Below are 57,671 nucleotides of genomic sequence, written 5' to 3' on the forward strand. Positions count from 1 at the left end.
TATTCAAATCCAAAAGGGATGACAGTATTGTAAAAAGACATCGGCCTGAGCGGATATTCAAATCCCGAAGCGATGACAGTATTATAGAAAAGACATCGGCCTGAACGGATATTCAAATCCCGAAGGGGTGACAGTATTATAGAAAAGGCATCGGCCTGAGCGGATATTCAAATCCAAAAGGGATGACAGTATTGTAAAAAGACATCGGCCTGAGCGGATATTCAAATCCCGAAGCGATGACAGTATTATAGAAAAGACATCGGCCCGAGCGGATTTTCAAATCCCGATGGGATGACAGTATTATAGAAAAGACATTGGCCCGAGCGGATATTTAAATCCCGAAGGGATGACAGTATTGTAGAAAGACATCGGCCTGAGCGGATATTCAAATCCCGAAGGGATGACAGTATTGTAGAAAGACATCGGCCTGAGCGGATTTTCAAATCCCGAAGGGATGACAGTATTATAGAAAGACATCGGCCTGAGCGGATATTCAAATCCCGAAGGGATGACAGTATTATAGAAAAGACATTGCCCTGAGCGGATTTTCAAATCCCGAAGGGATGACAGTATTGTAAAAAGACATCGGCCTGAGCGGATATTCAAATCCCGAAGGGATGACAGTATTATAGAAAGACATTGCCCTGAGCGGGTTTTAACCCCAACGGGGTGACATAACCATGCTGAAAACGGATTTTGACAAATGATTTTTGATAACACATAATGTTGTAAAAAACATGGCTGAAAATAAAAGAAGACCTAAACCGACACCGGAAAAACCGCCTAAACCGCGCAGAGAATATAGTTTGTTCAACTGGTTGAACAAATTTTTTCCCCTGGATAAAGTTTTTGGAGATAAGTTGCCCGGAAAAGAAGAGCGCGTTCCGGTCAAATATTTCTATTATTTTGGATGGATTGTGATCCTTTTAGTAATTTATGAAAGAATCGGTTTTCAATCTGAGGAGTATGTCAGAAGCAGTATCAAACTAAAAAAAGAAGTTGAAGACTTACGCGCAGAATACACTTCAATCCAGGCTGAATACGAAAAAAGTGGAAAACAATCCGTAGTGATTGAAAAAGTAAAGCCGGATGGACTGGAAGAAAACCTCAATCCGCCAAAGAAAATTATTATCAGAAAAGAATAACACTTCATTCCATCATTGTAACATCCGGTATGAAAAGCGATATAGACAGCGGCCAGAATAATAAAAAAGCACTGATTTACCGGGCTCGTATAGTAGCCCTGTTTCTGATTGTTTTTGCCATCATGGTTTTCGGGAAACTGATTCAGGTTCAGTATTATGCCAAATTTAAAGGGAAAACCTGGGCGGAGTATGCAGAAAAAAATGACCTGAAACTGGATACAATTCCGGCCATGCGGGGAAGTATTTTTTCGAGTGACGGAAGTTTGCTGGCCACGTCGCTGCCTTATTATTATGTTGGATTTGACACCAAAGTGGCTGACTCAACATATTTTTATGATAACGTTGATCAGCTGGCAAGGCTGCTAGTAAAGAATTTTGGTGAAAATACTTTTGATGGCTACCGGGATAAAATTATCCGATACAGAAAAAGTAAAAACAAACGATATTTAAGATTAAAAAATAAGGAAATCGGCTATCTTGAAAGGGAAAAAGTAAAGGAATGGCCATTCTTCACCCGCGCAAAAAAGGGTGGGGGAGGAAAGTTTGAAATGATTTATAAACGCTACAAACCTTTTAGTCCAATGGCCGACCGTACCATTGGCGGAACGGATCCTAAAAGCGGCCGTGGATATATTGGAATTGAAGCAAGTTTTGACCAAAAACTGGAAGGAAAAGACGGGATAAACTGGGTGGAACTGGTGGAAGGCGGAATAAAAATTCCTGTGGGCGACAATTTGAATATTCAGCCTGAAACGGGTAAAGACGTTTATACAACGCTGGATATGACTTTTCAGGATATGGCAGAAATTGCGCTAAGACGGAAATTAACCGAAGCGCAGGCGGATTTTGGCTGCGTGATTGTGATGGAAGTGGCAACCGGCGAAATCCGTGCGATGGCTAATCTGACAAAACGCCCTGACAATAAATACGAAGAAGTTTTTAATTACGCTTTGGCCGGAAGTACAGATCCGGGTTCCACTTTCAAGCTGCCCACCATGATGGCGCTTTTGGAAGAAACCAAAATGGATCCGAACAAAGTCACGGTCAATACCGGTGCGGGCTCTATTCGTTTCAGAGGACTTTCCATTAATGATTCAAAACGAGGCGGACATGGTATTTTAACAGCTGCACAGGTTTTTGAAAAATCATCCAATATTGGTGTTCATTTGCTGATGCAGCGTTATTTTTTCTCAAAACCTGATAAATATCTGGGTTACCTGAAACAATTCCACCTGACTGAACCGACGGGGATTCATATGAAAGGAGAAAATCCTCCTTACATTAAAAACCGCTCTTCAAAGCAGTGGAATAATTATTCGCTGACTTTTATGTCATACGGATATGAAATGCGGATGACACCTCTTCAAACGCTTGCCATGTACAATGCCGTTGCTAATGATGGCTATTGGGTTAGGCCGATGGTGGTAAGAGAAATCCGGAGTGCAGAAAAGGTCGAAGATAAAATTCTGCCTTACGTATCAGAAAAGCCAATTTGTTCTCCCGAAACTTTACGCAAAATAAAGATTATGCTGGAAGGGGTGGTTGAACATGGTTCTGCAAAAAACATCAAAACAGACCTTTACAGAATAGCCGGCAAAACGGGAACTGCTCAGAAATTGATCAATGGGATTCACACCGCCGGGAAATATTATACCTCTTTCGCGGGTTATTTTCCAGCTAACAAGCCAAAATATAGCTGTATTGTAATCATTGATACGCCGCGTGGTGCCAAAGAAAATTATCAGCTTTATGCGGGGAGTGTGGCTGCGCCGGTTTTCAAAGAAGTTGCCGACAGGATTTATGCCCATGATGTCAGCATCCAGAAAACCCAGAAAGACACTACAAGCGGTGAGGATAAACTCGTAAGATGGGCTGGCCGGACTTCTGATTTAAAGGTAATTGGTGAAGAATTGAAGCTTGCCGCGTTGCCGGAAGATGCTCAGGAATATACAGCAGGTTCGGTGATCGCGAGAAATAAGGCAAAATGGAAGTCCCAAAATATTGAATCAAAGGACATCCCCGATTTGCAGGGAATGGCGATGCGGGATGCGTTATATATTTTGGAAAATAAAGGGTTCCGGGTCACCTTTAAGGGCTCCGGGAAGGTAGTGGAGCAGTCACTTCCGCCTGGCAATAATAAAAGCGGACTTAAAACGATCCTGTTAACATTACAGTAAAATCCATTTATGGAAAGTATTCAAAAATCAATTCATAGTATAGTAGATGGGATTGCAGATGTAGTAATCCACGGATCTGAAAATGTTGTTGTCAATAAAATTATAATCGACTCGCGTCGCGTCCTGCCGGGGAGTTTATTTGTTGCATTAAGAGGCACGCAGGTAGATGGGCATCAGTTTATGGACACAGCGGCCGATTTAGGCGCGGTTGCAATTCTTTGTGAAGAACTACCAAAAACATTACGTAAAGGAGTTTCTTATATTCAGGTAATTGATTCGGCCGAGGCGATGGGATATGTGGCTGCTTCTTTTTACGATCAGCCTTCAAAGAAAGTAACACTTGTAGGGGTTACCGGTACGAATGGAAAGACCTCGGTCGCTACCTTTCTTTTCCAGCTTTTTCGCGCTTTGGGATACCGTTGCGGGTTATTATCGACGGTTCAAAACCAGATTGAAGACGAAGTTATCCCTTCCACGCATACCACACCAGATGCCGTTGCGCTTAATGAGCTGCTGGCATTAATGCTGGAAAAAGGCTGCTCACATGTTTTTATGGAGGTTAGTTCGCATTCCGTGGCGCAGCACAGGATTACTGGTTTGAAATTTGCCGGCGGGATATTTACCAATATAACCCACGATCACCTGGACTTTCATAAAACTTTTGATAATTACATTAAAGCCAAAAAAGGATTTTTTGATCAGTTACCGAAAAATGCTTTTGCCCTTGTAAACATTGACGACCGCCGTGGTTCTGTGATGGTTCAGAATACCAAAGCACGGATTGAAACTTATTCATTGCAAACTGTGGCAACTTATCACGGAAAAATCCTTTCCGATACGCTGACCGGGATGCATATGGAGATCAACAATCAGGAAGTATGGTTTCGGGTAATTGGCCGGTTTAATGCATACAATCTGCTTTCTGTTTATGGTGCGGCACTGGCGTTGGGCGAAATGCCGGAAGAAGTTTTAACTGCACTTTCGAATCTTAACAGTCCTCCGGGAAGATTTGAACAAATCCATTCTGCCGATAATATTGTTGGTATTGTGGATTATGCCCATACGCCGGATGCTTTGGAAAACGTACTTCAAACAATTGCACATTTACGTCATGGAAATGAGCAGGTAATTACAATTGTCGGCTGCGGCGGAAATCGTGATGCTGAGAAAAGGCCAAAAATGGCTGAAATTGCCTGCAATTTAAGCACAAGGGTAATTCTTACTTCTGACAATCCGCGTTACGAAGATCCACAGGATATTTTGGATCAGATGCTGAAAGGCGTGCCGCCTTTGAAATATAAAAATACATCTGTTATCCCCGACCGTCATGAAGCGATTTTCAAAGCCGTAGCGGAATCAAATCCGGAAGATATCATTTTGATTGCCGGAAAAGGTCATGAAACTTATCAGGATATCCGTGGTGTGAAACATGATTTTGACGACAGGCTGGTATTAAAAGAAGCATTTTTAAAGTTTCATTCCTAAAAAGAATAAAAATACAGGCCTCCATTGCGTAGTCTGCAAGAAAAAGGCAACTTTGCAAGTGCTAATCAAGATTTTACATGCTCTATTACCTATTCGACTACCTAGACAAGCAATTTAACATACCCGGAGCCGGCGTATTTCAATATATTTCTTTCCGTGCCCTTGGAGCAACGGTACTATCGCTTTTTATTGCGGCAACCTACGGAAAATGGATTATCAACTTTCTGCGCAGACAGCAGGTTGGCGAATCTATCCGAGATCTGGGTCTGGAAGGACAAATGGAAAAAACAGGAACGCCAACCATGGGTGGATTTATTATCCTCGCTTCGCTCCTGATTCCGGTATTATTGTTTGCCAAACTTTCCAATGTTTACATTGTTTTGTTGATCATAACAGCAGTATGGACTGGTATGATTGGGTTTGTTGATGATTATCTTAAAAAATTCAAAAATAATAAGGAAGGTCTCCACGGAAGATTTAAAATTGTCGGCCAGGTTGGACTTGGCCTGATTGTCGGATTGACTCTTTCTTTCAACGACCATGTTAAAATCCGTATTTACGACCAGCCATTATTGAGCTCTTCACTTGGCGAAGTGCAGCGTTACCGGGATGTTGTCCATCCGATGGTAACAACGCTTCCTTTTTCAAAAAACAATGAATTTGACTACCGGACTTTACTTTTCGGCTGGCTTCCGGAAGAATATACCTGGGTGATCTACACGATAATAGCCATTTTCATCATCACCGCCGTTTCCAACGGAGCCAATATTACAGATGGAATTGACGGTCTTGCGGCTGGTGTTTCAGGGATTATTGCACTTACATTTGGGGTTTTAGCATATCTGTCAGGAAATACACGTTTCTCTCAGTATCTGAATATCATGTATATCCCGAATTCTGGTGAGCTTGTAATTTTCTGTGCTGCTTTTGTCGGGGCTTGTGTCGGATTTCTCTGGTATAATGCCTATCCTGCGCAGGTTTTTATGGGCGATACCGGGAGTTTGATGCTTGGAGGTGTTATTGCAGTTTTGGCACTTGCCATCAGAAAAGAATTAATGATTCCGATTGCATGCGGTATATTTCTTGCCGAGAATATATCTGTAATCATGCAAGTCAGCTATTTTAAGTATACCAAAAGAAAATTTGGAGAAGGCAGGCGGATTTTACTCATGTCGCCGCTTCATCATCATTACCAGAAAAAAGGTATACATGAAGCAAAAATCGTAACACGCTTCTGGATCGTCGGTATCATTCTAGCTATTATGACACTGGCAACATTGAAATTAAGATAAAACAAATAAGCCCGTCAGAGATTCTGGTGGGCTTATTTATTTTTCGTTGCTATCAGCTATCTTCCGACAGCCTCGCTATATCTTCTAGGATCATATCCTTTTGCAAAAAGCGGATATTGATCAAAAATCCTTCTTACAACACTCCGGTAATGATTATTTGAGTTTTCAACACCTTTGAAAATACCCGACGCATAACCTCTCCAAACAACCTGATCGCTTTCCGCATCAATTAAAGAAACGATCAATGTTCCTTTGTCGAGGGCATATTTTATTGGCTCATACCGGAAACCATCATTTTCAGTATCTACCCAGTTTTTAATGACCGGCTGCATATAACCCTGATACCGAAGGTTATCATAGAAAATACCATAATTCACTAACAAAGTGGGTTTTTCGGCGGTAAGCTTGTAGCCCCTTACCTGCATCTGGCGACGAATAGCCTCGTAAATCTCTGTACAAAGATTGTTAGTATCCCGCTCACATTCCAGAAATGTATAGGAAGAGTAATCTTTAAAGTTTGTTTCATAACTGTAGTCGTGTTCAACAAATACTTTACGACCACCCGAACAACCCGCTAATATCAATATCACTAATAAAGCGGCATAAGGTTTAATAGACTTCAGCATAAGCAATTAATTTGTCAGGTTATGAATAGATATTATTTACTCTAAAATTGAAAACCCACTAATCAATAGCTTATGCCGTCCTGTCACCAGATCTACCCCATGTAATAAGCTACTGCTTTACGCATTTCTGAAACGGAAACCACGATGTCATACCCACATTTCCCTGCTCCTTCCAGAAGAGAAAAACGAATCTCGTTTCCTCTGTTCTTTTTGTCTTGTCGTGTCAATGCAATAATTGCTTCAACATCTGCCTCCTTAATCACAACTCTGCCGTAAGTAGCAAAGATAAATTCCTCAATATCAATCAAGGTTTTATGATCAATAAGACCTTTTTTATAGGAAAGGTAACTTTCCATGACCATACCAACTGCAATTGCTTCGCCGTGGTATAATCTTTCATTCTCACTTTTTCCAAGGAAATACGTTTCAACTGCGTGCCCAAGCGTATGTCCGAAATTCAAAATCTTCCTTAATCCTTTTTCCGTCGGATCCTGATTTACAATTTCCTGTTTGATCTTAACCGAATGTGCGATAAGATCGGCCCAGTTTTGTTCTTCAAAATCATTCTGACGTATTACTTTCCATTTATCTGCATCCGCAATCAGGCAATGTTTAATTATCTCTGCAAAGCCCGAACGTATTTCTCTTTCCGGTAAAGTTTTTAAAAAAAACGGATCAATCAATACACTTTTTGGAATATTAAAAACACCTAAATGATTTTTAAATCCCTGAAAATCAATTCCCAGTTTTCCACCCACACTCGCATCCACCTGTGAAAGCAAAGTCGTCGGCACCTGTATAAAATCTATTCCACGCTTGTAAACTGCCGCACAAAATCCCCCCATATCCCCTATCACACCACCACCGATATTGATCACTAACGAGTGTCTGTCAAGTTCTGAGGCTGTCATGGATTCCCAAATGGTTTCGCATGTTGCCAGCACTTTGTGTTTTTCTCCGCCGGGCACAGTTACAAGTTTGTGTTTCCCTAAAAGAGGCTTAATCAATGAATAACAGTACTTTCTGGTATTGTTATCTGCTATTACAATTACTTTTGAATACTGCCCGGAATTTATAAACTCTGGTAAACTTTCGGTAATGGGTGCTAAAACTACGGACTGAGTCATTCTAATAATTCAATAAAAATACAATGCTCATCAAATATACGATGATGGGCACTTAATGGATGCGTGAAAATTTAAAAAAATTAATATATTATTTTGAAAATCTTGCTTTAAGGTATGAAATATTGGGTTGAAAGTCAAAATATTACTGATTTGTATATTAATGACTTTTTCTAAAAGTTACTCCATATCCCTGAAAGACCTTTTTTCTCTTCCAAATTTAAGCGCCAAAGTAATAATATGTGCATTCAGGCCATTAGAACGATGGAAATATGTATATCGCAAATTTAATTCATCAAAGGAAATTCTCCTGGTTAAATATTGAGAAGGAAGAAATCTCAGATTTATGCCCGGCTTGTATGTTTGGAAAGATGACAGATCATAATCTGATGTGTAATATTTCTCTGCGATATTATGTTGTTTGTAAGGCTTGAAATAATCAGAACCAGACTGTTTGTAATATCTGAAAAACGATGCGATGGTCCATTGGTGAGAAAGTTTCACAGCCGCTTCAAGCTCAATACTATTACCGAGTATATCAAAACTATCCCAATAAAAACCATAATTTAATTTCAGAATTGTGCGGCTGCCCATGAAATAATTCAGTCGCAGGCTAACCGGAAATTTAAAACGATCACCCGGCAGGTTTTCAACTTTCAACGAATCATTGTTGAAATATACCCGGTGAAAAGAAGTTGAAAGTAATCCTTTTTGATAAGCAAATTCAGGAAAAATACCGAGTACAAGCCGAGGATTTATGCTTTGGGTAAAACCGAGTTTGACATTATAAGAATCCCGGCGGTAATTGTCAAACCACTTTTTATACCGGAGCTCAACGGGATAAATTAATTTTACCGCATGATAATAATCCGGATCAAGTCTTCCCCATCTTAGATCATCAAAATATGCCTGTAAATCAATAGAAAAAGTTCTGGTTTTTGAAGGATTAACGTAGTCCGCCGAAGCAAAAAACGGAATGGACATATAATCTGATTCGATTGAAAAACCGGAACCGATCCCCAGTCTGATATCCTTTTTTTTCAACTGCCGCTGGTAATTCAGTGTACCGTAAGACCGCGTGTCTCTTCTTGATGCGGACGACATGACAAAATCAATATTATCCACTGATGCAGAACTGATTACATCTGCACCGCCGACAAACCGGATCGTGTTAAATTCTTTGAAAGTATGAGCAATGCGCACAGACGGAGAATAAACAGTCATTTTCTCAGTACCTATTCCACCAGTAACCGCCGAGTTATGCCCATTCTGAATATAATGCGAATAAACAACTTCAATATCGGTTTTTGAGATCGTACTTTTTTGATAGGCACTATCAGCAGTCTGTGCCTTCGCCTTAAATAAAAATATACTAAGTAACCCTGCCAGTAAAAATTTTCTTTTCATAATACGCTAATTACATCCGCAGCCGCCACTCGATTTTGTACCCGCAGCCGGTGTATCGCCCTCCCGGATACTTTCCACGTATTCCTCAAATTTTTTCCCGGAATTGCCTCCCATCTGCATTTCCGGATCGTTCAGGTATACGCGCTGATAGGGTTTTACAGGTTTGCAGCTGAATCCAATAAAGATCAGCACGATACCTGAAATAAAAATATATAGTTTATTCTTCCGCATTTTTAAAGTTAAGGTTTCGTGAGGGAAACACTTCATTTTGGTCATTAATAATCAGGCAATGTGTTTGTGGAAGCTGGTTGATGAAATGCAAACCAATATCAACACCCATCACATAAACAGCAGTTGCAAGCGCATCACATAACTCAGCACCCGGACTAATCACGGTCACGCTTTTGATACCGCTCACAGGCTTTCCTGTTCTGGGATCAATATTATGCGAAAATCGTTTTCCCTTGTGCATAAAAAACTGCTCATAATCTCCGGAAGTAGCAACGGAAGCATTTTCAACCGGTAAGTAACACAAAACTTCATTGCGCGCATCCGGATTGGCAATACCAATCTGCCATAGTCTCTCTTCTGATTTCTTGCCAATCACCGTTAAATCTCCGCTTGCATTGATCACGCCATTTTGCACGCCCTTTGCGAGCCATAATTGTTTCACTTTATCGGCAGCATAACCCTTTCCGACTGCTGCAAAACCTATGTGCATTCCTTTCTTTTTTAGAAAAATAAAATTATCGCCCAAAAAAGAAATATGCTGTGAGCCTACAAAAGAAGCTGCCTTTTTTACTGCGTGTTTTTCAGGATAGACAAATTGCTCATTCTTAAAATTATACAACTTTTTTAACGGTCCGACAGTAATATCAAAAGCACGTTGCGTCAGGTTTGAAATGTTGACGCATCGTTTGATCAGTTCATAAACTTCAGTATCAACTTGCACAGGTCTAATTCCTGCATTTTTATTAAGCTGAGAAGTAAAAGATGATTCATCAAATTCGGTAAGCAACCTTTCCAAACGTTTGATTTCGTCTCTCCCTTCCTGCAAAAGTTCTTCCGCTTTTAATTTATCATCATCAACAATGATCAGTTCAAAGGCCGAACCCATCAACTTTTCGACCAGCCGGAACTCAATCATTTAAGCGTTGCAAATGATTTTTCAATTCGCTTACAAATTCCTGTGGCGTCTGGTTTGCATATTCAATAATTTCTGACTGAGATCCATCCGAAGAAATAAGTACCAGATTGGGGAAAACACCTTTGGGATTATATTTTTCTGCCAGGGCTTCGTTTTGCTCAACAACATCTTTGGGAAGTTTTGTTCTTTGAGGAAAGTCAGCAACCACAATATCCAGATTTTCTTTCGCAAATGTTTCAAATGCAGGATCACTCAGTACCTTCTTTTTAAACTGAATACAACCTTTACACCAATCAGAACCCGAAAAAACGATAAATTTTGTTTTTTCAGACGTGGTATTTTGAGTAGTTTCAATCTTCTGCTGCTTCGTAAAACCCGTAGAAACCGGATTAACAATATGTGTCAAAAAAACCAGGACCAGTGAAATCATATTTGTCAGGAGTTAAGGTCATTCTTTTCAAACAGCGAATGGGTGGGTTAGTTCCCTATTATTTGAAACGTCATTTTTTAAATTCAATGTATATCATTTGTTCTTAAAAAAGCAGGCACTCCGCATCACTCTACGGAAAAAATTCTATTCAAAGTTGCGTGCTCCAATCAATTATTTGGTTTTGCCATTTAACTTCCTGTTTATTTTGTAAAATTGCGGTTTCTTTGTCCGCACAAGAAAAAGTCTTTTGCTCATATCTATTCTACCATAACAAAAAAATATTTTCCTTTCATGAATGCTGCACTTATTTCCGGAATTCAGCAAGTTGGTCTTGGTGTTCAAAATGTACCGGAAGCCTGGCTATGGTATCGCCGTATTTTGGGTTTTGACGTGCCTGTTTTTGACGACAAAGCAGAAGCTCCATTGATGACTCCATATACAGGAGGTGCTGTGCATCAGCGACATGCAGCATTGGCATTAAATCTGGCAGGAGGTGGCGGACTTGAAATCTGGTCATTTACCAGCCGTGTTTCGCAGCCTGCCAATTTCAAACTTGAACTGGGAGATTTAGGAATTAATGCGATTCGCTTTAAAGCACCGGATGTGAAAAAAGCGCATGAATGGGTAAAATCACAATCAAAAGAAGCCGTTGGGCCACTGGTAACACTACCGGAAGGAGAAGGTTTCTGGGGAAAAGACCCTTATGGCAATATTTTTCAGATCACCAGTGATACTTCCTGGTTTCAAAATACAGGAAAACCGGTTGGTGGCGTAGCCGGGGTTGTTATGGGAGTTTCAGACATTCACAAATCGATTTTATTCTATCAGACTCTGATCCAAAACCTGGAAGTGGTTTATGACAAAACCGGCGTTTTTGATGATTTGCAGACCACTGTTTCAGGCCAACGTTTCCGCCGTGTTTTGCTTCGTAAAAACTTTACTCCCGAAGGCGCTTTCAGCCGTCTTTTAGGAAATATCCAGATTGAATTGTTACAGGCATTAGACCGTGAACCTAAAAAACTTTTTGAAAACCGTTTCTGGGGCGATTGCGGCTATATTCATTTGTGCTTCGATGCGCTGGATCTGGCCACTTTAAAAACAAAAGTTCAGGCGCAGGGATATCCTTTTACGGTAGACAGCGAGTCCTCATTTGGTATGGAATCAGCAGCAGGACGATTTGCTTATGTGGAAGATCCTGATGGCACGCTAATAGAAATGGTGGAAACGCACAAACTCCCGATACTGAAAAAAATAGGCTGGTTCCTTGATATTCAAAAAAGAAAACATCAAAAACCTTTGCCCGACTGGATGTTGAAAATGATGGGACTGAACCGGGTAAAAAACTAGCGGGTAAAATTATAATAAAATAAAAATGCTCTGATGCTTTCTTAAATTGAAAACATCAGAGCATTTCTATTTATCAGCGTTATTAAGTTTTTATCGATAACGATTTCCTAGCCAAGCTAATATAGGCAAAGCAGCAAATACCGCAAGTGCAACTTTAAATCCAGCAAATATGCCAACAATTCCGGCAATTAAAAGCACGATAACGGGATAAAGATAAAGAAGCAAACCAAACAAAGCTGAATCATAAAAAACGGATCTTGCCGTTATTTTTGATACTTTTTTATCAAAAGCACGATAAATCGGCCGATGAATAAGGCGGCCAAACCAGCCTAATCCTTGTAACAAAAAGTTGCCTTTTGAAGGAATTGAATTGGGGCCAAAAAAATGATCAAAAGCCCGTTCCCGCTCTTCTTTTGTAGCTGTTTCAGGAATCGTCAGAATTTCCTGATTCATCTTGAACTGCAAAATTTCGTTAAATTCCCGAAGCCATTTTTCATAGTCTTCCGGATCGGTTTTGATATCCGTATGATGAATTGCATCACCAAAACGGATTGCAGTTCGTTTCCCGGTACCACGATAATGTTCATAGTTCATCCCGATCGGAATCACCTGCATTTCCTTCAGATTACTTTCACCAAACCACGCCTGATGTGCCATTCTCGCCGTTCCTTTTCCCAACGGACGCAGTTTCCACTCATTCACACAAACGCCCTCAGAAAAGATAATGACGGTATTTCCGTTCTTCATCGCATCCAGACTTTCCTTCGTCGTAACATCCAGACTTAAAACAGCCTGTCGTCCTTCCGAGCCTCTGAAAACCGGAATCAGATTGATCTGTCTAAGCCAGAAAGCTACTGCGGGTTTTTTAAAAGCATCTCCACGGGCCAGGGTAAAAATGGGCTGACGCAGTGTTGCACCGATCACCAATGCATCAAAAAATGAATCCGGATGATTCGAGGCCAATAACAAAGGTCCCTTATTTGGCACTTGATCAAAATTGATAACAAACAACCGGCGAAGGAAAATTGGCAGTGCCAGACGGATCAAAAAGCGGGAAAAGTAGAAAAAATACAAAATATTAAATGGTAAGTTTCGCTGCAAAAATAATGTTAAATTCTATGTTAAAGAAGTAACACAGAATTTCAATTCTTATTTCTGCTGAATATCAATATTTTAACGATTTCCGATGTTTGCTACTCATAGTGACAAACATACATCGTATCAGTGAAGTTGTTAACTTTGTAACACTTTATCACTAAAAAGTACCCGATTCTATCAAGAATCTAACTAAAAATATTAAGTAAGTTCATGCGTATAAAAAACTATCCGGCCATTATTGAAAAAGCGTGGGCGGGATTTGATGATTCTATTTCCATTAAGTTGGTTGAAGATATAAGTGCGAAAGTTTCTACCAATCACGTTTTCCGGGTGACGCTGGACAACGATGATACCGTTATTGCCAAACTTTCCTATTTTGGAAAATATGAACATTTCAAGGAAGACCACCGGATCATTCAGGCGGCTTCCAATAATTTGCTTTATCCTTTTGAAAATGTTCTGGCAAAATCACTTCTGAAAAATAACCAGGTTTATACCTATCGTTATCAGGAAGATTTTCTGGATACCTGGGTCGTTTTTTACAATCCGATCCGCGCGATGCACCGTATGCCAAAGAGGCTGGATGAGGACCATATCCGGAAACTTGGCCGGGAGATGGCTAAATTTCACCTTGCATGCCTTCGTGTGGGGAAATCACTTCCAAAATCTTCGAAAAAATTAAGAACTGATATATATCATTTGCTGGATATCCTGGATACCGAAGCTGGCCAGTATGAACACCGGATGCATGTTGATTTTCTTAAAGATCAGTGCGAAACCTTTTTGAAAAATATCAATAAACTCGGTGTTATTAACTTTGATATGATGCCGGTTTTTGTTGACTGGAATATTGGAAATTTCTCAGTTACCGACGATCAGCATTTGTTTTCACGCTGGGATTATGACTGGTTCCGGGTATCTTCCCGGATTCTGGATTTCTACTTTTTCAGCAGGGTTGTTTCCAATGTTGGCGACCGTACTGTGTTTAGTTATCTGATCACGCCGCTGATGGAAGACCGTTTTATGATTTTCCTGGAAGAGTACCATAAAGTGTATCCGCTTTCAGAAAACGAGGTGCGGTTTATGAAGGAAGCTTACCGGTTTTTTATACTGAATTATGTAATAAAATATGGAAAATACTTTTTTCATAGAACTTACTCCACCAAATTGCAGCGAGAAGCCTACGAGCTTTATTTTCCTTCAATTGATACTTTTGATCCTGAAAAAATCCTAAATCATCTGGGTATTAAGTCAGAACCAAAATTGAGCAGGAAAAAACAGATACTAGATAAACAGTAAACCTTGACACCAAATTCATGATTTTAGACAACTTCAAATCCGTGCTTTCAAAGTACGAAGTCATATTTTTCGATGCATTTGGTGTTCTTAAAACTTACAACGGGCTGATTCCGGGAATCGAAAATACATTTGCTTACCTGAAAGAAACCGGAAAAGACTTTTACGTTGTTACAAACGACGCGTCCAGAAGTCCGGAGCAACTGGCCCAGTCGTATGTCAAACTGGGAATAGATGATGTCACGCCAGACCGTATTATTTCATCCGGCATGCTAGCCCGTGAATACCTGGACCTGAAAGTTAGAAATGGATATGTAGCTTATCTGGGAACAGAGAATTCTGCTCATTATATCGGTACCGCAGATATTAAAACGTTATCCATCAAGGAGGTAGATTTGAATGATATTTCAGATGTAAATGCCCTGGTATTTTTGGATGATGAAGGATTCGACTGGAATACTGATCTAACAAAAACGCTTAATTTATTACGCAAACGCAATATTCCTGTCATTGTAGCCAATACGGATAAAACATATCCGGCCTCTAAAACACGACTTTCAATTGCGGTTGGTGCTTTGGCAAAAATGATTGAGGATACCATTGGCAGACAATTTATCCGCTTTGGAAAACCAGATCCGCAAATGTTCATTTTCGCCTATCAGCATATCAAAAACTATCCTAATGTGAGCAAAAGAGATATTCTCATGGTAGGAGATACTTTACATACCGATATTTTGGGGGGAAATAAATTTGGACTGGATACTGCGCTGGTACTCACAGGTAATACCCAGGCGATTGATGCAGAAGTGCGCATCAGAAGCACCGGAATAATCCCGACTTATATTTGCGTATCGGCGGTGGTGGAATAAATTGATTATGAGACATTAGTGTTGAAATTAATGGATTTATATACTGATGAAAGTGGAACGAGTTTAGAGAAAAGCTTTTCCCTAAACATTTCACGTGTCAGATTTTGTATATGTCTATTGCTTTCAAAATATGACGCCAAATTTGACGTTATGCCGGAACTTGAACTTGAATTATCCGGCGGACGTGCAAAACCTGATATTTCAATTTTTCAAAATCTGGTTTTCAATTGGGAAGAGGATATAATCCGTTATACCGAATCTCCAATCACAGCCATTGAAATCCTTTCTCCAACGCAAGCTTACGATGCCTTAACGGGAAAAATCAGGAAAATATATTTCCCAAGTGGTGTGAAATCCGCCTGGATTCTGATGCCTTCTGTTAAAGCCGTTCAATTATTTCTGCCTGACAACTCCGTTCAGTATTTCACAGATACAATTTTTACAGATCCGGTTACTGACATTAAGCTTGATTTGAAGAAGGTATTTAAATAAAACTATTTCTTAACCGAGAATTTGACATAAAATTCTGTTACCCGTTTTTCCTCTTCTCCGGCTTCTTTTTCCTTACCCAACAATCTTAACAATAGCACTCTGTTTGCGTGACAATCCGCCGCTACGTAAGAATCCGGAAAAGAACGTGCCGAGCGGGTAAACAGATCATATGCCTGTCGAATGGATGTCGTGTCCGTATTTTTCATTAATGCCTGCCCATCCAAAAAATCCTGGTGCCAGCGACGGGCAATGTCATTCATACGCGCGGCTTCCTCGAAAACCAAAAAAGGCGGAACAGTAACCAATGAATTTTTGGCAATTATTTTTGGAATCGGTTTACTAAAAAAGACTTCCAACGCTTCTGTATAGGCAGCCGCTTCTTTACGGTTATACTCCTCCTGCTTCAATTTCTGCTCCTCTTCGGGATTTGAGAAAAATGCAGCTTCTGCTAAAACGCCCGGAATTCCATATGTTCCCCTTAAAACCTGGGCTCCTGCTTTTGGAAAAATACTGAAATCAGAAGCTACTGAAACCGGACTATTCCCGTTGAATAAACTTTTCGTAATGGTCGTGGCCAGTTCTTTTCCCAAAGCAACTCCGGCAAGATTTTCACTCGAATTTCCGTGAAAATAAATGATCGGGAAATCAACTTTGGAATCGGCAGTAGCATTATGATGAATGGAAACAAAAAGATCTGCCTTGTTATCAACCGCGATTCTGGCACGTCGCCATAATGCGATGGTATCGTCGGTCGTCCTTGTCATCAATACCTTTGCACCTTTCTCTTCCAGCATTTTCTGCAAAAGTTTGGCTACACGTAAGTTGATCCATTCTTCGCGTTCACCACCCGGGCCAACGCGGTAGCTGTCTGTGAGTGCCGTCCCGCCATGCCCTGCATCAACACAAATGATCTTGCCGGAAAGGGAACCGGATTTTTTTTGAGAAAAGACATTTTCTCCGGCGAAGAGAAAAAGAAACACTGCGATTAAATACTTGGTCATGGGAATAGGAGTGATTAAATAAAAAACCTGCGTAAGGATATAATTTCAATTTTTAAATTTAATGTTTATTCAGCCACAAAGACGATTTGTGTGACGTTTTTGTAGCGTTTTAATCAAATTACGAATATCAACATTTTACGTCCCGCTTATCTTGATCAGCATATACAAGGTTATCACAAATCCTGTTAATTTTGGAAAGGATTTGTCTGCTGAATTCCACACACTATCAAATCAAAACCAGTATTATGCTTGCAAAAACTTTCGGAAGTGCGGTTTATGGCGTCAATGCCAAAATGATTACCATTGAAGTGCAGGTTGGACAAGGAATGCATTTTCATATTGTCGGGCTTGCAGACAGTGCGGTCAAAGAAAGTGAGCATCGGGTTGAAGCTTCTTTAAAATACTGCAATTATAAAATGCCAAGGCAAAAAGTAATTGTCAACATGGCACCTGCCGACATTCGAAAGGAAGGCTCTGCCTACGATCTTCCCATCGCACTTTGTATTTTACAATCTTCCGAACAGATTTCTTCGGTTCACAACCTGGAAGATTATGTCATCATGGGCGAATTATCTCTTGATGGAAAGTTGCGGCCTATAAAAGGGGTATTACCGATAGCGATAGAGGTTAGAAAACAAGGTTTCAAAGGATTTGTTTTACCGGCTGAAAATGCACGGGAAGCAGCAATTGTTAATAATATTGACGTGATTCCGGTTGAAACACTAGAAGATGCGATCGCATTTTTCGAAGGCAAAAGTTCGATTGAGCCGCTTTTTGTTGATACCCGGGATCTTTTCTTCACTACACAAAATGAATATGATGCAGACTTTGAACATGTTCAGGGTCAGGAAAATATAAAACGCGCTTTGGAAATTGCAGCGGCTGGCGGGCATAATGCTATTATGATCGGGCCTCCGGGTGCAGGAAAAACCATGCTGGCCAAGCGTATTCCAAGCATACTTCCTCCGCTTAGCTTACCCGAAGCACTCGAAACAACAAAAATTCATTCCGTGGCTGGCAAGTTAGGAACGCACATGGGGCTGGTTTCCCGCCGGCCATATCGTGCACCGCATCACAGTATCAGCGATGCAGCTTTGGTAGGAGGTGGCAGTTTTCCTCAGCCGGGAGAAATTTCACTGGCGCATAATGGAATTCTTTTTTTAGATGAACTGCCTGAATTTAAAAGAACGGTACTGGAAGTAATGCGGCAGCCTTTGGAAGAAAGAAAAGTAAGCATTTCAAGGGCAAAAATGACGGTAGAATTCCCGGCAAACTTTATGCTGATCGCCAGTATGAATCCTTGTCCGTGCGGTTATTATAATCATCCTGATAAAGAATGCGTTTGTGGGCCAGGTGTAGTTCAAAAATATTTAAACAAAATCAGTGGACCACTATTAGACCGGATTGATCTGCACGTAGAAGTAACGCCTGTGACTTTCGACCAGATCGCTTCGACACGTAAATCTGAAAGCAGCGCACAAATCCGGGAGCGGGTTATCAAAGCGCGGGAAAGACAAACAGAACGCTTTAAGGATAACAAAGAGATTTATTCAAACGCGATGATGCCTCCGGAAATGGTAAAGAAAATCTGTACGATTGAAACCGCCGGAACTGCACTTTTACGCACCGCCATGGACAGGCTCGGATTGTCCGCACGGGCTTATGACAGGATCCTTAAAGTATCGCGCACAATTGCAGATTTGGCTGGAAGTGATGATATCCGGGTAGAACATCTGGCTGAGGCCATTCAGTACCGGAGTCTGGATCGGGAGAATTGGGCTGGGTGATAAGTTGTTAAATCTTCATAACAGTGGTGTTTAATAGATATCTAATTCATTATGAATAACGCCATTCTTACCAGGATAATGAATCAACCTGATGCACACCTTTTGCTTCAAAAAGTTGAGGCTATACTTCATGAAGAAGAAGAGAGACGACAATTATTTTACAAAGAAATTAAAGAAGGTGAGAAAATAGAATTCATCAATGGAGAAATTGTTGTTCATTCTCCTGTCACTAAAAGACAAAATGTAGCAAGCGGTCTTCTTTATAGACTATTAAGTATTTATTCAGGCAAGAATAATCTTGGTTTTGTCGGTATTGAAAAAATAATGATAACACTCACCAGAAATGATTACGAACCGGATATCTGTTTTTTCAAAAGAGAAAAGTCGTCAGGTTTTACCGAAAACCAAACACTTTTTCCAGCTCCTGATCTCGTTATAGAAATCCTGTCAGACTCAACGGAAGTACGAGACCGGGGTGTAAAATTTAAAGATTATCAATCCCACAAAATCGAGGAGTATTGGATTATTGACCCTGAAAATCAGACATTGGAACAATATCATCTCAAAGAAAATAGCTACGATCTTATTCTAAAATCCTCACAGGGAAATTTTGCAAGTTTTGTAATTGAAGGCTTCCAAATTCCGATTTTGTCGATTTTTGATGAGGCTGAGAATTTGAGGACGGTTCTGGGTTTTTAGCATTGCAGAATATGAGATCTATGTTCTGTTTCAAAATATTGACAAGTACGGGTATACTCACTAACCTTTTATGTCAACATATTTATGAAACATAAAGCCAAAGGATGCACTTAGTATACAATACCATATAACAACTGGAATAGATTCAGGAATAGTTAATACAACCAGAACAGGTACAAGTGCACTTACAATAATTGACCTTGTTATTGATTTTGGAAAAGTGAAGGAGATACAAATGTTAATAATTATCCAGGAGAAGTAAGCAACTATCCAGTACCAGAAAGCGAAGAATAAACGAATTTCAATCGTTTCAAAAATTGAATTTAAGGTTAAAACGACTGACCCATGATCTCTATTCAAGTATATGGGTATCCAGGATCCTGTGATATCCAGAAGAATAAAAAGTATTGATAAAAGAATAAGATTCCGCATATTATTCGATTTAAAGATAGATAGTAAGTCGTTTCTAAGCGTATTGTATCAAGTTGTCACTAATGAATGAGATAATATTTATTTCTCATAATCCTCCTTAGCGGAAAATCTGACCAATAGGCCATTCCGTTGCAAGAAATTATATCCAAGATCGACAGTTAAATACTTGCCGTCCTTCAATTTCATCTTATAATAACGACCATCTGTCGTCGTTTTAATCGATCCTTGCTCGCCAAATGCCTGCAAAGTGTATTTTTCGAAGAAAATCTTATTGACAGGAATTGCTTTTGTAACAGATCCGCCAGATAAAAACCCTCTGATTGAGCGAGTCTGATGAGCTTTTCGTCTTTTTCAAATGAAAAAATTTTTCGAATATAAAAATTGGTATTATCGGATAAACTTTTAAGTATCAGCTTTTGATCCAGAAAAATTACCGGTAAGTATGCCCAATACAATTCCGACGGGGACTGACTGCCGTAATCACTAATCGTTTTGTAGATTCTTCCATTTTGAATTAGTGAAATTGTTATTTCATTGTCATCTGTCCAACTCGCTGCATATTTATCTTTTAACTTGTTCAAATCAGTTTTTCTGAATCTTTTTTCTATCTCATCAAATTCGCTTAAAGTTATGCTGGAAGAAAAAACTCCCTCTCTTTGCCTGAATCCTTCATTGTTAAAAATAACTTTCTCATCTCTGGATATGATCACATCATTTATCGGGCAACTCCCAAGGCATCCCGAAGAAGAAACTATTATTTTATCAAACGGCACTTTGGGAGCCAATTCATAATGGCTTCTTTCATAAATTGCATTTACAGAATCGTTTAAAACAAGCTTTAAAGTCTTATCATCAAGCTTTAAAATTTGGTAAGACCTCCAAATTTTATATGCCAAATCAAAAATCTCCAGGTGGTTATTTTCAAGACGAAACTTCGTTTTAGTACCTAAAAATTGAGTATAATTTCGATTCAATCGATTGAAATAGCCCAGTTTATCTTCACAAATGCCGTCTTTACTAAATACATATCCAGATTTAAATCCGGCCTTGATGGGTGGAGCTGTTGTTGAATGGATTTTTTCATGATGTAGCAGTTCTTCACTAACAAATGTCCACTCGCCAATAATAAGTTGATTTTGTTTCTGGTTTTCTGCTGATTTACAAGGTAAAGTCACTACATAAATCGTCCATAATAAATAATTTACCAGTGCCATTGTACTCTCACATCAGTTTGTGTTTTTACTAATTTCACTTTTTCCACTTAACAAACGCAAACAAATCCCAGGCAAAATAAACAGCCAATAATCGCCCTGAATTTAAAATGCAGAGGAATTGTGTCGCTAGAAGCATTATATAAGTAGCTTAAATATACGCATTTTTAGCATAACCAAAAAAATTATTTGGTTATGCCAAAATCAAAATTCCTGAAGAATCAACAGATTAAAAATTGCTATAATTCATCCACACTAACCCCGCCCAACTCCTGGAAAAGCGTTTGCCAGTAATGCGTTACATGCGGATTATTTTCTTTGGAGGAAGCTGTGGCCTCGAAAGGAGAAACGATGGTAACCTGAGGCGAACCGATCGCATATTGTTCCAGTTTTTTTACATCTGATTTTGCCTCATCTTCGGCTTGCGCGTCAGAAACCGGGGGCTGTTTGTGGAAATCGCGGCGGTCTGCGCCTTTTACGCTTTCTATCATATCGCTGAAATAGTATACGCTTACCTGCGCGCCGCTTTCTCCCGCCTTGGCAATTACAGGTAAACTTGCCCAGATATCTGTCGACTGATTGGAAGATCCTGTGTTTTGCTGATTAAGTTTTAATAATAATTGTCTCAAATAAATACTTTTTTCCCTTTGCAGTGAAAGTTGAAAAGCTGTTTCAATCGCTTCACGATCTGTTGCGTTTGCGCTTTCATTTACCTCCTTTTCGCTACGAATTGTCAGTGATAGTGCCCGCGCTTTGGATGTATTTTCATGAATAAAGTAAACTTCAAGTTTATCGCCCTTATTTTTCATGTTATTTTCCATGATATCAGTCAGCGTCTGACGATACTTTTCATTAACATATGCTTTATTCACATTTACGCTTTGTGTTTTGTCTAAAAATACCAAAGTGTAAATTGGCGTATCCGCGGTTTTTGCTGTCGTTTTATCTTTTTCGCCTCCGCATGAAGTAAGAAAAAGCGCAATTCCTGAAAGAAGAATATATTTTATTTTAATCGAACGGTGCATAATACAGCTGATTAGTGGGGAATTCATGGCATTGGATTTACAGCACGAAACTACTCAGTTCGTCATAACCATACAACGCCAAACGGGACAGACGGTTTAATTATTTTATCAATACACAAAAATCCCTCCAGAACTGATCGTTCAGGAGGGATTTTTACATTTCCATAAAAAACAAACCTTGTCTTTTTTAAGCTTTGTTTTGATTCTGAATCATTTGAACCAGTTCTTCTGAAATTCCGGTTGATGAATATCCGCCGTCATGGAAAAGATTTTGCATCGTTACCATACGTGTAAGATCAGAGAAAAGAGAGATTGTATAGTTGGCACAATCGTCTGCCGTAGCATTTCCAAGCGGACTCATTTTTTCTGCAAATTCATAAAATGCATCAAATCCACCGATTCCTGAACCTGCTGTTGTTTTAGTAGGCGACTGAGAAATTGTATTTACACGTACATTTTTAGCTTTTCCATAACGGTATCCGAAACTGCGGGCAATACTTTCTAACATTGCTTTTGCTTCCGCCATATCGGTATAGAAAGGATAGGTACGCTGTGCAGCAATGTATGACAAAGCAACCACAGAACCCCATTCGTTAATGGCATCCAGTTTTTCGGCAACCTGTAAGAATTTGTGCAGAGAAAGTGACGATACGTCAAGACTTTTCAGGTAATAATCATAGTTAAGGTCACCATATGGTTTTCCTTTACGAATGTTTGCGCTCATGCCGATCGAGTGCAATACAAAATCAACTTTTCCGCCCAATACGTCCATCGACTGGGTATATAGCTTTTCAATATCTTCAACAGAAGTGGCATCCGCAGGAATAATTTGCGCATCACAAACTCTGGCCAATTCATTGATTGCGCCCATACGCATAGCGATCGGTGCGTTTGTCAATGTGAATATAGCTCCCTCTTCTTTTGCTTTCAGCGCAACTTTCCAGGCAATTGAATTTTCGTCCAACGCGCCGGATATTATTCCTCTTTTTCCTTTTAATAAACCGTATGCCATGATTTCCTTTATTGTTAATTACGAGTTAACGCCCTTTTTGGCCGACAAAGTAACAAAATTTTGATTGCTTAAACCACATTCTTTTATATTCGAAAATAACTGGTTATTTGATGACAAGGTTATTTCTGAGCGGTTTCTACTGGTTTTAGTCCAAGCTTTTCTTCTAAAAACTGTTCCGTGGCTTTATAAACACCTTCGACATCTTTTGAGCGGAGGTAAGATCCAATCACATGGTCGCCACTGTTGGGAAATGCTTTTTCCACTTTCAGATTAGCCGGCGTTCCCAGTTTTGAAAACATTTCCAGCATGGCTTTTACCGAAACAACTTTATCCTGCTCTTCTTCATTCTTATAATAATAAGCAAGGAAAACCGGCACCTTCACCTTTTCATAAACTTCTGGTTTAGCCACCGCATTGATGGTTTCCTGCAATGTGAGCAGGCCATTGGTATGATAACTTTGCAGCCAGAAATTGGCCCTTTCAGGAATGGTATCCGAAGATTTTCTCCTCTCGCCCATAATGCCGTGCAAAATTTGTTTTCCCCAGGGCCCGGTGATCAATTTTATAGCAGGCGAGGCAACAGCCATACACGGCGAATAAAGTACAATCCCTTTCAGATCCGGATTTGTTGAAGCCAGATAAACCGTTAACAGGCCTCCCGCGGAAGTTCCAACAACAATAACACTATCACCAATTGCTTTTCCAATAGCCAAAGCACGTTTTGCACCAGCAATAAAATTATCCGGCGTAAGGTCGTCAAAAGCATTTGAGTCGCTGATACCGGCATCATGCATCCGGGCAAGGTATAAGTTGGCACCATAACGTTTGGCCAGATCTCTGTGAATCGGCTCGCCTTCTGCCCAGCTCGCGCCAAAACCATGAATATAAACGATACTATATTTTGTCTTTTCTTTTTTCGAACTATCTGCCCAGACAATACGCGCCTGGTTGTCTCTTTTCATATCCTTCACGGCTGCCTCAGATTTGTTAATTTCCGCTTCAAGTTCCGGCAGATTTTGCGATACAATCGGAAGCTTAGGGTCTGGTATTGCAGGAGTTACTTTCGGTCCAACGAAATATACAATGGTAAGTACCGCAAACACGGCGACGATCCACACAATAATTTTTAACATATATTATGATTTTTGAAGGTTTCTTTGCTCCGAAAGTTCGTTAGTTTTATGCTGCATTCCAATTGTAACCATACTGCAACATTTCAATGTGCAAAGCAGTATTTAAGTAGCAAGTGAAAGTAGAATCATTTCTAATCATATAGCCAGGAAAAAATGCCCAACCTCTTACTCGTTGAAGACGACACCAATTTAGGAGAATTACTTCAGGAATATCTTATCGACAAAGGTTATCCGACAGATCTTGCTACGGATGGACAAAAAGGCTGGCAATGTTTTGTGGACAACCAGTATGACCTTTGCATTTTTGACGTGATGATGCCGAAAAAGGACGGGTTTTCGTTGGCAAAAGAAGTCAGGATGACAGGCCGTGATGTCCCGATTATTTTCCTGACGGCTAAATCGATGAAGGAAGACACCATGCAGGGATTTCGGTCGGGTGCGGATGATTATGTAACCAAACCTTTTGACAGAGAAGAACTTATACTCAGAATTGATGCCATTTTAAGAAGGTATAGAAAACAATCCGACTTGCCGGAAGAAGAAAAGAGTACTGTTTTTCAAATTGGGAATTACACATTTGACTACAACCACCATCAACTTATTATTGACGAAAAGGGAAGCCGGCTTACCAGCAAAGAGTCGGAGCTACTTAAACTATTTTGTGAAAATCTAAATCAACCCATCAGCCGCAGTTTTGCTTTAAAGACCATCTGGGGAGACGATTCTTATTTTAATGCCAGAAGTATGGATGTTTATATTACCAAACTTCGTAAACATTTTAAAGAGGACGCCTCTATCCAGATTATGAATTTGCATGGGGAAGGTTTTAAATTGATGGTAGGATAGAAGACATAATAATCACAAAATCTATCTCCGTGAAACTCAATTTATTTCTCTGTGGTTCTCTGTGTAACAAGTTTATTCATTCATTAAGCTGACAGCCGACAGCCGAAAGCTGATCGCCATAATAAAATGATCTATTTAAACCGTCGCCCAAGACGTAACAGAAAATCCTCGGCTATCCGGGATTTGGTACAGGAAACTACACTTTCAGTTTCGGATTTTATTTTCCCCATGTTTATTCAGGAAGGCACAAACCAGAAAGTTGAGATCAAATCAATGCCTGGAATTTACCGCTTTTCTCTGGATACGATACTTGAAGAATTGAAGGAAGTGACGGATCTTGGAATTCGCGCGATTGACCTTTTCCCGAATTATCATGAGGATAAAAAGGACAAATACGCGTCTGAAAGTTATAAAGAAGACACTTTTTATCTGAAAGCCATTACAGCCATTAAGGAAAAATTTCCTGATCTGGTGATCATGACAGACATTGCCATGGATCCATACAGTTCCGACGGGCACGACGGGCTGGTTGAAAACGGTGAAATCGTCAACGACTCGACGATTGAAATCCTGGCCAAAATGGGTATTGCACAAGCAAAAGCAGGTGCGGACATTCTGGGTCCAAGTGATATGATGGATGGCCGGATTGGATATTTACGCGATACCATCGATCGGGAAGGTTTCACGAACGTGAGCATTATGTCTTATTCGGCTAAATACGCGAGTGCATTTTATGGTCCGTTCCGCGATGCTCTCGAATCTGCGCCAAAATTTGGTGACAAAAAAACCTACCAGATGAACCCGGCCAATAGCCGTGAAGCCTTGCTTGAAGCACAGCTTGATTTTGCAGAAGGAGCGGATATGCTGATGGTTAAGCCCGCCTTATCCTATCTGGATATTATCACCAAACTGGATCAGAATTTTGATATTCCAATTGCCGCTTACAACGTATCAGGGGAATATGCCATGCTAAAAGCTGCTGCGCAAAATGGCTGGCTGGACGGTGACCGCGCAATGATGGAGGTGCTAATGAGTATCCGTCGCGCCGGTGCGAAGTGTATCCTGACTTATTTTGCGAAGGAAGCGGCGGTCATACTAGGATCTTGATTTTAGGATTTTTTGATTTTATGGATTGAAATTTCGTATTATTTGATAGTCTTTTATCTGAATTCAATTACTTGTAAATGATTGTTACGTCTTATAAATGTAGCCTTACTAATGCTTTAAGGTGTATTTATGAGATTTAATATTTGTTTAATGGATTTGGATCAAATTACTTATAAAATTATTGGTGCCTCGATGAAGGTACACAATACGTTGGGAAATGGTTTTCAAGAGGTAATTTATCAACGTTGCTTGGCTATTGAACTAGGACGTTTAGATATAGAATTCGTAAGAGAACAAGACCAGACTATATTTTACGAAGGTATTCGCGTTGGAACCCGAAGGGCCGATTTTGTGGTCGAAAATAAGGTAATTATTGAATTGAAAGCAGTGATGAACTTAGAAGATGCTCATCTCGCACAAGCCAAGAATTATCTCATTGCTTACAATTTTGATATAGGACTACTAATTAACTTTGGATCCACGAGTTTGCAGTACAAAAAAGTATTTTACTCAATTAAAAAACCTGTTAAAAGACAAAACTAATAGGATTACATCCCAAAGAGGCTTTCTTAAAAAAGTGAGCCTCTTTTTTTAATTTAAACTACTCAAAATCGTAATTATGTTATTGCTCATAACTTCGACAAAAATTACCTACTACCTTTGGTTAAAAGGTTAACAGTTAATGCCAATCAAAAAAATAAAAAGAGGAATTAACAAAATTACTTTTTTACCAATCCTCTTAATCTTAAAATCCTTAAATCAAGATCCGATGAGAAAATTACCTCTACTTCTTATTTCAACCTGCTTTTTAGTCAATTATCAGGCATTCTCTCAAAAGAAAACCGCTCTTCCCCCCGAATTCTCCATCAAAAAATCAGACACAGAAGCACATATGCGGTTTTTAGCCGCCGATGAACTTTTAGGTCGCCGGACTGGCGAACAGGGAAATCTGGTTGCTGCAAGATATATAGCAGAGCAATTCAGAAAATTGGGCCTTATTCCTGTTCCGGGAAATACGACATCCGGTACGTCAACCTATTATCAAAATGTTCCCTTTGAAAAAATGGGCGCAAATGGTGGCGGAGAAATCCTTGCCGGCGAAGAAAAGCTGAAAAATGGGGAGGACTGGATTTTAATGAACGGCGAAGCAACCGATATTACAGCTCCCTTGGTTTATGCTAGTTTCGGTTTAGAAAATGCTGCCAAAGGGTGGGATGATTATAAAGATCTGGATGTAAAAGGAAAAATAGTTTTGCTGCAAAGCGGAACGCCTGATGTACAAACGCCATCTGAAATCATCGCTTCTTCTACCGAAAAAAGAAAACTGGCGGCTGAGAAAGGAGCTGTTGCCGTTATAGAATTATTCAATGCACCGATGCCCTGGAATATGGTCAATCGCTATTTTGCAGGTGAAAGAATTGCTTTGGCTGATGCAAAAGATGGCTCTAAAAAATCAATTCCGCATGCCTGGGTGAATGGAAAAGAAGCAAAAATAACTCGTGCATTACGTGCAGTCCAGACGGTAACATTTAAAACCAGCGGCAGAAAAAGCCAATTGGTGAACAGCTATAATGTTGCAGGATATATTCAGGGAACCGACCCTGCGCTGAAAAGTGAATACATTCTTCTTTCCGCCCATTATGATCATGTGGGTGTAGGAAAACAAGGCGGACAAGCTTACACACCAGAAGATAGTATTTTCAACGGCGCACGCGACAATGCTTTCGGGACTGTGGCTTTACTTACAGCAGCAGAAGCCCTGGCAAAAAATCCGCCGAAACGTTCTGTTTTGATTGTTGCTCTGACTGCCGAAGAAGTTGGTTTGTTAGGAGGTCGATATTATGCTGCGCATCCATTATTGCCACTGAACAAGTGTATTTTTAATCTTAACTCAGACGGAGCAGGATATAATGATACGACCATCGTCTCTGTGATGGGTTTAAGCCGTACCGGTGCTAAAACCGAAATTGAAACTGCCAGTAAAGCTTTCGGATTAGGTGTGTTCGCTGATCCGTCTCCGGAACAGGGTTTATTTGACCGCTCAGATAACGTAAGTTTTGCAAAAGAAGGAATTCCTGCGCCAACATTTACACCCGGTTTCAAAGAATTTAATGGTGATATCATGAAAAATTATCACCAGGTTTCTGACAATCCTGAAACTGTTGACTTCAATTACTTATTGAAATTTTGCCAGGCTTATACCTACACTGCTCGATTAATTGCAGACCGAAAAACAGCTCCTCAATGGATTTCGGGTGACAAATATGAAGCAGCAGCAAAAAAACTTTATTCGAAGTAATAGGAAAATTACAATTTGCTCAATGTATTGAGTAAATTTACTCAATACATTGAGCAAATTGTGAAGCATGTACGAACGATCTCATTTAAAACTACTTACAGAAAGAATGAATGAACCACGAAGGTTTATTCAGGTCTTGATGGGACCACGTCAGGTTGGAAAAACTACCGTTATTTCGCAATTACTTCAACATAATGATGTTCATTCTCACTTCGTCTCAGCTGATTCTGTACTAATTTCTGATGCTTTCTGGCTTGAACAGCAGTGGGAAATTGCACGTTTAAAAATAAAACCATCTCCTAAAAAGGAATTTCTTTTGATCATTGATGAAATTCAAAAGATTGGTAACTGGAGTGAGAAAGTCAAGCTGTTATGGGACGCCGATACACGTGAACAAAGAAATATCAAAGTTATTCTTCTTGGGTCATCCCGACTTCTCTTACAACAGGGTTTAACTGAATCTCTGGCTGGCAGATTTGAAACCATCTACATGGGACATTGGTCTTATGAGGAAATGCACACGGCCTTTCATTGGTCCACAGATCAATATGCCTGGTTTGGAGGATATCCAGGTTCAGCAGAATTAATAGACGATGAAAAGCGTTGGAAGTCCTATGTTACAAATTCGCTGATTGAAACCAGTATTAACCGCGATATCCTCATGTTGTCCCGGGTTGCCAAACCGGCATTGATGAAAGTGCTGTTTGAATTGGGCTGCCATTATTCCGGTCAGATTTTGTCATTCACAAAAATCATGGGACAATTGCAGGATGCCGGAAATACAACAACCCTTTCTCATTATCTCAACCTGCTTGATACAGCCGGATTATTGGCCGGGTTTGAAAAATATGCAGCTGACATTATCAGAAAAAAATCTTCCAGCCCAAAATTTCAGGTTCATAATACTGCGTTGATCAGTGCTCAAAGAGCAGAAAACTTTTTACAGATCAAGTCTGACCCTACCGAATGGGGACGTATTGTTGAATCTGCTGTCGGCACCCATTTGTTAAACAATTCCCTTTCCGAAAATTACAAGGTATATTATTGGCGCGACAGAGATCAGGAGGTAGATTTTGTAGTTGAATATAAAAATCAGATTGTCGGTATTGAAGTTAAAAGTGGGGCAAAACAATCCTCTTCCGGAATGGCTGCTTTTCAAAAACAATTTCAACCAAAAAAGATTTATCTGATAGGAGACACCGGATTGCCCTGGCAGGAATTTCTAAGAATAAACCCTATAGAACTATTTTAATACGAAAAGCCCGACGATGGACGCCGGGCTTTTCGTATTAAATCTCATAGCATAACGTATCATCGCGCACCCGGAGGGCAATTCTTTTTCAAATAATCAGTGAACAATGTTCTTAAATGAAGCGATGTTCCTTCACCTTCAAAAATCCCGTGTGAACGGTTTGGATAAGGCATAAACTGGAACACTTTGTTGTATTTTATCAATTCATTTACCAACATTTCTGCATTTTGGTAATGCACGTTATCGTCACCTGTTCCATGAATATACAGCAGGTTTCCTTCCAGATTTTTAGCGTTTGTGATCGGTGATCCTTTTACAAAATCTTCCAGATTTTCCTGAGGAATACCCATATAGCGCTCCTGATAAATGTTATCATAAGTCAGCTGATTTCCCACTGCCGCTACCGCAATTCCGGTTTTGAAAACCTTCGGATATTTAAACAAAAGATTTAAAGTAGAAGAACCTCCACCGCTCCATCCATGTACTGCAACACGGCTTGTATCTATAAAAGCATATTGTTTGAACATGGAAATTGCTGCCCCGGCGATATCGTTGATGTTAATTGTACCAATGTTCCGGTAAATTGATTTTCTCCACGCACTTCCTTTTGGCGAAGGTGTTCCACGGTTATCCACAGAGGCATAGATATATCCATCCTTAGCCATACTTCCCGTGTAAAGACGGTTTCTGCCCGTGCCGTAGCTGTCGTGAACGGTGCTTGATGCTGGCTCGCCATAGACCATAAATACGATCGGATATTTTTTGGCAGGATCAAAATTGTCCGGTTTCACCATCCATCCGTCCACCTCAACATTTTCAGCAGTTTTGATTTTGAAGAATTCAATATTCATAGCCGCCGGGCGGATCCGCATCATTTTCTCACTGATCGAATTATTTGGATCCACTGCTTTATGATCCGGCAACGTGATCCACTCCATCATGGAAGGCAGGTGCGCGTTTGAAAAACTATGCGTCGCGTATTTTGCCAAAGGCGAAATTTCGTAACTATGCGTTCCTGCCTGATCTGTTGGCGATAAACGCTGTGGTTCACCTTTTCCATCCAGGGAAGCACGGTACAGATATTCCTGAGTCGCATTATCCGGTGATGCTGTGAAATAATAAGCGTTATTTTTTTCGTCGATCAAAACAGGCGTGATCACATCATACTTTCCGGAGGTGATCAAAGTTTCCTTTTTCCCATCACGGCTTACTCGATACGAATGTCTCCAGCCATCTTTTTCACTTACCCACACAAATTCCTTTCCGCCAGCAATCCAGTCCCAGCCTTCGTTTCCGTCTGCCCACCGACTTTTGATATCGATCCATGCTTTGTCGGTTTCTGTGAAAAATGGTTTTGAAACGCCATCTTTTGTATTGATATAAAACAAAGTGCTGACATTTTGCTTCCGGTTCAATTGCTGAATAACCAGCTCATTGGCGCTTCCAGCCCATTCCATGCGTGGCACGTAGGTATTTTGCGGGTCACCCGGAATGTTCATCCATTTTGTTTTGGCAGTAACCACATCCACCACACCGATTTTGTAAGGTGACGGCGTTTGTCCAACTTTCGGATACTCAACAGGAATGGTATAAGAATAGATTGAATCCGTTGTATTGATCATCAGGAAGTTGCGGATCTTACGTGCATCAAGCTGCCAGTATGCGATTGTCTTGCTATCCGGGCTCCATCGGAATCCGTCACGGCAATCGAATTCTTCTTCGTAAACCCAGTCAAACGTTCCGTTAATTACGCGATCCGTTCCATCCAGCGTGACTTGTTTGATGACACCAGTTGCAAGATCTTCTGAATAGATATTGTGTTTGCTGACGTAAGCCACTTTTTTTCCGTCAGGAGAAAATTTTGCAAACATCAGTGATGATTCCGGACGGCCTTTTCCCAGTTGTTTCAGGTTGTTAGTCGCCAGATCCAAAACCCAGTAGTCGCCGCGGGTATCTCTTCTCCAGACTCTTTTTGAATTGGTATAGATCAAAACTTTCGTACCGGCGTCATTGAAAGTATAACTGCGTACCGATAAGTTTTTGTCCGAGCCTTTTGGTGTCAGTTGCTGTTTTGAAACAAGCGTTCTTGGCTCGTTGCCAGGAAGTTTAATTTCAAAAATTTCACCTTCTGCCACATCTCTGTAACCGCTGCCATCGGGCAACCATTGAAAACTGGCAGGGATTTGTGCAAATAAAGGGGAGGAAATAATTACAAAGACTAGTGCTTTGATCAAATGCTTCATTTGTGAATAGATATAAATAAATATTATACGAACAATTGCTAATGCAATTTTAACACTTTGCTTTGCAATTTCCGACGCGCTGATCATAATACAATAATAATAAGCGAGTTTTGGTAAATTGTTTTGCCAAAACCCGCTTATTTCAATACTGATTACCAGTCAATTCTCCGACTCAAAATCTGATTTCGTATCTTTTCCACGTGAACGCTTTTGTTTTTTTAAAGCATCACTGAGCAGATATTCGATCTGTCCGTTCAGACTTCTAAAATCCTGCTGCGCCCACGCTTCCAGTTCTTTCAGCATTTCAGGATTAATCCGTAAAACGAACGCTTTTTTTTCTGCCATATCAAGGATACAAAGTTCCGGCGTTCAATACGGGTGTCACTGATTTTTCACCACATAAAACGACTAATAAATTACAAACCATCGCCGCTTTTCGTTCTTCATCCAGGTTTACAATTCCTTTTTCCGAAAGCATTGCCAAAGCCATATCCACCATACCAACGGCACCATTCACGATTTGACGGCGCGCAGCCACAACCGCAGACGCCTGCTGACGCTGCAACATAGCTCCGGCAATTTCCGGCGCATAAGCCAGGTGACTAATACGTGCCTCGAGAACATCCACTCCAGCCCTACTCAGCCGCTCAGTCAGCTCAGCTTCAAGCATTTCGTTGATTTTTCCACTTCCGTCCCGCAAGGTGAATTCCGGAATTTCTACTTCTTCCGCTTCCATGGTATCGTAAGCATATACGCCGGCCAAATGACGCACCGCAGCTTCGGACTGGATCTCCACATATTTGGTGTAGTCATCCACTTCAAAAGAAGCTTTGGCAGTATCACCTACGCGCCACACGACAACGGCCGCGATTTCAATCGGGTTACCAAGTTTGTCGTTGACTTTTAATTTCTGACCATTCAGGTTTCTGGCACGCAGACTGATTTTTTTTCTGCGGAACAAAGGGTTTACCCAGCGCAAACCGCTTTGTTTCATTGTTCCCATGTAATCCCCAAAAAATGTGGTTACCACAGCTTCATTCGGGTTAATGACAGTTAATCCAATCAGAATAATAAATCCAATGATCGAAACGAGAATACCAAAATTAGGACGCCCTTCAACGACCGAAAAAATGATACCTCCAAATAACATGATCAAACCAATCGCAAATAGCAAAAAGCCTGACATCGAGCGTAATTCTTTTTCATTCATAGCTTTATTGTGATATTAAAATGATATCACAATGTTATCAAATGAAAATCATATTTCAATATAAATTGTTACAAAAAAATCCCAAAGCGTTTGATTGGCTTTGGGATTGGATGAGTGGTTATTAGTATAATCCAAAAATAATAGGCAACGCATACTTGACTCTTACCTTCCTTCCGCGCTGTATACCTGGCATCCACTGACCATTCATACCTCTGATTACCCGAAGTGCTTCTTCATCCAGACTGGGATATAAGCCTTTTTCCACTTTTACATCTTCAACAGATCCATCAACACCCACAACAAATGAAGTATAAACTTTTCCCTGAACACCGAGTTTGGCAGCATCTTTGGGATATTTTGTATTCCTTCCTAAATATTTATACATCTCTGAAAATCCTCCTGAAAACTGAGGCTGAGCTTCGACTTCCGTATATTCATATTTCTTGCCATCAGCAAAAGATGTTCCTTTAATTAAGATTCCATCTTCATAATTTTCCTCAAAGTAAAGGGCTCCTTTCTTTGTGTTTTCCGTCCCTGTATCCAGGTTATTGCCGTTTTTCCATATACCTTGTTTATGACCATTTTTGACTGCTCCACAACCATCAATGCCTTGCACAGTATAAGTTTCAGAGGGAAAACACACATATCCATTTCCATTAATAACTTGTTGATCGCCATTACGCTCCCGAACATCTGTAATCACATAAATAAATGGGTTTTTGTATACCGGTGGGATAAGGACGATAGTTGCCAATTGCCCGTTATTGTGCCAACCTGTTACTTCTACCATTTCATTTTGAGAAGCCCTTAATTCTTTAAGTAATCCATTGAGATAGTAATAGTTCCTGATCGGATTTTTTTTAGAAGCAAATTGCTGAAGAGATAATAAACTACCATTCTGTTGTAACACAGCAATTTGTTTCCAGATTGTCTCTTTTTCCTGAAGGGAAATATTAATGCGAATAGCTTTTACAGAATCTACTATTCGAGATTCATAGATTTTCTCCCAAAATTCTTCTTTTTCTACCTTAACAATTGATACGTCCTTCCATTCATCGCCATTTTTCTCCTGGTATACAACATTTCCATTCACAATCCCAAATACATCAACAGGAATTCGTCTTCGATATTTAGATTTCTCAATATTATAACTCTCTGACCTGTTTTTATCGAAATAAGTTAGTAGGGCTTTTTGGTCTGGGTCATAATCCATTCTCAGCTCCGTTTTAAACCCTACCGGAATTGTAACGGCTTGACGAACCGGAACAGCTTTAAGCAAAGCAGGCTTCCAAGCTTTAAAAAGATTTATTACACGCATAGCCTCTGCATTGCATAAACTGTCAACTCCTTTTAAAATCTTCAAATCAGAAGTACTTCCGTCTACTTCAACTGTTGCAGTAATTAAAACTTCCTGATCACTGGACTTTGAAGCCAGGGTAAGAGGGACTCGAAGATTGGCAGCAATAAAAAGATCAAAAATTTCTTTTCCGCCGACTGGCTCAGCTGCTTTATCAACCTCCGTACTTTGATAAATTTGTGCAAAGGAGTTTATTGTCAAGGAAATAAATAGAAGGGGGAGAATTATTACTTTCATTTATACTTAAATTAATTTAGGATTTACAGTGAACTCAAATAGAACTTATTGCAGTGCAAAATTTACCGGCAAATTATACTTCACCCGAACTTTTTGCCCGCGTATTTCACCTGGCTTCCACCTTCCGCTCATTCTTTTGACAACCCGAAGTGCTTCATGATCAATATCATCACGAACCCCTTTTATGAGCTTGTAATCGCATAAACTTCCATCTTCACAAACCACAAAAGAAATAAAGACTTTGCCTGAAATCCCCTTTTTAGCAGCATCCGGCGGGTAATTGATATTGTTTGAAAGAAATTGGTAAAACTCTTTAATACCACCCTCAAACTGCGGCTGTACAGCACTTTCTTTGTAAACAACCTTTTCCCCGTTCACAAACGAGGCGCCTTCTTTTAACTTTCCAACATCATATATTTCATTGTAATAAAGTGTGCTGTCAGCAAGTTTACCGATCCACTTTCCATTTTTTAAACCATCAACGACTTGTCCTTCTTCGATCAATAATTTTTGGCTTCCTTCATATACAGAAGTCACATTTTTCCACCAGCCATTCCCGTTTTTGACCATTTGCCTGCCATCGTAGGTCCAGGCGCTCAGGATTTTCCCTTCCTTGTATTGCGCCACATTTGCTTTCGGATTTTCACTGATGTTTTTCAGCTGTCCATTGTTAAAATAAGCCAGGCGGATGCTGCTGCTGTCCGAAAATGTTTCCATTTCTTTAAGCATTCCGGTCAGATAGAAAGATTTTTTAAGTGCCATTTTGCCAATAGAAAAGTACTCTATATGAGACAAAAGTTTACCATTCATCTGAAATGTGAGAAAGGGTATATAACTCGTTTCGTAATTATTTTCGGCCGACAACTGGTAGGCCTTTACTGAGTCAACTCCTGCTTCTCCATTTACACGATACCAGAGCTCTTTCCTTACAAAAGGAATTGTGGATACCTTTTTCCATTTCCCTCCCGTTAATTCTTCATAAATGATATCGCCTTTTACGATCCCACGCTCGTCAAGCGGCATAATACTCCTGTAATGATATTGAGCAGGATCATTGACTACGCTAAATTTATCGTTGTAATAATGGATAAAACTCCATCTTGTACTATCAAAATTTTCCAGCGGAGCAGCATCAAAAGTCAAATGGTAAACCGCCGTTTGCCGAACTTTTTCATTCTTCAAAACTGCCGGTTTCCAGGCTTTGTAAAGGCTCATCACACGTATTGCCTCTTGGTTGCAAAGTGAATCAATACCCTTTATGATCTCCAATCCCGACATGGTTCCGTCCGGCTCCACAACACCTTTGACAAAAACTTTTCCTTTAACACCTTTAATCGAAGATTGAAAAGGTATTTGAAGATTGGAAGCAATAAATTGATTAAGCAGACCAGCCCCACCAGAAGGAGTGGCAGGTATTTCTACATCGCTTGACTGGTAAACTGTCTGGCTAAGGGCTTGATAGCCAGTTAAAACAAAAATCAAAAGTAGTATTTTCATCGGTCAGGTGAGTTTGCTGCATTCAAATATAGAGAATCCTTTATTTACCATTATTATACTTAGAAGTATTATTATTTATATTCTACACCAGATTTGTAGAACTAGTTTATCTTGAATCTTAATCAACTGATAACCTGTAAGTAACATCCAGGTAACATGAAATGAGAATATTTGTAACATGGGAGAAACAACTCATTTTAGAACGATTATTATTTCTGACTTACACCTCGGAGCAGGTGGTTCCAAGGCAGAAGAAGTTACCAATTTCCTGAAAAGCTATTCATGCAAAAAGCTTATCCTGAATGGTGATATTATTGATGCCTGGCAGCTGAAAAAATATGGTGTCTGGAAACGGAAGCACACTATGTTTTTCAAAAGGGTTTTGAAAATGATCGAGGAAAACAAAACCAAGGTGATCTACATCCGTGGAAATCATGATGACTTTCTGGATCAGATCATTCCGCTGCGTCTGGGGAAACATTTCCAGATCAGAAAAGATTATATCCTTAACTCTTCTGAAAAACGGTTTTATGTTACGCATGGCGATGTTTTCGACTCCATTACAACAAACTTGAAATGGCTTGCTTACCTGGGCGATATCGGTTATACGTTTTTGCTTTGGGTAAACAAATTTTATAATAAATACCGCGCCTGGAGAGGATTACCTTATTTTTCTCTTTCGCAAAAAATAAAACAGTCGGTAAAACTGGCGGTGAACTACATGTCGGATTTTGAAGAAAAACTGACAGAACTTGCCCGCTCACGTGATTGCGATGGTGTGATCTGCGGACATATCCATCATCCGGCCATCCGTGATATCAATGGAATTACTTATATGAATTCGGGCGACTGGGTGGAAACATTAAGTGCACTGGTTGAAGATTTTGAAGGAAACTGGAATCTTATTTATTACAATCAGCAGCATTATGATGAAAAACCTGCCGAAGAAAAAGTGGTCAAAACATCCCGGATCGATACTTTCCCGACCGTCGACAAGCAGGTTGCTTTCACCGGGATTGTTTTAGGCGATGATAAAAGACGAATGATCTGATACGGCATATGAAGATTTTGTTTTTGGTTCAGGGTGAAGGAAGGGGACACTTAACGCAGGCGATATCCATGAGCCAGATCCTTCGCGGAGCTGGTCATGACATTGTTGGCGCAATGGTTGGCAGTGCGGTAGGGCGGCTCATTCCTTCCTTTTTTGAAGAACAAATTCATTCTTCTATATATTATTTCAATGCACCCAGCATCGTTTACAACGGTGGCGGCATGAATGTAAAACGGACTTTGCTAAGTCTGGTTACGCATCTTCCGCAATACATCAAAAGCTTACGCTATATACACCAGACGATCCGCGACATTCAGCCGGATCTGATCATAAGTTTTTACGAGACATACAGCGGCCTATACAATGTCTTGTACGGTACTAAAATACCGATGATCTGTGTCGCGCATCAATATTTAATTCTCCATCCTGATTTTACTTCTCCCAAAAACAGCGGCATCAGCCGCATACTGATCAATCTTAATTCCAAAGCTGCTTCCTGGAAAGCAAGTCAAAGGCTCGCTTTGTCGTTCCGGGAAATGGAATCACTGCCTGATGAAAAACTGATTGTGGTGCCACCACTTTTGAGACAAGAAGTCCGGGATCTGTATCCTTTGAAAGAAGATTTTTTCCTGGTGTACATGACCCATCATAGTTTGAGCGAGCAAATTATAGCATGGCACCAAAAACATCCGGAGATACGTCTGCAATGCTTTTGGGACAAGGCAGACGTTCCGGATGAACATAAAATTGATGAAACGCTCACATTTCACAGGATCAACAGCCAGAAGTATCTATCCATGCTGGCCAGCTGCCGTGCGCTGGTGACCACGGCCGGATTCGAATCCGTTTGTGAGGCCATGTATCTTGGGAAACCTGTGATGATGGTTCCGGTTCCCAACCATTATGAGCAGGAATGTAATGCGCTGGACGGCGTTATTTCCGGCGCCGGTGTAACTTCAAAAAGCTTCAATCTTTCTGTATTGCTGGATTATCTACCACATCACATCGACCAGTCCGAAAAATTCAGAAACTGGTATCATAGAGGCGAGGCTATGTTTATTAAAAATGTTGAGGTTTTTGATAAAAATCCGTCTGCTCCAAAGCCAGCTCTTGCAGTCCAAACTAAAAGTTAAGTAATACTAGCTCTTTTTGAAAGGGATTTTGCTAAGCAGGCGAAGGTTTCTGGGATCCGTTGCATCCAGCTGATAAATTCCGTCGGTTGCAGTGATGATTACTTTTTTTCCTGAAATAAAGACATCGTTTGCTTGAATATCTTTTTCATAGGAAAGCAAATGCTGATCGATTGTGGCGGTATCACTTACGTCGAAAACCTTAAATCCTTTAACGCCTTCACATATAAATAAAATAGGAAAATCCACACTCAGTGCGCGAGGGCCGTCCATTGCATATTTTTTAATAAAACGTGGTGCGCTGATATTGCTGATATCAAAAAGTCTGAGCTCATTTTCACCTCCACAAATAAGACCATTTCGTCGCGCGATGTATGCAATATTATTTTGTATGGCAATTTTATCGCATGCAGTTACAGAGTCAAATCGGGAAACAAATTTGGGCTCCAAAGGATTTGAACTGTCGTAAATAGCCAGGTCATAAGCTTTCCCGATAAACAATTTATTTTGATAGGAAGAAAAGGCAAAATTTGCCTGATTTAAGACAATTGAAGAAACAGGTTTCAGATTGACCGGATTATCCAAATTGAAAATTTCAAGAAGATCAATTGAGGAACTATACATGTATTTGTCCTGAATAGAGAATCTGGGTGGCGTTTTTGCATGTGTTAATGCCTCAGGACTAGCTCTGTCAATATATACATATGGTTCCGGTTCAACCGTATTATTTTCACAATCAACAGATACCGTTTCCGTAATTGTATCCTTTTTGTATTCATTAAAAAACAGTCCGCCGTACTCAACCGACCACCAGATTCCATTGAACCAGCCGAACTTATACAGCTCATTTGAGCGGCCAATTTCTTTGACATTACCAGGATCCGTTATATCCAAAGAAATCAAATCACAATAACTGTCTGCATAAAGTATATTTCCATTGACTGTAAAATCTCCATTTCCCGGAATTTGAATAAATGAAACAGGAATTGGATTTGCAGGATCACTATTATCTATCAAATGAATACCTTCTTTTATTTCAGTGACAAACAGATATTTCCCATTTATAATAACTTTCCCAGGATCCTTTATATCCCGGGCTGGCAGGGACTTAACACTATTACGGATTTCAGAAAACGGATGTGCCACCGGCACGTCGCGTATGACCATCCTGGTTTCGGTACATTGATCTTTACAAGACCAGAATCCGCCAATCAGCAGCATTAACAGTACTATATTTTTCAAGACGTTGAGTATATAAGAAAATATGACTTCTTTAAAATCAAATTGAATTTAATAAAAAAAGATGTGTAACCGTATGAAAAAAATCCCGTCTGAAATATTTTTACAAACGGGATCAATATTCACACCAAATTGAATTTCAATTTATTACTGATAACAAATCCCACTCAAAAACTTATCCCAATCCTGGCTGCAATCCGGTTATAAACGCGTTCTTCGTTACGTTCAGTCTGATTCCAGAGCAATGGCTTTTCAGCGGAAACTTCTTGTCTTTTATAAGTAAGCGAAAGTGTGAAAGAAGATGTGCTTACATTCCCGATTCTCAGCCCGATACCGGGATTAACCATCCAGCCGCCCTTAGTTTTATATCCGTCTGAATCCTGATGAAGCCATGTAAAACCATAACCAGCGTCAGCAATAACGAAGAAACGGGCATTAGACCTGCCTGAAAGGTCATAACGGATTCCGGCTGCCACAGGATTTATCAGCGCACTTTTATACCAGTCAGCGCCAATTGTTATTCCGGCACCCAATTTTCTGCTTAATTGTATTCCGTTAAAAGTCTGGAGTGTCAGGCTGGTTCTGCTTTCTACCGTATTTTGCTGAGAGCCGTTTGAATATTTAACCCGCCCAAATAACCCTCCGAATTCCGTGTGGTTAACAAACCTGTTTTTAACCACGACATCCTGAGCGTTGGCAGAATTTAAAGTAAGTATTGATATGAATAGAGAAAAAAGAATTTTCATCGTGCTTATGTGATTTGAAGGTGAGTAAATAGTTCAATAGATCACAGCAATCATGGAATGGCCTTATTCACCGGAATTTTACTCAGTTCACGAATATTTTTTGGATCTGTTACATCGAACTGATAAAACCCATCCTTGCCGATCAGCATCAATGTCTTGCCAAGGGAAATAACATCATAAGCATCAATATCTTTAAAATGCGAGATCTGATGTTTATCAATTTCCATTTTATCAGCCACGTCAAAAACTTTCAAACCTTTATCTCCTTCACATAAATACAAAGTCGGGAAATCGATACTTAAACCATGCGGGCTCTCCATCGGATAGGTTTTGATCAATTTGGGATTGGCGGGGTTACTGACATCCACCAGATCTAATTGATTTTGCGTTCCCTGACAAGCCGTTCCCGTTCGCAGGGTTACGTACGCGATGTCGTTATGTACAACCACAGGATCGCAAGCCCGCCCATGCTGGAATACTGAAATCTGTGTTGGAGCAGCAGGGTCTGAATTATCAAAAATGATCATTCCTGTTGTTGTTCCAAGAAAAAGTTTGTTCTGATAGGGAAAAATGGTTTCGATATTAAAATTTGTGTTAACCGTGGTGAAGTCGGTTGGCTGCGATGGATTTGATATATTGAATAAGTGCAACCGGTTTTGCTGGACGGTATATAAAAATTTGTCATATAAGGCAAAACGCGCCATAGATCCAGCCTGGCCATTAGGCTGAGCCGAAGAAGCAGATCCGGAAGAATTGAATGAAGCAGACGACAAGAACCCAGAGTCAAACGATGTAAGCATTATAGGCGAAACATTTTCCTCGCAGCTTGTCGTCACAGTTTCCGTTACAAAATCAACTGTAAAATCCTGAATTGAGATGAATCCCTCAGCACTATTCTGTCCCATCAAAGACCAGCTTACACCATCAAATTGCCCAAACTGAAAAACATTTTGCACCCGTCCCACCTCCTTTGCATTGGCAGGATCTGTAATATCCAGCGAAACAAGATCTGAATAGCTGTCTGCATACAGAATATTGTTACGAACAGCGATATCGCCATTGCCAGGAATATTTATAAAGGAAATAAATTTTGGATTGGTTGGATCGCTATTATCAACCACATGAATCCCTTCTTTTATTTCATTGATAAACAGATAATTACCTTTGGTATAAATTTTACCCGGCCGGACCAATTCCCGTTTTGATTCCGCTTTTACACTGCTTCTGATCTCAGCAAGCGATCGGGTAAAGGGAGTGAGCCTTCGCGTTATGCGCGTCTCTTTACATTGGTCATTACAGGAAAATAATCCAAAAGAAAAGACGGCGATAATCAGTGGAAGTAGTTGTGTTTTCATGACCGAAGCGTTTTTCGTTAGGTGATCTGAGTTTATATTTTTTCTCAGTTTTATCCTAAGACACAATGTTTGTAAAAAAGGTTGTAACCTTTTTTACAAATTCGTCTGAAAATGAATGGAATAGGTTTTAAAATTTAGTATTCGTCACCGGAATTCGGCTTGGTGTTTTCAAATTTTAGGGTCGCTGACATCAAATTGGCGGAGCGCATTTTTAATCTGGCCAAAACCATGAAGCTGCCTAAAACAAAATCGTCCGCAAGCAAAGCCAGCGGACGATAACGCACCCCGAAAACGTCGATTGACACCAACGTTTATTATCTTTTAGCTGTTGGCTTTTAGCGATTAGGCGTTACGGTGGATAATTGATCCACTTTGCCAAAAACTAATTTTTAACCTGCAACACCTTAATTTCTTCAATGTCTGGAACTTTCGCCAAAGGCCAATTCCTGACAGTTAATAGCTATTTACTGTCCGGATTCATGATTCTTCCCATGAAAAGGATTGTATTTGATGTTTTTTCGCTGATGATTATACCGAAAGGGCGGTCGCAGATGATTTGCAATGGTTCGGTAGGTCCCGCAGAACCAACCATACCTATTGTCGTTACCGCCGCCGCTTCCGTACCTGTTTCGTCGATGCCCAAATAAGTGTCCTGTTTTATAAAACTTACCGCTGTTGCAGCTGATTTACTTATTTTGCCAAATTCTGCCGCACTTGTAAAAACTTTATTGATTCCCATTTTTGTCAACGTTGAATTTAGCATTACGCTATAATCCAGTTTAAAACGCGGCAAACCAACATTCACTTTTTGCTCTCCGAGCGAGGACTGGATTTTGCCCCATTCCGCTGTTGTAAAGGAATTTAAAAGATCCGTTATTACTGTTCCTGTCTTAGGTAATACAATTGTCATTTCAAATTGGCCATTGCCATAAGGAAGCTTCACTGCAGAATATTTATCAAAGCTCCCGGCGGTATAGTCATCATTATTATACATCATCTTCACATTCGTGTCCGTTCCGGTTTGAAGATGAAACGCTTTATCCTGAGTGTTTTTAGAATCGAATTTTGCTGCCCAATCTCCTTTAAAATACAGCGCATTCAATAAATACAAAACAGCGTCAGGATCAAGCTGATCAAGCACTTTTTTAATTTTCCCGTTGGTTTTATCACTAGCCCACTGGTTAATTTTACCCAATGCGGCATTATTAAATTCCAGCGAGGTAACGTCTGCGTTGAATGACTGGTTTAATACATTTTTAAAATCGGTTTCAACCTGAACATTATTTCTGAACCAGACCGAATTGGCAAGTCCAAGCGTTACTTTGGAGTCTGCAACCGGCATATCATTCAAAAGTGTTTTGTAGGCATCATTAAGCTCAGAAAGCGAAACACCTTCCATTTTCAGCGTTTTAAGAATTTCCGTAGCAGTTTCATTTTCAGCTCCATTCAGAAGCATTCCTAACGCCATGTGAAGACTTAGCGGCGATACGAACAAATTAGCATCCGCCGTTTCAGTTTCCTGAAGATTTTTGAAAAAATCAAAAGCAAAATCATTGGTTCCGGCAGAAATCCGTGCAGGAATTTGAACCGGATGCACTTCCCCTGGTGCAGTATCGATATCATCGTTACTGCACCCTAAAAGAATTCCTGCCAGAAGAGCAGGAATTAACATCTTGATTTGAAGAATTTTATTCATGGCTAATAAATAAAATGCGTAAATGATTCAGCTTCTTCAACCTTTGTAACCGGTTATATTACAAAGAGTCAATTTTCTGCTGATTGGTTGGAACGGATAAAATCTTTTTTTAAAAAGAATACCTCACACCCCAGGCAACACCATATAAAGATGGATGTGATTCCAGTGATTCGCTGGTTTTGAATCCTGAAAGCAGCGACCGCTGATAAGATCCTGAAAGTGTTGCTTTTAATTTTGCCGACAGTTTATAGTTAAAACGAAGACCTGTTGTTGCTGAATAATTCAAATTCCGGTATACATCGTCTTTCGGTGTTGAGGTGATTATTGATCCCGAAGCCGACTCAAATTCATTGTTGATAAAGAAATTGGTTATTACCCCACCCACAACAGAATAGCTTAATTTCTTATCAGGATTTAATGTAAAACCAGCCTGAACCGGAACCTGAACAAAACGGTAATTATTAATGACTTCTTTATTTAAATCAATATAAAGTGTATTGGAGGCAGAATAGGCAGCACCACCACCCGTAGTAGGGCTGTTAGGAGAAGCATTAGATCCCGATGCCGTTTTATCTGCTAATGCACTTTGCAAAACATTTTCCGACTGGCTGTTCACTGCATTCAATAAATAACCCCCACCTTCATAGGTCGAATTTCCCTGCAAATAATTCAGACCCGTTTCAACCGACCAGTGTTTGGAAATACGTTTCGCTCCTTGCGTCTGAAGCGCGTAGGAGGCGCCTGAACGGCTGCTTCCGGATAATGATTGTCTGGATGCATTCGCAGAGGCATAAGCAGACGGTGCATTTACAACATTGATATTTGGGTTAAAACTCGCAGGCATCACATTTACATCAGCCCAATATTCCTGTTTCTTTTTTTCCTTTTTTGGGCTCTTGTTACTTGCTATCGCATCAGGCTTAAAAAATACATAACGTTTCTGCACATAAACATCCAGATCTTTGTAGCCGATCGGTGTTAATGCCTCGGCCAGAATTTGGCTTGCAGCATCCGGATTTGACATTACAAACGGTTTTTCAGGATTATTATTCAAATCAGCAATTTCATCTGTTTTCTTTAAATCGCTGGCTAACAATGATTTTCTTTCTTTATTAAATCCGGACGAAGCAGCAATATTGTTCTCAGCAGAAGGCTGAACGTCATTTCTACTTTCCGAAAAAGCCGGTTTTTGCACCGCTAACTTTTCACCCGCACTTATAAAATCATTGTCTTTTTCTGACAGTTCTTTTCTTCTCTCAACATTTGAAACTGCATTTTCAGAATTTAAAATCTGCGTTTTTCCGATTTGCTTTTCAGTTTGAATAACACCTTTCTCTTCTTCAATAATCGCTTTCTGACTATCAATTAATTGTTTATCAGTAGCTGCGATCTGCGAATTTGCTTTGTTGTTGTTCACATCATAAGAACCATCCCACAAAGCAATACCAACCATAAGCAAGGCTGCAACCGAAGCTGCGGCATACCAGTAGCGCGGTGTTTTCCACCAAAGCGGAATCACCTTTTCCTTTTCTTCCTCATCAAGGCGAGCCTCTATACCTTTCCAGGCAGACAGAGGGGGCGTTTCAGTAGAGTCCTGAAATGCCTTTTTCCATTGCTCTTCAAAGCTATTTTGTTTGGACGGATCCATCATCAAATCTTGTTTCTTTGTTCAACTTTTCCTGAAGAAGCGTTCGGGCACGCGAATACTGCGATTTCGAGGTTCCTTCGGATATACCTAATTTCTGGGCTATTTCATTATGCTGGTAACCTTCAATGGCGTACAGATTAAAAATTGTCTGACAGCCGATAGGCAACTCCTTGATAAATTCCAGCAGCTGCTGCCACTGAAAATCTGCCAAAGTAATATCCTTTCCGGCCAAGCCATTTTCATGCGTATCAATGTCGTCGAGCTGCTTAAGATATTTATGCTGCCTCAAATGGTTTAACGCTGTATTGACCGCGATGGAACGCAGCCAGTATTCAAGCGGACTATCATTTCGAAACGTACTTATATTCTCATAAATTTTTATAAAAGCATCTTGTAAAACATCTTCTGCATCATCTCGGTTTTTGGTATATCGCAAGCATATAGCAAACAATTTGCCGCCAAAAACATCATATAGCTGTTTCTGGGCGACACGGTTGCGCTGTTGACAGCCAATCACCAATTCCTGTTCGTTAAAAGTCATCCGAAGTTTAAGGGGGTGCTACTTTCGGTTTGATTTATATATTCTGCCTTATAAATAAGGATTATGTCTTGTTTTAAACCTGCTTCACTATCTTCCTGAATAAATAATTTGCCAGCCTTTCAATAAGTTGACACCTATATTTGAAAAATGGTTGGAACATAAGTTTAAATAATTAAAACTTTTTTTAACTTACCTGAGTTCAAACACGGGATTCATAAAATCGTTGATCTGTTAATATGCGTTAAAGAGTGCCGGGCCAATTATCCCGCAGGAACTATTACATTGCGCATATCCTTTTATAAGAGTAAAGATAGATTTTTCACGCACCTAACCTCTTTCGCTCATGAGTCAATATATGGTTGAAATCCAACTTCCGGCTGTTATGACGGAAGAATACACTGAGAAAATACCGGCGCAGAGAAAAAAAATCAACGAGTTGATGGAGCAGGGACGGCTGATGTCTTATGCTTTATCAGAAGATCGTCTGAAACTTTGGTGCGTTGTAAGAGCGGAAACTGAATTTGAAGTAATGTCCCTGGTTTCAGAATTTCCACTGATTGATTATATGGACCCAACCATTTGCAAACTGATGTTTAATAATGTCGTAGCACTGAGGCTGCCCATGTTTTCGTTAAATTAAAAATAGTATAATTTAAATTTATAAGAACCTCATTGTCTGCACGATGAGGTTCTTTATGTAAAAAGTCTTTATTATATTTTCAAAAATTATGATTTCAAAAATCAGCTACACCCCGTTTTCTTCCTGGCTTAAACAAAGCATTTTTATCTTTGCAACGTTGTTTGCCGTGGCCTGTTCAGGCAATGGAAATAACACGTCTCAGGAAAATTCTCCGGGCCGGGAGCAAACAGAAGCCAAATCAGGAAAACCGGAAAAACTTACCAGGAAATCTGACAAATCGCTTTTAAACAAAAAACAAAAAGGCGAGATTCCGCAAAAGGTTTTGAATGTTTTGGCATATGTCCGGGAAACTGGCAGGGCACCGGAAGGATACCAGGGCGGCAGAAAATTCGGGAATTTCGAAAAACATCTGCCACTAAAAGACGATGCTGGAAGTATCATGCAATACCAGGAATGGGATGTTAATCCTAAGAAAAAAGGGAAAAACAGAGGAGCCGAACGTTTGATCACCAGCAAAAATAAACGCGCCTGGTATACGCGGGATCATTATGATTCTTTTATCGAAATCGAATAAGTTTCCCCGGCAGGTTTTTATCTTTGTATAACATTTTACTTTTACATCTGATTTGATCAGTATAACACCATGAAAAACACACATTTTCTTCTTGCAAAAAAAGATACAGATCTGCGAAAATCGTTTCTGGGTGCGTTTATTGCCAAGGTTGACGGGCAAAAAGCTACTTCTCTAAAAGATTTTCATGAGCAAATTGGCGAGGCGCTAAACTTCCCTGATTATTCCGGAAAAAATCTGGATGCTCTGGATGAGATGCTGAACGATCTGGAATGGATCACGGAAGAAAAGGTGATTTTATATATCACAAATTCCAACGACTGGCTTTCCAAGGAAAAAACAGACGATAAAATTCTTGCCCTTATTGACATTTTTGACGCCACGGCGGAAGACTGGAAATGGATGGATGAAGAGGAAGATGTTGCTAAAAAAGAGCTCCGGATTATTTTTGAAGATTCGCCAAGGATAAGAACAATCCTGGAAGAACAGGAAATTCCTTTTGGTGATTGCTAAAAATTGGCATTTGTCAGTTTCTTCATATCTTTTTTCCATTGAATATATCCCAGAACAGCCAATGCCAGAAAAACGGCATACAAAATGGCTGTTAGGTATAGATCTTTGTAAAAATACATGATGGTATAACAGGCGTCAGCCACAATCCAGACAATCCAGTTTTCAAGATATTTTCGCACCATCATCCATTGCGCGATCAAACTGGCAATGGTTAAGGCAGAATCAACATAGGTAAAACTGGCATTTGTAAAACGGCCGAGGAGAAATCCCCAAAGCAACGTTCCTGCTAAAAAAATAATGGCGAAAATTACATAAAGCTTTGATGGTGTATTACTTACAGAAATCCCGTCGTGACTTTTACCGCCATATAACCACATCCACCAGCCATAAATACTGGTAAAAAAATAATAGCCCTGCAAACTCATATCGGCATATAACTTCACCTGCCAAAAAACGATCACATAAAGTACGGCATTGATAATCCCGAAAAACCAGCCCAATACATTTTGGCGGGTATTGAGATACACGCAAATTGCGCCTGTCAGAAAACCCAGGATTTCAAGAACCGTTGTGGCTATGCCCGCGAAAGTTATGGATTGATTGAGCCAGTCGATCATGAATGTGAAAAAATTACCATGAATTTGTATCCAAAGAAACCAAAAATTAAGCAGACGGATATTTTTTGTATTGACTAATGTGGTTAAAATGAAAATTTCCGAATTCTATTGTCACTCCCTTTGCATTTAAACATAACGATTCTTATATTTATTATACTTTTATCATATCTCAAAAACTTTGTAAGTCTAACATTTCATCAAACTTTCATTATGAAGTTCAAACACACCTTCCTCATTGCATTGTTCTTCATATTCATTTTTACCGGTTGCAGCAATCACTTGCGGCCATTGGGATATGTTGCGGTTCAACCTTACGCAAAACCATTTCAGAAAAAAATCATCCAGCCTTTGAACATTGTCTTAATGGAAGATGTGAGAGATAGTCTTGTAATGGACGGTGGCGGAATTAAAAAAATGGAAGTCCGTGATTTTAGACTAAGCGTAATTAATGGGTTGAAAAGTACTTTCAACAAAAATTTTGAAACTGTTAATTTCCTGGGAATAGCTCCTGAGAAAGGTTTAGTACTGGTTGTCTATCGAATCAGGCCGTTCTGGAAGGTTGGGGGATCGTCTACTTCGGCTGTTCTTGCAGGAAATGTGGCAGTTCCTGTCACTTCAAATAATTCCTCAGCGGCGTTCCAATTTGAATCTTCATTGTTCCTGAATAATAAAAAAATACAGGTTGCCGACAGTCAGACTTACAGTGATGAACTGACAGGAAGTGCGAATCCACATAAAATTTTTGAAGATGGTCTGCGAATTACCTGTGAAACCATTAACAAAATGATATTCACTGACGAGGTTTTGGAGAAAATAAACTGATTTCAAATTAAGACATTTCACAAAAATTTTACGTTGTCCCTGACTCATTTCACTTTATCTTTGTAAATGAATAATAACAGTAAACAAAACCGAAAAAACTGTTGTTGTTAAGTTAAAGCCGACCGGGAAAATCCCTGGAACGGCTTTTTGTGTTTGATAAAGTTTATAAAACCGGGGGAAATTCCTCTAACAATTAAGATATACTTTTGGAAGTAAAAGATTTATTGACGCTATATGGAGGTGACAGTTATCTGGATCTGTTCATTTCACAAATTGCTTCGAAGAAACAGGATGCTGCACATATCCAGATCAAAGGATTGGTTGGCAGTGTAGATGCGGTAATTGCAGCCGCTATTCAGCAAAAAAAGAAAAGTCCGGCTTTATACATTTTGAGCGATCGGGAAGAGGCTGCCTATTTTCAGAATGACTTGCAGAATTTGCTGGGCAAAACGGAGGTTTTATATTATCCGACATCCTACAAACGTCCATATCATTACGAAGAAGTTGACAATGCCAACGTTTTGATGCGGGGCGAAATCCTGAACAAACTGAACGTTGCCAAACCCGGACCTTTTCAGATTGTAACATATCCCGAAGCACTTTTTGAAAAAGTGATCAACAAAAGATCGTTAATTGCCAACACTTTTTCTGTGAAAGTAGGCGAGAAGCTGGATCCGTCATTTCTGACAGAATTCCTGACCAGTTATGGGTTTGAAATTACCGACTTTGTTTTCGAAGCCGGGCAGTTTTCTGTGCGTGGAGGTATTCTGGACGTTTTTTCGTTTGCAAGTGAACATCCGTTCCGTATCGAGCTTTTTGGTGACGAAGTGGAAAGTATCCGATCTTTTGATCCGGATACACAACTTTCGATTGAAACTGCCAAACAAATTAATATCGTCCCGGATATTCAGCAAAAACTGGTTCATGAAACAAGGGAATCCTTCATGGATTTCCTGGACGAGGATTCTGTTTTGTGGTTTAAAGATGCTGAGCTGACGCTGGAAGTAATTGAAAGCTGTTTCGAAAAAGCGGAGAAAGCATTGCAGGAAGTGACGAGCGGCGGTATTCAGATTGTTTCAAATCCTTCTGATTTATTTGAAACAAGACGTGGTTTTTTAAATCAGATCAAGAAATTTAAAACGGTGGAATTCGGTCGCAGGTTTTATTTTAAAACTGAAAGCAAACTCCCCTATTCTTCCAAACCGCAACCGTCTTTTAATAAGGATTTTAAACGGTTACTGGACGATCTTTCTGAAAATCAATCAAAAGGTTTTGTCAATATCATAGTTGCTGAACAACCGAAACAGCTGGATCGTTTGGAAAGGATTTTTGAAGATCTTGATCCGTTTGTCAAATTTCAGCCTATACCGAACATTTCACTCCGGGAAGGTTTTATTGATGAAAATCTGAAAATCGCCTGTTATACCGATCACCAGATTTTTGCCCGTTTCCATAAATATCGTTTAAAAGAGAAATTCAGCAAATCAAAAGCGATTACGCTGAAAGAGTTAAAATCTCTGCATGTCGGTGATTTTGTAACACACGTGGATTACGGTATCGGCCGATTTGCCGGAATGGAGCGGAAAGATGTGAATGGAAAGGAGCAGGAGGCAATCCGTTTGATTTATCGTGACAATGATCTGCTTTATGTGAGTGTGCATAACCTGCACAAAATTGCCAAATACACCGGCAAAGAGGGAACACCGCCTGCGATGAGTAAATTGGGTTCCGGTGAATGGGAAGCGAAAAAATCAAGAGTTAAAAAACAGCTTAAAGATATTGCCCACGAGCTGATTGCGCTTTATGCAAAACGTCGCCAGGCACCAGGTTTCCAGTTTTCTCCAGATAATTATATGCAGGCAGAACTGGAATCTTCATTTATTTATGAAGATACCCCGGACCAGGCAACGGCGATCGCCAGCGTAAAAGATGATATGGAAAAAGGCCATCCAATGGATCGTCTGGTTTGTGGTGATGTTGGTTTTGGAAAAACGGAAGTGGCAATCCGCGCTGCTTTCAAAGCGGTTTGTGATAGCAAACAAGTAGCAGTTCTGGTGCCAACGACGATTTTGGCCATGCAGCATTTCAAAACATTCAGCGAACGTTTGGCTGATTTTCCGGCAAAAGTGGGTTATATCAACCGCTTTAAATCAACAAAACAGATTAAAGACACACTGAAAGAAGCAGCGGAAGGCAAAATTGATATCCTGATCGGGACACACAGGATTTTGAATAAAGATGTGCATTTCAAAGATCTGGGTCTTTTGATTGTGGATGAAGAACAGAAATTTGGTGTAAAAGCAAAAGACCGTTTGAAGGAAATGCGCGTGAATGTGGATGTTCTGACATTAACAGCAACGCCTATTCCAAGAACGTTGCATTTTTCTTTGATGGGCGCGCGAGATCTTTCCGTTATTGCAACTCCGCCGCCAAATCGCCAGCCGGTTACTACTGAAGTTCATTCATTCAGTGAAGAATTTATCCGTGATGCGATCAGTTTTGAAGTACAGCGCGGCGGACAGGTTTTCTTTGTGCATAACCGGGTGAATGATATTGAGTCTATCGCTAACATTATTATGCGTCTGGTGCCGGAAGTAAGGATCGGTGTGGCGCATGGACAAATGGATGGCGACAAGCTTGAAAAAGTGATGGTTGATTTCATTGAAGGCGAATATGATATTCTGGTTTCAACCAACATTATTGAATCCGGAATTGATATTGCCAATGCCAATACGATCATTATTAACTCGGCCCATATGTTCGGACTTTCAGATCTGCACCAGATGCGTGGCCGGGTAGGGCGTTCCAACAGAAAAGCTTTTTGTTACCTTTTAACGCCAAACGCGTCTACCTTAGCCAGTGATTCCAGAAAACGTTTGCAAACTTTGGAAGAATTTTCTGAACTGGGGGACGGGTTTAAAGTCGCAATGCGCGATCTTGATATTCGTGGGGCCGGAAATTTATTAGGTGCTGAACAAAGCGGTTTTGTGAACGATCTGGGTTATGAATTGTATCATAAAATGCTGGATGAAGCAGTTGCTGAATTGAAAAATAATGAGTTCAAAGATCTTTTCTCCTCAGCTTTGGGATTGCCGTCAAAATTATTGCCGGATTGTCAGATTGAAACCGATTTTGCAACGTTAATTCCAGAAAATTACGTCAAGAATATTTCAGAAAGACTTTCGTTATATACCCGTCTTGATGATATGAAAACGAATGTGGAACTGATTGGTTTTGAAAAAGAAGTAGCAGACAGGTTCGGGCCGTTGCCAAAGGAAGTCGAGAATTTACTCAAAACGGTTCGTTTGCGTTGGGAAGCAGAAGGTTTGTATTTCGAAAAATTAACTTTGAAAAGCAATACATTGAAAGGATACTTCGTTACATCGCAGAACGACGAGTTTTTTCAGTCTCCAAGATTTGGGAAAATTATCGATTATATCAAAATGCATCCAAAACAAGGCTCATTGAAAGACCAGAAAGGGAAACTGATGCTGATCTATGAAAATGTGCAAAGTATTGATCAGGCGCACAAGATTTTAGTTGAAATGTGTCAATAATGGATTTATAGCAAATAAGTTCGATTGATTTCATACATTTGCAGTTTCGCATACTATTAAATACCAAACACTCTAAGTCACTTTAAAGCAATGATTTGCATGCATAAGATGGGTATCCGGTCGATCGCGTTGATACTGATTGTGTTATTAGCGGCTACTTCGTGTAGTAAGAAAAAAAGGCCAACGAGCTTAAAGCCTGGAAAAGAAAGTTCAAAAACAGGCCTGGCGTATAACGGCAAGGATGGCTATCAGGTGAAACAATACAAAGCATTACCTGCTGGTCCTGACTTGGTTTATATTGAAGGAGGCCGTTTCACGATGGGATCTTTGGAAGAAGATGTCATGAACAGACGCGATAATCCGAAACGTACGGTAAGTATCCAGTCGTTCTATATGGACCAGACGGAAGTTGCCAACGTTCACTATCTTGAATACTTAAATGCTGTTCAAAAGGATTCATCCGAAGAATTTTACAGCAAAGCCTTACCTGACACAGCTGTTTGGTATAATGAATTGTCATTCAACGATTCATACGTGACTATGTATCTTCGTCACCCTGGTTTCCGTTTATACCCTGTTGTAGGTGTATCATGGGTTCAGGCTAACGACTATTGCGCATGGAGAACTGCCGCTGTAAGTAAGAGCAATACGGCAATTGGTAACAAAGCCGGACAGAAGAAAAAAGGATTTGCTATCGGCAAGAAGAAAAAAGCTGCCAACGCTGCGGAAGCAGAAGCGGTTGCATCAGCGGAACCAACACAACTTAGAATTGAAAGTGGTTACGTAATGCCTCCTTACCGTCTGCCAACAGAAGCAGAATTTGAGTATGCTGCGATCGCGATGATCGGTACACAGTATGCTGACGAAAACCAATCAAACCAGCGTATTTATCCTTGGGATGGTTCAACGATGCGTCAGCCTCGTGGCCGTAAACAAGGAACAATGCTTGCCAACTTCAAACGCGGACCTGGGGATTATGCAGGTATCGCTGGTAAATCAAATGATGGCGCGATTATCACGCAGGAAATTCGTTCATATCCTGCTAATGATAACGGTCTTTATGATATGGCTGGAAACGTTAGCGAATGGGTTTATGATGTTTATCGTCCGCTTTCCAACAATGATGTAAATGACTTAAACGCATTCCGTCGCGATGGATACCAGGATGATGCGAAAAACTACGATAACAAAAACAGCAACTCTCTTATCAACGATAACCTTCGTGTTTACAAAGGTGGTTCATGGTCTGATGTAGCTTACTGGTTATCTCCGGGAACACGTCGTTACATGGATCAGGATTCTGCAACTGCATCAGTTGGTTTCCGTTGTGCAATGATCGCAACTGGTAGTCATAAATAAGATTCTTTTAGAGAAAATAATATAGTTAAAATCAGGATCAGGCTTTAAAAACCTGATCCTGATTTTTTTTGTGCTTGTTTTCTTTTAATGCTGAGTTGAAGCAATCGTCAAAATGTGAAATTGTATACATCCTGCATTCTTCAAAACTTCCATACAGGCTTCCAAAGTTGCGCCGGTTGTTAAGATATCGTCGATGATAATAACGGTAAGTCCTTCCATATTTCCATTGACCTGAAATACTCCTTTAACATTTTCCCAGCGTTCGTTACGGGTCTTTCCCGTTTGTGTTTCTGTGAATTTTGTCCTTTCCAATACCTTTCCTGACCAGGGAATATTTGTTGCATTTGAAAATCCTTCGGCCAGTTTATCACTCTGGTTATAACCGCGGATCTTCAATTTCTTTTTGTGCAAAGGAACTGTAACAATCAGATCAGCCTCAGGCAAATTTCCATTTGATAACATTTCCTGCCCGAACATAAAACCGAGTAAAACACCAATTTCAGATTTACCGCGATATTTCAGCGCGTGTAAAAGTTTTTGTACTTTACCTTTTTTGGTAAATAATAAAAATGAATTTGTCCCGGCCACTTCATGCACATCAACAAATTTTTGTTTGACAGACGCACTAAATACACTATCCTGCTCAATCCTTGGAAGTCCGATTCTGCATGATGTACAGATAGTTTCCTCATTACCGATCAAACCTTTGTCACAAGCCTCGCAACATCTTGGAAAAATCAGATCAACGAAATCAAACCAGAGAGAAGCCATGACAATTTTGAATGATTGAATGAGAGAATAACAGAATAATTTTGAATGAGAGAATGATTGAATAAATTAGCTGGTCAGAACAGACCTTGTTAACTTTACAACATCGACATCCTGGTTGTTTTTTGACTTTTTATAATTAGCATTTTCCTCATAAGCAATGAATACCCTTATCCTGAATGCCCGAATTGTCAATGAAAATACGATACACGAATCTGACGTATATATCGCTGATGGTCACATCCAACGCATTGGAAAAGACCTGCAAAATCTTCCTGCTGATCGTTTTATTGACGCTAAGGGCACTTATTTGCTACCCGGTGTAATTGATGATCAGGTTCATTTCCGCGAGCCGGGGTTGACTTACAAGGCTGATATTCATTCTGAAGCACGGGCCGGAGTTGCGGGCGGTGTAACGTCATTTATGGAGATGCCAAATACGGTTCCCAATGCGCTCACCCAGCAACTTTTGCAGGATAAATATGATATTGCCGAAAAAAGCTCTTTGGCGAACTATTCGTTTTTTATGGGTGGTTCTAATACCAACTACGACGAGGTAATGCGTACAGATCCTACGCAGGTTTGCGGAATCAAGATATTTATGGGTTCTTCTACCGGAAATATGCTTGTAGATTCGCCGGAAGTTCTCGAAAAGCTGTTTGCTAACGCACCAATGTTAATTGCGACACATTGCGAGGATGAAGCAACAGTTCGCCAGCGGATGGAGTTTTTTAAAGAAAAATATGGTGATAACGTTCCTTACGATATTCACGCTTTGGTCAGAAATGAAGAGGCTTGTCTGATTTCCTCCACTTTCGCAAGTGGCCTGGCACATAAACATAAAACCAGATTACACATTCTTCATATCTCGACTGGGGATGAAGTGTCACTTTTTGAAGTTGGAGAGCGTAAAAATGGTAAGATACTGCTGGCAGACGGATCTCCAAAACTTGTCACTTCCGAGGCTTGTGTGCATCATTTATGGTTTGATGCAGAAGATTACCGGACGCTTGGAAACAAGATCAAATGCAACCCGGCTATCAAAGCACCACATCACAAAGAAGCGATTTTACAAGCGGTTTTAGATAATCGCATTGATGTAATTGCAACAGATCATGCGCCGCATACTATCGAAGAAAAGGCATTACCTTACTGGCAGGCACCTTCCGGGTTACCTTTGATTCAGCATACACTAAATGTGATGTTGGAATTCAGTAAACAAGGAAAGATACCTTTGGAAAGAGTAGCTGAAAAAATGAGTCATGCCGTGGCAGATTGCTTCCAGATTAAAGACAGAGGTTATATTCGTGAGGGATACTGGGCAGATCTGGTTCTTGTTGATCTTGATGGAATCACTTTGGTTGAACCTTCCAATATTTATTCAAAATGCGGATGGTCACCTTTTGAAGGGACAGATTTCCAGTCTGTCATAACACATACTTTTGTGTCCGGCCATCTGGCCTACGAAAATGGTGTTTTTGATGAATCGGTTAAAGGAAAAAGAATGTCATTTACCCGATAGGTAGGTGTAGTAACTTTTAATAATGTCCAGATCCCCGGACGTCCAGTTTAATGACAGCAAATCTTGTGGATCAAGCCACATGATTTGCTCATGCTCCGATAAGGTCATTTCAAAAGTGCGCAGTTTACAAACAAAAGGCACCAGAATGATTTCTCTCCAACCCTGATCTTTTATCGTCACCGGCAATTTTTGAATTATTTCAATATCCACATCCAGTTCTTCACGGATTTCGCGAAAAAGGGTTTCCTCATCATTTTCGTTTTCCTCCTGCTTTCCCCCGGGAAACTCCCATTGCAGCGGAAACGAAAGTGCCGCACTACGCTGTCCTGCCAAGACTTTTCCATCATGTTCAATAATTGCACAAGGCACTCTCACAACCAACTTTACAGCAACAATACTTTCTATCATACCAGCAGTGACACAAAATTTCACGCAAAAGTACGCAATTATCGAAGAATATACAATGCCATTGGATCAATTATTGTCTTGTTGACACTATCTTAACATAAGCGTAAATATCTTAAAATCAGCTTTTCTAGCGATAGGATTTTTAAAATAACTCCCCTGAGCGATGCCTTGGCAGTATTCCCAAATGACGGTATGCTTTTTCGGTTACTTCACGGCCTCTGGAAGTTCGTTTCATATAGCCTTCCTGAATCAAAAATGGTTCATAAACCTCTTCAATGGTTTCCGCTTCCTCTCCACAAGCCGTAGCAATAGTGGAAAGTCCAACCGGGCCGCCTTTGAATTTCTCAATGATGGTACTCAAAATCCGGTTATCCATTTCATCCAGACCGTTCTGGTCTACATTGAGTGCCAACAAAGCCATTTCGGCGATGGCTACCGTAATTCTGCCATTACCTTTCACCTGCGCAAAATCACGCGTTCTGCGTAATAGATTATTGGCTATACGCGGGGTTCCACGGCTACGGCGGGCAATTTCATAAGCGGCATCATCTTCTAGTGGCGTTCCAAGAATTTCGGCTGATCTTTTTAAGATTGATTTCAACAATTGGGCGTCATAATATTCCAGTCGCGCATTGATACCAAAACGTGCCCTTAAAGGCGACGTCAGCATTCCGGCGCGTGTGGTTGCACCAATCAGTGTAAAAGGATTCAGACCGATCTGGATACTACGGGCATTCGGACCGCTATCCAGCATGATATCGATTTTATAATCCTCCATGGCAGAATACAGATATTCTTCGACAATCGGATTCAGACGATGGATCTCGTCAATAAAAAGTACATCATGTTCCTGTAAGTTGGTCAGCAAACCAGCCAGATCACTGGGTTTGTCAAGGACAGGGCCTGAGGTGATTTTAATTCCCGCAGCCAGCTCATTGGCGATGATATGCGATAACGTCGTTTTTCCAAGACCGGGAGGGCCATGCAATAGTACGTGATCCATGGCGTCACCCCGCTGCCGGGCTGCCAAAACATATATTTTTAAATTTTCAAGAATTTTTTCCTGTCCTGTAAAATCATCAAACGAAAGCGGGCGTAATGCCCGCTCTACATCTTTTTCAGTATTAGAAAGATTTTCTTTATCTCCGGACAGATAATCCTGGCGCATAAGCTTTTCGACAATATTTATAGCGCTTCAACAAAAA

Annotated in this window: 53 protein-coding genes; 24 read left to right on the forward strand and 29 right to left on the reverse strand. The window is 40.2% G+C overall.

The features are described from left to right. Positions 1–300: 300 nt before the first annotated feature. Entirely contained in the window at positions 301–552 is a 252-nt protein-coding gene (locus LXL81_RS27080; protein ID WP_234650840.1) for a hypothetical protein, read from the reverse strand. A 185-nt stretch (positions 553–737) separates the two neighbouring features. On the opposite strand from LXL81_RS27080, the gene LXL81_RS27085 reads away from it, so the two are divergent. The 4 genes from LXL81_RS27085 (at position 738) to mraY (ending at position 6,099) form a co-directional block, all read left to right on the forward strand. Then, positions 738–1,145 (forward strand): FtsL-like putative cell division protein, encoded by a 408-nt coding sequence (locus LXL81_RS27085; RefSeq protein ID WP_234650842.1) that lies wholly within the window; start codon positions 738–740, stop codon positions 1,143–1,145. A 29-nt stretch (positions 1,146–1,174) separates the two neighbouring features. Beyond that, entirely contained in the window at positions 1,175–3,322 is a 2,148-nt protein-coding gene (locus LXL81_RS27090; protein WP_234650845.1) for a penicillin-binding protein, read from the forward strand. Between the two features lie 9 nt (positions 3,323–3,331). Then, a complete protein-coding gene (locus LXL81_RS27095) occupies positions 3,332–4,807 on the forward strand; it encodes a UDP-N-acetylmuramoyl-L-alanyl-D-glutamate--2,6-diaminopimelate ligase (RefSeq protein WP_234650847.1) in 1,476 nt (491 codons plus the stop codon). Between the two features lie 77 nt (positions 4,808–4,884). Continuing rightward, positions 4,885–6,099 carry a phospho-N-acetylmuramoyl-pentapeptide-transferase gene (mraY, locus tag LXL81_RS27100; RefSeq protein WP_234650849.1) on the forward strand — a complete coding sequence of 405 codons (1,215 nt, stop codon included), beginning with the start codon at positions 4,885–4,887 and terminating at the stop codon, positions 6,097–6,099. Between the two features lie 56 nt (positions 6,100–6,155). Here the strand turns inward: mraY and LXL81_RS27105 are convergent, their stop codons facing one another. The 6 genes from LXL81_RS27105 to LXL81_RS27130 form a co-directional block, all read right to left on the reverse strand. Continuing rightward, on the reverse strand, positions 6,156–6,731 hold the full coding sequence (locus LXL81_RS27105; protein WP_234650851.1) for a DUF4136 domain-containing protein: 576 nt from the start codon (positions 6,729–6,731) through the stop codon (positions 6,156–6,158). Positions 6,732–6,817: 86 nt separating this feature from the next. Then, the gene (gene aroB / locus LXL81_RS27110) at positions 6,818–7,852 is read right to left on the reverse strand and encodes a 3-dehydroquinate synthase (protein ID WP_234650853.1); all 1,035 of its coding nucleotides are present in this window, start codon (positions 7,850–7,852) and stop codon (positions 6,818–6,820) included. Positions 7,853–8,029: 177 nt separating this feature from the next. Continuing rightward, the gene (locus tag LXL81_RS27115) at positions 8,030–9,256 is read right to left on the reverse strand and encodes a DUF3570 domain-containing protein (protein ID WP_234650855.1); all 1,227 of its coding nucleotides are present in this window, start codon (positions 9,254–9,256) and stop codon (positions 8,030–8,032) included. A 6-nt stretch (positions 9,257–9,262) separates the two neighbouring features. Next, on the reverse strand, positions 9,263–9,487 hold the full coding sequence (locus LXL81_RS27120; RefSeq protein WP_234650856.1) for a DUF4266 domain-containing protein: 225 nt from the start codon (positions 9,485–9,487) through the stop codon (positions 9,263–9,265). Further along, complete coding sequence (locus LXL81_RS27125) at positions 9,474–10,403, reverse strand: FAD:protein FMN transferase (RefSeq protein ID WP_234650859.1); 930 nt, start codon at positions 10,401–10,403, stop codon at positions 9,474–9,476. Before LXL81_RS27125 ends, LXL81_RS27120 begins: the two co-directional genes overlap by 14 nt. Beyond that, positions 10,396–10,833 carry a thioredoxin family protein gene (locus LXL81_RS27130; RefSeq protein WP_234650861.1) on the reverse strand — a complete coding sequence of 146 codons (438 nt, stop codon included), beginning with the start codon at positions 10,831–10,833 and terminating at the stop codon, positions 10,396–10,398. Before LXL81_RS27130 ends, LXL81_RS27125 begins: the two co-directional genes overlap by 8 nt. Positions 10,834–11,124: 291 nt before the next feature. On the opposite strand from LXL81_RS27130, the gene LXL81_RS27135 reads away from it, so the two are divergent. Next, positions 11,125–12,180, forward strand: coding sequence for a VOC family protein (locus LXL81_RS27135; RefSeq protein WP_234650863.1), 1,056 nt, complete (start codon positions 11,125–11,127; stop codon positions 12,178–12,180). 90 nt (positions 12,181–12,270) lie between these two features. Here the strand turns inward: LXL81_RS27135 and LXL81_RS27140 are convergent, their stop codons facing one another. Beyond that, positions 12,271–13,281 carry a 1-acyl-sn-glycerol-3-phosphate acyltransferase gene (locus LXL81_RS27140; RefSeq protein WP_234650864.1) on the reverse strand — a complete coding sequence of 337 codons (1,011 nt, stop codon included), beginning with the start codon at positions 13,279–13,281 and terminating at the stop codon, positions 12,271–12,273. A gap of 207 nt (positions 13,282–13,488) precedes the next feature. On the opposite strand from LXL81_RS27140, the gene LXL81_RS27145 reads away from it, so the two are divergent. The 3 genes from LXL81_RS27145 to LXL81_RS27155 all read left to right on the forward strand — a co-directional run bounded on the left by LXL81_RS27145 (position 13,489) and on the right by LXL81_RS27155 (position 15,935). After that, positions 13,489–14,577: a hypothetical protein gene (locus LXL81_RS27145; RefSeq protein ID WP_234650866.1), complete on the forward strand. Its 1,089-nt coding sequence runs from the start codon at positions 13,489–13,491 to the stop codon at positions 14,575–14,577. Between the two features lie 17 nt (positions 14,578–14,594). Further along, positions 14,595–15,443: a TIGR01459 family HAD-type hydrolase gene (locus tag LXL81_RS27150; RefSeq protein ID WP_234650869.1), complete on the forward strand. Its 849-nt coding sequence runs from the start codon at positions 14,595–14,597 to the stop codon at positions 15,441–15,443. A 150-nt stretch (positions 15,444–15,593) separates the two neighbouring features. Further along, complete coding sequence (locus LXL81_RS27155) at positions 15,594–15,935, forward strand: Uma2 family endonuclease (RefSeq protein WP_234650870.1); 342 nt, start codon at positions 15,594–15,596, stop codon at positions 15,933–15,935. A 2-nt stretch (positions 15,936–15,937) separates the two neighbouring features. Here the strand turns inward: LXL81_RS27155 and LXL81_RS27160 are convergent, their stop codons facing one another. Beyond that, positions 15,938–16,936 (reverse strand): N-acetylmuramoyl-L-alanine amidase, encoded by a 999-nt coding sequence (locus LXL81_RS27160; RefSeq protein ID WP_234650873.1) that lies wholly within the window; start codon positions 16,934–16,936, stop codon positions 15,938–15,940. 245 nt (positions 16,937–17,181) lie between these two features. On the opposite strand from LXL81_RS27160, the gene LXL81_RS27165 reads away from it, so the two are divergent. Then, positions 17,182–18,723, forward strand: a complete 1,542-nt coding sequence (locus LXL81_RS27165; RefSeq protein WP_234650875.1) for a YifB family Mg chelatase-like AAA ATPase — start codon at positions 17,182–17,184, stop codon at positions 18,721–18,723. Between the two features lie 51 nt (positions 18,724–18,774). Beyond that, positions 18,775–19,422: a Uma2 family endonuclease gene (locus LXL81_RS27170; protein WP_234650877.1), complete on the forward strand. Its 648-nt coding sequence runs from the start codon at positions 18,775–18,777 to the stop codon at positions 19,420–19,422. A gap of 614 nt (positions 19,423–20,036) precedes the next feature. On the opposite strand, the gene LXL81_RS27175 is transcribed toward LXL81_RS27170, so the two are convergent. The 4 genes from LXL81_RS27175 to LXL81_RS27190 all read right to left on the reverse strand — a co-directional run bounded on the left by LXL81_RS27175 (position 20,037) and on the right by LXL81_RS27190 (position 24,235). Beyond that, positions 20,037–21,068, reverse strand: coding sequence for a DUF6438 domain-containing protein (locus LXL81_RS27175; RefSeq protein ID WP_234650879.1), 1,032 nt, complete (start codon positions 21,066–21,068; stop codon positions 20,037–20,039). 236 nt (positions 21,069–21,304) lie between these two features. Continuing rightward, positions 21,305–22,090: a hypothetical protein gene (locus tag LXL81_RS27180; protein ID WP_409013980.1), complete on the reverse strand. Its 786-nt coding sequence runs from the start codon at positions 22,088–22,090 to the stop codon at positions 21,305–21,307. A 187-nt stretch (positions 22,091–22,277) separates the two neighbouring features. Then, a complete protein-coding gene (locus LXL81_RS27185; RefSeq protein ID WP_234650883.1) occupies positions 22,278–23,102 on the reverse strand; it encodes an enoyl-ACP reductase in 825 nt (274 codons plus the stop codon). A 119-nt stretch (positions 23,103–23,221) separates the two neighbouring features. Continuing rightward, positions 23,222–24,235: a carboxylesterase gene (locus tag LXL81_RS27190; RefSeq protein WP_234650885.1), complete on the reverse strand. Its 1,014-nt coding sequence runs from the start codon at positions 24,233–24,235 to the stop codon at positions 23,222–23,224. A 153-nt stretch (positions 24,236–24,388) separates the two neighbouring features. On the opposite strand from LXL81_RS27190, the gene LXL81_RS27195 reads away from it, so the two are divergent. The 5 genes from LXL81_RS27195 to LXL81_RS27215 all read left to right on the forward strand — a co-directional run bounded on the left by LXL81_RS27195 (position 24,389) and on the right by LXL81_RS27215 (position 29,739). Then, entirely contained in the window at positions 24,389–25,081 is a 693-nt protein-coding gene (locus tag LXL81_RS27195; protein WP_234650887.1) for a response regulator transcription factor, read from the forward strand. 126 nt (positions 25,082–25,207) lie between these two features. Further along, on the forward strand, positions 25,208–26,188 hold the full coding sequence (gene hemB / locus LXL81_RS27200) for a porphobilinogen synthase (RefSeq protein ID WP_234650888.1): 981 nt from the start codon (positions 25,208–25,210) through the stop codon (positions 26,186–26,188). A 150-nt stretch (positions 26,189–26,338) separates the two neighbouring features. Continuing rightward, positions 26,339–26,731 (forward strand): GxxExxY protein, encoded by a 393-nt coding sequence (locus tag LXL81_RS27205; RefSeq protein WP_234650890.1) that lies wholly within the window; start codon positions 26,339–26,341, stop codon positions 26,729–26,731. A gap of 226 nt (positions 26,732–26,957) precedes the next feature. After that, complete coding sequence (locus LXL81_RS27210; RefSeq protein WP_234650892.1) at positions 26,958–28,487, forward strand: M28 family peptidase; 1,530 nt, start codon at positions 26,958–26,960, stop codon at positions 28,485–28,487. A 106-nt stretch (positions 28,488–28,593) separates the two neighbouring features. Further along, positions 28,594–29,739, forward strand: coding sequence for an ATP-binding protein (locus LXL81_RS27215; RefSeq protein WP_234650895.1), 1,146 nt, complete (start codon positions 28,594–28,596; stop codon positions 29,737–29,739). A gap of 59 nt (positions 29,740–29,798) precedes the next feature. Here the strand turns inward: LXL81_RS27215 and LXL81_RS27220 are convergent, their stop codons facing one another. From LXL81_RS27220 to LXL81_RS27240, 5 genes are all read right to left on the reverse strand, one after another. Next, a complete protein-coding gene (locus LXL81_RS27220; protein WP_234650896.1) occupies positions 29,799–31,982 on the reverse strand; it encodes a S9 family peptidase in 2,184 nt (727 codons plus the stop codon). Between the two features lie 159 nt (positions 31,983–32,141). Further along, positions 32,142–32,327, reverse strand: coding sequence for an Arc family DNA-binding protein (locus LXL81_RS27225; protein WP_234650898.1), 186 nt, complete (start codon positions 32,325–32,327; stop codon positions 32,142–32,144). Position 32,328: 1 nt separating this feature from the next. After that, on the reverse strand, positions 32,329–33,192 hold the full coding sequence (locus LXL81_RS27230) for an SPFH domain-containing protein (protein WP_234650900.1): 864 nt from the start codon (positions 33,190–33,192) through the stop codon (positions 32,329–32,331). A gap of 121 nt (positions 33,193–33,313) precedes the next feature. Continuing rightward, a complete protein-coding gene (locus LXL81_RS27235; protein WP_234650902.1) occupies positions 33,314–34,786 on the reverse strand; it encodes an energy transducer TonB in 1,473 nt (490 codons plus the stop codon). 45 nt (positions 34,787–34,831) lie between these two features. Then, positions 34,832–36,283 carry an energy transducer TonB gene (locus LXL81_RS27240; protein WP_234650904.1) on the reverse strand — a complete coding sequence of 484 codons (1,452 nt, stop codon included), beginning with the start codon at positions 36,281–36,283 and terminating at the stop codon, positions 34,832–34,834. A gap of 178 nt (positions 36,284–36,461) precedes the next feature. On the opposite strand from LXL81_RS27240, the gene LXL81_RS27245 reads away from it, so the two are divergent. Both LXL81_RS27245 and LXL81_RS27250 read left to right on the forward strand, forming a co-directional pair. Then, on the forward strand, positions 36,462–37,334 hold the full coding sequence (locus tag LXL81_RS27245) for a UDP-2,3-diacylglucosamine diphosphatase (RefSeq protein ID WP_234650906.1): 873 nt from the start codon (positions 36,462–36,464) through the stop codon (positions 37,332–37,334). Between the two features lie 8 nt (positions 37,335–37,342). After that, positions 37,343–38,467 (forward strand): glycosyltransferase family protein, encoded by a 1,125-nt coding sequence (locus tag LXL81_RS27250; RefSeq protein ID WP_234650907.1) that lies wholly within the window; start codon positions 37,343–37,345, stop codon positions 38,465–38,467. A 6-nt stretch (positions 38,468–38,473) separates the two neighbouring features. On the opposite strand, the gene LXL81_RS27255 is transcribed toward LXL81_RS27250, so the two are convergent. From LXL81_RS27255 to LXL81_RS27285, 7 genes are all read right to left on the reverse strand, one after another. Beyond that, the gene (locus LXL81_RS27255; RefSeq protein WP_234650908.1) at positions 38,474–39,706 is read right to left on the reverse strand and encodes an LVIVD repeat-containing protein; all 1,233 of its coding nucleotides are present in this window, start codon (positions 39,704–39,706) and stop codon (positions 38,474–38,476) included. Between the two features lie 164 nt (positions 39,707–39,870). Then, positions 39,871–40,449 carry a hypothetical protein gene (locus LXL81_RS27260; protein WP_234650910.1) on the reverse strand — a complete coding sequence of 193 codons (579 nt, stop codon included), beginning with the start codon at positions 40,447–40,449 and terminating at the stop codon, positions 39,871–39,873. Positions 40,450–40,499: 50 nt separating this feature from the next. Then, complete coding sequence (locus LXL81_RS27265) at positions 40,500–41,804, reverse strand: LVIVD repeat-containing protein (protein ID WP_234650912.1); 1,305 nt, start codon at positions 41,802–41,804, stop codon at positions 40,500–40,502. Positions 41,805–41,938: 134 nt separating this feature from the next. Continuing rightward, positions 41,939–42,109: a hypothetical protein gene (locus tag LXL81_RS27270; protein ID WP_234650914.1), complete on the reverse strand. Its 171-nt coding sequence runs from the start codon at positions 42,107–42,109 to the stop codon at positions 41,939–41,941. A gap of 155 nt (positions 42,110–42,264) precedes the next feature. Further along, complete coding sequence (locus LXL81_RS27275) at positions 42,265–43,500, reverse strand: serpin family protein (protein ID WP_234650915.1); 1,236 nt, start codon at positions 43,498–43,500, stop codon at positions 42,265–42,267. A 109-nt stretch (positions 43,501–43,609) separates the two neighbouring features. Beyond that, positions 43,610–45,151, reverse strand: coding sequence for a hypothetical protein (locus tag LXL81_RS27280; protein ID WP_234650917.1), 1,542 nt, complete (start codon positions 45,149–45,151; stop codon positions 43,610–43,612). Continuing rightward, positions 45,126–45,689: an RNA polymerase sigma factor gene (locus tag LXL81_RS27285; protein WP_234650919.1), complete on the reverse strand. Its 564-nt coding sequence runs from the start codon at positions 45,687–45,689 to the stop codon at positions 45,126–45,128. The genes LXL81_RS27280 and LXL81_RS27285 overlap by 26 nt, the downstream gene beginning before the upstream one ends. Before the next feature lie 343 nt (positions 45,690–46,032). Between LXL81_RS27285 and LXL81_RS27290 the strand changes: the two genes are divergently transcribed. The 3 genes from LXL81_RS27290 to LXL81_RS27300 all read left to right on the forward strand — a co-directional run bounded on the left by LXL81_RS27290 (position 46,033) and on the right by LXL81_RS27300 (position 47,413). Then, entirely contained in the window at positions 46,033–46,329 is a 297-nt protein-coding gene (locus LXL81_RS27290) for a muconolactone Delta-isomerase family protein (protein ID WP_159475541.1), read from the forward strand. Positions 46,330–46,417: 88 nt separating this feature from the next. Continuing rightward, complete coding sequence (locus LXL81_RS27295) at positions 46,418–46,903, forward strand: ribonuclease domain-containing protein (protein ID WP_234650921.1); 486 nt, start codon at positions 46,418–46,420, stop codon at positions 46,901–46,903. Positions 46,904–46,972: 69 nt separating this feature from the next. Further along, positions 46,973–47,413, forward strand: a complete 441-nt coding sequence (locus LXL81_RS27300; RefSeq protein WP_234650924.1) for a barstar family protein — start codon at positions 46,973–46,975, stop codon at positions 47,411–47,413. Here the strand turns inward: LXL81_RS27300 and pnuC are convergent. After that, a complete protein-coding gene (gene pnuC, locus LXL81_RS27305) occupies positions 47,410–48,030 on the reverse strand; it encodes a nicotinamide riboside transporter PnuC (protein WP_234650926.1) in 621 nt (206 codons plus the stop codon). The two genes, LXL81_RS27300 and pnuC, sit on opposite strands and share 4 nt — an antisense overlap. A gap of 210 nt (positions 48,031–48,240) precedes the next feature. On the opposite strand from pnuC, the gene LXL81_RS27310 reads away from it, so the two are divergent. The 3 genes from LXL81_RS27310 to LXL81_RS27320 all read left to right on the forward strand — a co-directional run bounded on the left by LXL81_RS27310 (position 48,241) and on the right by LXL81_RS27320 (position 53,768). After that, the gene (locus tag LXL81_RS27310; protein WP_234650928.1) at positions 48,241–48,852 is read left to right on the forward strand and encodes a hypothetical protein; all 612 of its coding nucleotides are present in this window, start codon (positions 48,241–48,243) and stop codon (positions 48,850–48,852) included. 206 nt (positions 48,853–49,058) lie between these two features. Further along, positions 49,059–52,409 carry a transcription-repair coupling factor gene (gene mfd, locus LXL81_RS27315; protein WP_234650930.1) on the forward strand — a complete coding sequence of 1,117 codons (3,351 nt, stop codon included), beginning with the start codon at positions 49,059–49,061 and terminating at the stop codon, positions 52,407–52,409. A 99-nt stretch (positions 52,410–52,508) separates the two neighbouring features. Further along, complete coding sequence (locus tag LXL81_RS27320) at positions 52,509–53,768, forward strand: SUMF1/EgtB/PvdO family nonheme iron enzyme (RefSeq protein ID WP_234650932.1); 1,260 nt, start codon at positions 52,509–52,511, stop codon at positions 53,766–53,768. An 84-nt stretch (positions 53,769–53,852) separates the two neighbouring features. Here the strand turns inward: LXL81_RS27320 and LXL81_RS27325 are convergent, their stop codons facing one another. After that, positions 53,853–54,539, reverse strand: a complete 687-nt coding sequence (locus tag LXL81_RS27325) for a ComF family protein (RefSeq protein WP_234650934.1) — start codon at positions 54,537–54,539, stop codon at positions 53,853–53,855. Positions 54,540–54,696: 157 nt separating this feature from the next. Here LXL81_RS27325 and LXL81_RS27330 point away from each other — a divergent pair, with 157 nt between their 5' ends. Next, positions 54,697–56,058 carry a dihydroorotase gene (locus LXL81_RS27330; RefSeq protein WP_234650937.1) on the forward strand — a complete coding sequence of 454 codons (1,362 nt, stop codon included), beginning with the start codon at positions 54,697–54,699 and terminating at the stop codon, positions 56,056–56,058. Here LXL81_RS27330 and LXL81_RS27335 read toward each other — a convergent pair. Both LXL81_RS27335 and ruvB read right to left on the reverse strand, forming a co-directional pair. Further along, positions 56,044–56,466, reverse strand: coding sequence for a (deoxy)nucleoside triphosphate pyrophosphohydrolase (locus tag LXL81_RS27335; RefSeq protein WP_234650939.1), 423 nt, complete (start codon positions 56,464–56,466; stop codon positions 56,044–56,046). The two genes, LXL81_RS27330 and LXL81_RS27335, sit on opposite strands and share 15 nt — an antisense overlap. Before the next feature lie 142 nt (positions 56,467–56,608). Continuing rightward, positions 56,609–57,634: a Holliday junction branch migration DNA helicase RuvB gene (gene ruvB, locus LXL81_RS27340; protein ID WP_234650941.1), complete on the reverse strand. Its 1,026-nt coding sequence runs from the start codon at positions 57,632–57,634 to the stop codon at positions 56,609–56,611. Between the last annotated feature and the right edge of the window lie 37 nt (positions 57,635–57,671).

This window comes from Dyadobacter sp. CY356 (assembly GCF_021440195.1).
Lineage (GTDB): Bacteria > Bacteroidota > Bacteroidia > Cytophagales > Spirosomataceae > Dyadobacter.

What these genes read in the sequence shown, in the direction of transcription:
- LXL81_RS27085 (WP_234650842.1), top strand. Translation starts at nt 738, where the DNA reads ATGGCTGAAAATAAAAGAAGACCTAAACCGACACCGGAAAAACCGCCT.
- LXL81_RS27090 (WP_234650845.1), top strand. Translation starts at nt 1,175, where the DNA reads ATGAAAAGCGATATAGACAGCGGCCAGAATAATAAAAAAGCACTGATT.
- LXL81_RS27095 (WP_234650847.1), top strand. Translation starts at nt 3,332, where the DNA reads ATGGAAAGTATTCAAAAATCAATTCATAGTATAGTAGATGGGATTGCA.
- mraY (WP_234650849.1), top strand. Translation starts at nt 4,885, where the DNA reads ATGCTCTATTACCTATTCGACTACCTAGACAAGCAATTTAACATACCC.
- aroB (WP_234650853.1), bottom strand. Translation starts at nt 7,852, where the DNA reads ATGACTCAGTCCGTAGTTTTAGCACCCATTACCGAAAGTTTACCAGAG.
- LXL81_RS27115 (WP_234650855.1), bottom strand. Translation starts at nt 9,256, where the DNA reads ATGAAAAGAAAATTTTTACTGGCAGGGTTACTTAGTATATTTTTATTT.
- LXL81_RS27120 (WP_234650856.1), bottom strand. Translation starts at nt 9,487, where the DNA reads ATGCGGAAGAATAAACTATATATTTTTATTTCAGGTATCGTGCTGATC.
- LXL81_RS27125 (WP_234650859.1), bottom strand. Translation starts at nt 10,403, where the DNA reads ATGATTGAGTTCCGGCTGGTCGAAAAGTTGATGGGTTCGGCCTTTGAA.
- LXL81_RS27130 (WP_234650861.1), bottom strand. Translation starts at nt 10,833, where the DNA reads ATGATTTCACTGGTCCTGGTTTTTTTGACACATATTGTTAATCCGGTT.
- LXL81_RS27135 (WP_234650863.1), top strand. Translation starts at nt 11,125, where the DNA reads ATGAATGCTGCACTTATTTCCGGAATTCAGCAAGTTGGTCTTGGTGTT.
- LXL81_RS27145 (WP_234650866.1), top strand. Translation starts at nt 13,489, where the DNA reads ATGCGTATAAAAAACTATCCGGCCATTATTGAAAAAGCGTGGGCGGGA.
- LXL81_RS27150 (WP_234650869.1), top strand. Translation starts at nt 14,595, where the DNA reads ATGATTTTAGACAACTTCAAATCCGTGCTTTCAAAGTACGAAGTCATA.
- LXL81_RS27155 (WP_234650870.1), top strand. Translation starts at nt 15,594, where the DNA reads ATGCCGGAACTTGAACTTGAATTATCCGGCGGACGTGCAAAACCTGAT.
- LXL81_RS27160 (WP_234650873.1), bottom strand. Translation starts at nt 16,936, where the DNA reads ATGACCAAGTATTTAATCGCAGTGTTTCTTTTTCTCTTCGCCGGAGAA.
- LXL81_RS27165 (WP_234650875.1), top strand. Translation starts at nt 17,182, where the DNA reads ATGCTTGCAAAAACTTTCGGAAGTGCGGTTTATGGCGTCAATGCCAAA.
- LXL81_RS27170 (WP_234650877.1), top strand. Translation starts at nt 18,775, where the DNA reads ATGAATAACGCCATTCTTACCAGGATAATGAATCAACCTGATGCACAC.
- LXL81_RS27175 (WP_234650879.1), bottom strand. Translation starts at nt 21,068, where the DNA reads ATGGCACTGGTAAATTATTTATTATGGACGATTTATGTAGTGACTTTA.
- LXL81_RS27180 (WP_409013980.1), bottom strand. Translation starts at nt 22,090, where the DNA reads ATGCACCGTTCGATTAAAATAAAATATATTCTTCTTTCAGGAATTGCG.
- LXL81_RS27185 (WP_234650883.1), bottom strand. Translation starts at nt 23,102, where the DNA reads ATGGCATACGGTTTATTAAAAGGAAAAAGAGGAATAATATCCGGCGCG.
- LXL81_RS27190 (WP_234650885.1), bottom strand. Translation starts at nt 24,235, where the DNA reads ATGTTAAAAATTATTGTGTGGATCGTCGCCGTGTTTGCGGTACTTACC.
- LXL81_RS27195 (WP_234650887.1), top strand. Translation starts at nt 24,389, where the DNA reads ATGCCCAACCTCTTACTCGTTGAAGACGACACCAATTTAGGAGAATTA.
- hemB (WP_234650888.1), top strand. Translation starts at nt 25,208, where the DNA reads ATGATCTATTTAAACCGTCGCCCAAGACGTAACAGAAAATCCTCGGCT.
- LXL81_RS27205 (WP_234650890.1), top strand. Translation starts at nt 26,339, where the DNA reads ATGGATTTGGATCAAATTACTTATAAAATTATTGGTGCCTCGATGAAG.
- LXL81_RS27210 (WP_234650892.1), top strand. Translation starts at nt 26,958, where the DNA reads ATGAGAAAATTACCTCTACTTCTTATTTCAACCTGCTTTTTAGTCAAT.
- LXL81_RS27215 (WP_234650895.1), top strand. Translation starts at nt 28,594, where the DNA reads ATGAATGAACCACGAAGGTTTATTCAGGTCTTGATGGGACCACGTCAG.
- LXL81_RS27220 (WP_234650896.1), bottom strand. Translation starts at nt 31,982, where the DNA reads ATGAAGCATTTGATCAAAGCACTAGTCTTTGTAATTATTTCCTCCCCT.
- LXL81_RS27225 (WP_234650898.1), bottom strand. Translation starts at nt 32,327, where the DNA reads ATGGCAGAAAAAAAAGCGTTCGTTTTACGGATTAATCCTGAAATGCTG.
- LXL81_RS27230 (WP_234650900.1), bottom strand. Translation starts at nt 33,192, where the DNA reads ATGAATGAAAAAGAATTACGCTCGATGTCAGGCTTTTTGCTATTTGCG.
- LXL81_RS27235 (WP_234650902.1), bottom strand. Translation starts at nt 34,786, where the DNA reads ATGAAAGTAATAATTCTCCCCCTTCTATTTATTTCCTTGACAATAAAC.
- LXL81_RS27240 (WP_234650904.1), bottom strand. Translation starts at nt 36,283, where the DNA reads ATGAAAATACTACTTTTGATTTTTGTTTTAACTGGCTATCAAGCCCTT.
- LXL81_RS27245 (WP_234650906.1), top strand. Translation starts at nt 36,462, where the DNA reads ATGGGAGAAACAACTCATTTTAGAACGATTATTATTTCTGACTTACAC.
- LXL81_RS27250 (WP_234650907.1), top strand. Translation starts at nt 37,343, where the DNA reads ATGAAGATTTTGTTTTTGGTTCAGGGTGAAGGAAGGGGACACTTAACG.
- LXL81_RS27260 (WP_234650910.1), bottom strand. Translation starts at nt 40,449, where the DNA reads ATGAAAATTCTTTTTTCTCTATTCATATCAATACTTACTTTAAATTCT.
- LXL81_RS27265 (WP_234650912.1), bottom strand. Translation starts at nt 41,804, where the DNA reads ATGAAAACACAACTACTTCCACTGATTATCGCCGTCTTTTCTTTTGGA.
- LXL81_RS27275 (WP_234650915.1), bottom strand. Translation starts at nt 43,500, where the DNA reads ATGAATAAAATTCTTCAAATCAAGATGTTAATTCCTGCTCTTCTGGCA.
- LXL81_RS27280 (WP_234650917.1), bottom strand. Translation starts at nt 45,151, where the DNA reads ATGATGGATCCGTCCAAACAAAATAGCTTTGAAGAGCAATGGAAAAAG.
- LXL81_RS27285 (WP_234650919.1), bottom strand. Translation starts at nt 45,689, where the DNA reads ATGACTTTTAACGAACAGGAATTGGTGATTGGCTGTCAACAGCGCAAC.
- LXL81_RS27290 (WP_159475541.1), top strand. Translation starts at nt 46,033, where the DNA reads ATGAGTCAATATATGGTTGAAATCCAACTTCCGGCTGTTATGACGGAA.
- LXL81_RS27295 (WP_234650921.1), top strand. Translation starts at nt 46,418, where the DNA reads ATGATTTCAAAAATCAGCTACACCCCGTTTTCTTCCTGGCTTAAACAA.
- LXL81_RS27300 (WP_234650924.1), top strand. Translation starts at nt 46,973, where the DNA reads ATGAAAAACACACATTTTCTTCTTGCAAAAAAAGATACAGATCTGCGA.
- pnuC (WP_234650926.1), bottom strand. Translation starts at nt 48,030, where the DNA reads ATGATCGACTGGCTCAATCAATCCATAACTTTCGCGGGCATAGCCACA.
- LXL81_RS27310 (WP_234650928.1), top strand. Translation starts at nt 48,241, where the DNA reads ATGAAGTTCAAACACACCTTCCTCATTGCATTGTTCTTCATATTCATT.
- LXL81_RS27320 (WP_234650932.1), top strand. Translation starts at nt 52,509, where the DNA reads ATGCATAAGATGGGTATCCGGTCGATCGCGTTGATACTGATTGTGTTA.
- LXL81_RS27325 (WP_234650934.1), bottom strand. Translation starts at nt 54,539, where the DNA reads ATGGCTTCTCTCTGGTTTGATTTCGTTGATCTGATTTTTCCAAGATGT.
- LXL81_RS27330 (WP_234650937.1), top strand. Translation starts at nt 54,697, where the DNA reads ATGAATACCCTTATCCTGAATGCCCGAATTGTCAATGAAAATACGATA.
- LXL81_RS27335 (WP_234650939.1), bottom strand. Translation starts at nt 56,466, where the DNA reads ATGATAGAAAGTATTGTTGCTGTAAAGTTGGTTGTGAGAGTGCCTTGT.
- ruvB (WP_234650941.1), bottom strand. Translation starts at nt 57,634, where the DNA reads ATGCGCCAGGATTATCTGTCCGGAGATAAAGAAAATCTTTCTAATACT.